The sequence below is a fragment of the Nocardia sp. NPDC005745 genome (assembly GCF_040630775.1).
Taxonomy (GTDB): Bacteria; Actinomycetota; Actinomycetes; order Mycobacteriales; family Mycobacteriaceae; genus Nocardia.
The window spans coordinates 1-57671 of the sequence record NZ_JBEXYF010000016.1 but is presented as its reverse complement, the minus strand read 5'-3'; the positions used below and the strand labels follow the sequence as shown (position 1 = coordinate 57671).

The window sequence follows — 57671 nt, the reverse complement described above, 5'->3', positions numbered from 1 at the left end:
CGCTGCGGTGCTCGACCTCCTCGGCGCCGTGCCAGCGGATCAGATCCAGCATCGCCGGGTGCATGCCCTTGGCTTCGAGGGTTTCGTTGGTGAGCAGCCACTCCCCGATGACCGCGGTGTAGTGCTCCATGCCCGCGAACAACGCCAGCCGCTCGCTCAGCCACTCCCGTTTGGCCCGGCCGGTCAATCCGTGGTCGCCGAGGATGCGGTCGACCAGCCAGCTCACGCGATCGACCATCGGGCCGACGTCCAGGCCGAGCCGCTCCAATTGCTCGCGCGCCTTCTCGTGCGAACTGGCATGCATGGATTCCTGGCCGATGAAGCCGCGGACTTCCTCGCGTAAGCGCTCGTCGTCGATCAGGGGTAACGCCTCGGCCAGCGCCTGCGCCATCGCGCGCTCACCCTCGGGGAGCACCAGGTGCATCACGTTGATGATGTGGGTGGCCATCGCCTCGCCGGGGATGTAATGCATCGGCACCGTGGCGAAGTCGAATTCCACCGCGCGCGCGTTGATGGCGTGTGTCTGGTCGGCGTATACGGCAGAACCCATCTCGCACCCCTCGTCATCGATCGGTGTCTTCGCAATGTATTGATGACATCAGGTGCTGTCAACATCACATGATGTCAATTCGGTGCTATGAGAGGATGACGCTATGGACCAAGCCGACGGGGCGATTCCGGGCATGCGCCGCTGGCGCGGGCAATCGCCCGCCGATCGCGTCGCCGCGCGCCGGGAACAGCTGGTCGAGGCGTGCACAGAGCTGATGGCGACCGTGGGCGCGGCCGAGACGTCGATGCGCGGCGTGTGCAGGCAGGCCGGACTCACCGAGCGCTACTTCTACGAGAGCTTCCCGAACCTGGACGCGTTGCTGACCACCGTGCTGGACACCGTCGTCCTCGGCGCGCGCGACCGGCTGCTCGACGAGCTGCCCAACGCGCCGATCGAACGCGACGCGATGTTCCGCCACATGGTCGGCGTCTTCACCGACTATCTGCTGGCCGACCGCCGCCGCGGCCGGATCATGTTCATCGAATCGCAGGCCACCCCCGTGCTCATGCCGCGCGCCAACGAACTCATCGGCTTGTTCACCGCGCCGATCGCGTTGACCATCAGCGCGGGCGACTACAGCCAGCCGGTGCCCGACGAGCACGACTACGCGCTCAACGCCAGCGCCATCTTCGGCGCACTCGCCTACCTCTACCGGCCCTGGCTGGACGGCGAAATCCCTGTCTCCCGTGAACGTTTCGACGCGCACGCCGCCGACGTCATCGAGCGGATCGCCACCGCGCGCTCCGCGTTGAGCACCGAAGCCTGATCCCGGCTCGCGCCGGTCACGAGCCGCCCGATTCCCTTCTGCCACAACCCGTTCGGCGCGAAGTCAAATCGAGCGACAAGCGATCCGCACCGAAGGCGCGGCGACAGTGAAGTCACTCACATCCGGCGAGAGAGACCTCGTGCCGACGACTCACGAACCGCCACCATCCGGCAATAGCCGATCGATAGCCATTCCGAAAGCTGCGCCGTCGCGAGCGGCGCGCGAGGCGCACAGCGTCGAACGCGAAATGCGGTGACAAACCGAATCAGCAGGTCGGATGGCAATACTGGCAAGCCATAGCCAGTCGGTCACCGGTTGGTGATACCTCACGAAACATGTACTTCTGGTCGTGATTTCCGTCTCAGACGGCGGCGCGAAATGATGGTGGCCATTCGTTGTTACCGTCGGGTAGTGTTCATCGCACCGACGATCAGAGTCGATCCGGAACCGTATATCTCAACGATTTCAGGAGCGCTCGTGTCTCCCCATTCTCGCTTCGAATCCATCGGCGCCTATCTGCCTTCCCGAGTTGTCACAACCGCGGAATTGCTTTCCGGGCTGAAAGAACCGCCTTCGTTCGATCTGGAGAAAATCACCGGCGTACGCGAACGCCGGGTTCGCGATACCAGGCCGGAAAGTCACGAGGACTCGTTCACGCTGGCCGTCAAGGCGGTAGAGGACTGTTTGTCCAGGTCAAAGTACGCTCCGGAGGAGATCGACGTAGTCATCTCCGCCTCGATCACCCGGAGCAAGCACGCGACCCGGGTGTATATGGAGCCGTCGTTCGCGGGTTCGATAAGTCGCCTTATCGGAGCCAAGAACGCCATTACGTTCGACATCACGAATGCCTGTGCCGGAATGCTCACCGGCACCTACATCCTGGACCGTATGATTCGGTCCGGCGCCGTTCGAAACGGCCTTGTGGTCAGCGGTGAGGCCATTACTCCGATCGCCGAGACCGCGGTCGCGGAGATTTCCCAGAAATACGATCCACAATTCGCTTCGCTGTCCGTCGGCGATTCCGGCTGCGCGATCGTGCTGGACCAGGCGGTCGACGAAAACGACATGATCCACTACATCGAGATGATGACCGCGGCGGAATACGCGCAGCTGTGTCTGGGCATGCCGAGCGGAAAGACGCAGGGCATCGCGATGTACACCGACAACCGCCGGATGCACAACGAGGACCGCTTCCTGCTCGGTACCAATACCCAGCGGAAATTCCTCGAGGCGCAGGGCAAGACCTTCGCCGACGAGAAGTTCGACTACGTGATCCACCACCAGTTCGGCGCCACGGCCATCCCGTGGATGAACGCGATCGCCGAGCGCGAGTTCGGCAGCCCGATGCCGCCGGATCTTCGGGTTATCGAGAAGTACGGAAATACTTCCACCACTTCACATTTCATCGTGCTGCACGATCAGCTCGGCGAGCAGAACATCCCCGCGGGATCGAAGTTGCTGCTGGTGCCCGCGGCCTCCGGCATCGTCACCGGGTTCCTGTCCACCACCATCTCGTCGCTGAAGGTCTGAGGTAGGTCATGAGCGTACGCATCAAGTCCACCGGCGTCAGCCGCGGCGGCGACACCAACAGCATCGTCGAGCACAGCGCCCGCGCGGCGAAGCGGAGCCTCGAGCGTGCCGGGGTCCTTCCCGAACAGGTCGGGCTGTTGATCAACGCGGGCATCTTCCGGGATTCGAACACCGTTGAACCGGCGGTGTCGGCGCTGATCCAGAAGGCGGCGGGCATCGGGCTCGAATACGCCAAGGACGACCCGCGCACCTTCTCGTTCGACCTGATGAACGGGGCGGTCAGCGTGCTCAACGCGGTCCAGGTGGCCACCTCCGTCCTGGAGACCGGCAGTGCCGAGCACGTGCTGATCGTCTCGGGCGACACCCACCCGTCGCTGCTTCGCTCGGTCGGCGACGAACGGTTCCCGTACGCCACCTGCGGCGCGGCGCTACTGCTCGAGCGCACCGACGAGCCGACCGGCTTCGGCCCGGTGCACACTGTCGCCGGGGAAGGCACGCCCGCCGTCGAGGCCTACGTCGACGTCTCGACCATGGGCAACACGGGTCGCGGCGCCATGACCGTGGAACGGGAGCCCGGCTTCGAGGACCGGCTGCTCGAGGTGGCCGTCGACGCCGCGCGGCAAGCGCTCGCCGAATCCGGGCACGCCTCGCTCGAGCGCATCGCCTTGATCGCCTCGACGCCGAGCCCGGAGTTCCCCAAGAGGCTGGCCGCCGCCCTCGGCATCGATCAGCGCGCGGTGCGCACTCCGGACCTGCGCGACGGCGACCCGCACACCGCGGCACTCACCGCGGCCTTCGATCTGGCGGTCGCGGATGACGCCTTCGCCGAGCACCACCAGGTGCTGTTCGTCGCGGCGGGGGCCGGTCCTTCGGCGGCGGCGGTGCTCTACCGATTGCCCGTCTTCGCCGGGGCGCCTGCGTGACAACGGGAACCTACTGGCAGGCCATCGATCGGTTCCGTGCGGTTGTCCGCACCGACCCCACCCGGGTGGCCGTGCGCTACGCGGACGGGGTCGGCCCCGATGGCCTGCCGGCCTACCGGCACCTGACCTATCGCGAACTGGACGCGTGGTCGGACACGATCGCCCAGCGGCTCGCGGCGTCGGGTGTCGGCACCGGGACACGCACCATCGTGCTGGTGCTGCCGAGCCCGGAGCTGTACGCGATCATGTTCGGACTGCTCAAGATCGGCGCGGTGGCGGTGGTGATCGACCCGGGGATGGGCGTGCGAAAGATGTTGCGCTGCCTGCGCGCCGTGGACGCCGAGGCGTTCATCGGCATCCCGCAGGCGCACGCGCTGCGCGTGCTGTTCCGGCGCGGCTTCCGCGGCGTCCACACCGCCGTCACCGTCGGCAGGCGGTGGTTCTGGCGCGGCGAGTCGCTGCGGGACTGGGGCCGCACGCCCACCGGCTCGGTCACCGCGGGCCGACCGGCCACCGAGGACGACCTGCTGTTCATCGCGTTCACCACCGGCAGCACCGGACCAGCCAAGGCCGTGCAGCTCACGCACGGCAATCTGGCCGCGATGGTGGAGCAGGTGCACGTGGCGCGCGGTGAGGTGGCGCCGGAGGCCTCGCTGATCACTCTCCCGCTGGTCGGTGTGCTGGATCTGCTCCTGGGTTCGCGCTGCGTATTGCCGCCGCTGATTCCGAGCAAGGTCGGCGCGACCGATCCCGCCCATGTCGTCGACGCGATCCAGAGGTTCGGCGTGCGGACCATGTTCGCCTCCCCGGCGGTGCTGATCCCGCTGCTGGAATACCTGCGCACCCGGCCGGCCGAGCTGAACACGCTCGACAGCATCTATTCCGGCGGCGCGCCGGTGCCGGACTGGTGCATCGCCGGACTGCGCGCGGCGCTCGGCGAGGACGCGAAGGTCGTCGCCGGATACGGGTCCACCGAGGCACTGCCGATGTCCACCATCGAGTCCAGGGAACTGCTGGACGGGTTGGTCGAACGGGCGCACCGCGGGGCGGGAACCTGCCTCGGCAGGCTCTCCCACCAGGTGCAGGCGCGCATCGTCGCCATCACCGACGACGCCATCCCGACGTGGAGCCGGGCCGAAGAGCTCGCGGGCGGGCTCGAGGACACCTGCGGGATCGGTGAACTCGTGGTCGCCGGGCCGAACGTCAGCGCCCGGTACTACTGGCCGGAACAGGCGAACGCGCTGGGCAAGATCGTCGACGGCGACCGGATCTGGCACCGCACCGGCGATCTCGCGTGGATCGACGATCAAGGGCGGATCTGGTTCTGCGGACGCAAGAGTCAGCGGGTGGTCACGGCGCACGGTCCGATGTTCACCGTCCAGGTCGAACAAGTCTTCAACACCGTCGCGGGCGTGGCCCGCACGGCGCTGGTCGGAGTCGGGGCGCGCGGAGTACAGCGACCGGTGCTCTGCGTGGAACCGACGCCGGGCGCGGACGCGCAGGTCGTCGAGGCCGCGTTGCGGGCCCACGGGGCGCGGTTCGACCTCACCAGGACCATCGACGACTTCCTGATTCACCCGTCGTTCCCGGTGGACATCCGGCACAACGCGAAGATCGGGCGCGAACAACTCACGATCTGGGCCGCCGAGCGGCTCGGAACGGACAACCGACGATGAAAACGATGGCACTGCGGGCGGTTCCCGTCCTGGGGTGGCTTTATCTGGCCTGCGGCGCCCTCGCCGCCGCGACCGGCCGCGTCCCGGACAGCCGGGTCCTGCGCGCCGCCTGGTGGATCGACGCGTTCCTGAGCGTCGTCGTGCACGCGGCGCAGATCCCGGTGGCACTGCGCGCCGCCGAGGGTTCCGGACGCGGCCGGTTCGAGACGGCGGTCCTGACGCAGATCTTCGGCTTGACCTGGTGGCGAACCCAGCCCGGCAAGGAGGAACGGTAATGAGCAAAGTTCTGGTGACCGGTGCGTCCGGATTCCTGGGCGGCGCGTTGGTACGCAGGCTGGTGCGCGACGGCGAGCATCACGTGTCGATCCTGGTGCGGCGCACCAGCGATCTGACCGACCTCGGCGCCGACGTCGACAAGATCCAACTGATCTACGGCGACCTGACCGATCCCGCCTCGCTCGAACGAGCGACCCGTGGGGTCGACATCGTGTTCCACAGCGCGGCCCGGGTGGACGAGCGCGGTACCCGGCAGCAGTTCTGGAACGAGAACGTCCGGGCCACCGAGCGATTGCTCGAAGCGGCCCGGCGCGGCGGGACGGCGCGGTTCGTGTTCATCTCGAGTCCGAGCGCGCTGATGGACTACCACGGCGGCGACCAGATCGACGTCGACGAATCGGTGCCCTATCCCCGGCGCTACCTGAACCTGTACTCGGAGACCAAAGCCGCGGCCGAGCGGGCGGTGCTGGCCGCCGACACCGAAGGGTTCACCACCTGCGCGCTGCGCCCCCGCGCGATCTGGGGAGCCGGCGACCGGTCCGGGCCCATCGTGCGGCTGCTCGGCCGGGCCGGTGCGGGAACGCTGCCGGACCTGTCCTTCGGCCGCACCGTCTACGCCTCGCTGTGTCACGTCGACAACATCGTCGACGCCTGTGTGAAGGCGGCCGCGTCGGACGCGGTCGGCGGCAAGGCGTATTTCGTCGCCGACGCCGAGCGGACCGACGTGTGGGGATTCCTCGGCGAGGTCGCCGTTCGGCTGGGGTACCAGCCGCCGACCAGGAAACCCCATCCGAGGGTGATCGAAGTGGCGGTGCGCGTCATCGAGACGATCTGGCGCATTCCGGCCGTAGCGACGCGCTGGTCGCCGCCGCTCTCGCGCTACGCCGTCGCCCTGATGACCCGCAGCGCCACCTACGACACCACCGCCGCCGCACGCGATTTCGGCTACCGGCCGGTGGTGGACCGCGACAGCGGACTTGCCGCGTTCCTCGCCTGGCTGCCCGCCCAGGGCGGAGCGGTCGAACTCACCCGCAATCTGCGCTGAGCACCACCTCGGTACCGGAGATCAGCATGAGCAACGCCCCCGTCTTCCGCCGGAAGATCACACCCACCGAACGCCTCTACTTCGCCACGCGGCGGGTGACCCCGCCGTTCGTCATGCATATCGCCGTGCACGGTGACGGCAGCCTCGACCCGGCCGCCCTGCAACGGGCCGTCGACGTGGCCTCGGCCGCCGCCCCCGGCGCCCGCCTGGTCCGCGACGGCGGCGACTGGGTGGACAGCGGTCTGGCCGCCACCGTGCGCGTCGTGCCGGGATGGTCGCTGAACTACGACGCGCTCGAACACGACGCGGTACTCGGCAGCCCGATCGGTCCCACGCCGGAGCGGACCACCGAGGTGCTGTTGCTGACCGGTGACCGGACCACCGTCGTGTTCCGCGCCTTTCACGGCGTGATGGACGGCATGGGCCTGCGGATGTGGGTGGACGACGTCTTCCGCGCACTGCGCGGCCTGCCGCCCGTCGGCGCTGCCGACCCGGTCGCCGACGCCGAACTGGTGGCGCGCGTGGGCGCGCCGGGCAAACCGACCCGGGTGCTGCCCACGTTCCGGGCGCCGACCGGCCACGGCCGCCAGGATCCGGCGGCCCCGCGCTGGCTGCTGCGCCACCGCACGATCGAGGCGACCGGCAGGGGCATCGTCGCACGGGTGGCGGCGGTCCTGGCCGCGGAGTCGGGGGCCCGGTCGCGCTTCATGATTCCGGTCGACCTGCGCAGGCACGATCCCGAGCTGCGCTCGACCGGGAACCTGGCATTGCCCCTGTTCCTCGACGTGGCGCCCGGCGAGGACTGGGCGACGATCAGCGGCCGGATGCGCACCGGGTTGCGGGAGAGAAGCGAACTGAACCAGTTGGACAACGGCAAGCTGTCGAAGTTCCCGGCCCCCGTCATCCGCGGCGTGCTGCGCGGCAGCAACTGGCTCGGGGCACGGCTGAACCGGAACATGGTGTCGGCCACCGTCTCCCACATGGGCAGCGTCGATCTCGACGAGATGGCCGTGCCCGGCTGGACGCCGACGACCATGCGGATGCTGCCCCAGCACAGCGGCGCGATGCCGCTGCTGTTCGCCATGGTCGAGTCGCGCGGAAAGCTGGAGCTGACCGTGTCCTGCCGCAACGGCGCGGGCATCGAGCCCCGGCTGGAGGCGCTGCTGGACAAGATCGCCGCGCGGTTGGAAGCCGAGTCGGCCCCGCGCGAGGCGGCCGTGAGATGACCGCCCTCGCCCGACTCGTGCTCGCCCGGCCGCGGTGGGTGCTCGCGGTCGTGACCGGGGTGATGCTGCTGGCCGGTCTGCTCGGCGTCGGAGCGTCCGAGAAGGTGACGGCGGCCGGGTTCATCGATCCCGGCAGCGAGTCCGCGCACGTGGACCAGCTCGTGGGCGAGCACTTCGGACCGCAGAATCCGGACGTGGTGGTGCGGTATACCGCGCCGCAGGGCCAGACGCTCGATGGCATAGGCCCCCAGGTGCGGGAATCGCTGGCGCGGATCGACCCGGCGCTGCTGCAACGGCCGATCGAAACCTATTGGAACGCCGGAATCGCACGCAAGCAGTTCCTGCGCTCCGCGGACGACCGGCACGCACTGGCCGTCGTATATCTCGCCGGTGACGCCAACCAGCGCGTCAGCGCGTACCCGGACATCGAACCGCAGCTGCGCGTCCCGGGTGTCGCGACCGATCTGTCCGGCTACAGCGCGGTCTCCACGGAGATCAACGCGCAGTCCCAGCACGATCTGCTGCGGGCGGAATCGATCTCGCTGCCCCTGACGCTGCTCATTTTGGTGCTCGTGTTCGGCGGGCTCGTCGCCGCGTCCTTCCCGGTCGTGGTCGGTGGCCTGACCGTGCTCGGCGCGATGGGCGCCATCCGCGTGCTCGCCGAACTCACCGAGGTGAGCACGTTCGCGATGAACATCGCCTCGCTGCTGGGGCTCGGGATGGCCATCGACTACGGGCTGTTCCTGGTCACCCGGTTCCGCGAGGAGGTCGCGGACGGGCACGACGTGCCCGCCGCGATCACCCGCACCTACGCGACCGCCGGGCGCACGATCGCGTTCTCGGCGCTGCTGCTGGTCTGCGCGTTCGCGGGGACGTTCGTCTTCCCGCAGGCGGTGCTGCGGTCGCTGGGCGTCGGCGCGATCACGGCGGTGGCGCTGGCCGCCGGGCTCTCGCTCACCGTGCTGCCCGCACTGCTGGCCCTGTTCGGCGCGCGGATCGGCGCCGGGCGAGCGATCGATCGCAGCGACCGGTTCTGGGGCGGCCTGGTCGATCGCGTGCTGCGGCGGCCCGCCCTGGTCACCATGGCCGTCGGCGCCGTCCTACTGGTCTTCGCGGCGCCGCTGGCCGGGCTGCGACTGGGCGACATCGACCATCGCGCGCTGCCCGCGGACAACCCCATGCGCGTCACCGTCGAGGAACTCACCGCGCAGTTTCCCGCGGCGGGCAGCGGGGCCACCGCCGTGCTGCACGGCACGGCCGGGCCGCCGCAGTCGGCCGCCGTGGACACGGTCGCGGCGGCACTGAGCGAGATCGACGGTGTGCGGCAGGTGGTCCAGGTGGGTCGCGCCGAGGACTTCGTCGTCTTCCACGCGTTCCTGCGCGACACCGACCGCACCGAAGCGGCGGGTGCCTCGGTCCGCGCCCTGCGCGCGGTGACTCCCCCGGACGGCACCGTGCTGTGGGTCGGCGGCGACACCGCGGCCACCGTGGACAGCGTGCGCTCCATCGTCGCCGCGATGCCGTGGATGATCCTCGTCATGGTCGGTGCGACGATGGTGCTGCTGTCGGTCGCGTTCCGCTCGATCGTGCTGCCGCTCAAGGCGGTCGCCCTGGCGTTCCTGAGCCTCGCCGCCACCTTCGGCGTGCTCACCTGGATCTTCTGCGGCGGGCATCTGTCCGGCGTGCTCGGCGTGAGCACCGGCCCGATCACCGCCGGCATGCTGGTGCTGATCATCGCGGTCGTCTTCGGGCTCTCCACCGACTACGAGGTGTTCCTGCTGTCGCGCATGGTCGAAGCGCACGACGCGGGCGCCGACACCGCCGCGTCGGTGCGGACGGGCACGGTCAAGACCGCTCGCGTGATCACCGCCGCCGCGACCCTGCTGGTGATCGTCACCGGAGCGTTCACCCTGTCCCCCTTGACCCCCATGCGCTTCCTCGGTCTCGGCATGATCATCGCCCTGGTCGTGGACGCCACCCTCGTCCGCATGCTCCTGGTACCCGCCTTGGTCCAGCTGATGGGGCCCGCCAACTGGTGGTCGCCCGGCCGCCCCCGCCACGTCGTGACGGCCACCGTCGCCCGCATTCCGGAACGCACGTCGGTCACGAGATGATCCAGCTGCACCCGTTGCTAGGCAACAAGTTCCAGTAGGCCGCGGGGATCCCATGGCATCGGGCCGGTCGGGAAGCCGAGGCGGACCAGGCGGTGGGGCGGGGCCACGTCGAAATGCGCCACCGCGGGTGGCAGGAATCCGGCGAGCACCTTCTCCAGCATCATGTTCAGTCCGGACAACCGCGGCCGCAGCCGGACCTGCCAGCAGCTGATGCGCCCGGCCGGTACCTCGACGACGGTACGCTGCTCCACTTTGGCGCCGAGTGGGATGTGCACCGAGAACGCCAGCCAAAGATCCACGCATTCCTCGGCGCCCTCGGCGAAGTCCAGGCCGCGCAGCAGGGTCAGGCCACCGGCTAGCGGCATCACATCGGCCGGAAAAGGCGCGATCCCGCCGCCGAACTGAAGATGGACAGTGTCGAGGAAGTTGGCCTCCTCGCGGCTGACCACCGTTGTGCCCGAGCGTGTTTCGGCACGATAGCGCTCGGCTCGGAGCCGGTCTCCCGAGCGCAGGAACCGCTGCTCGATGGTCATCGCGAATTTCCCGTTTCCCAGGCCGGCCTCGACGATCGAGCGGTAGCCGTCGTCGTCGTGGGCGACCACGCTGACCAGGTCGAGCTTCGGCGCCCGGTCGGCGATGGTGGCGATGTAGACGGACTTCTCTCCGTCGGGAATTCCGGGGTCACGAAATGCGCTGTGCACCTGTTCTCCTCACAGTGTGTCCTCGGCCGCCGCAGCGAACACGCGCCGCAGGGTGGCGACATAGCGTTCGACGGAGCCGTGCGCCACCGGGGTATCCGGGTAGATGACGCTCAGCGTGGTTTCCGACGCGAACCGGTTGATCCAGATCAGCACTTGTTCGGAGGCGGCACGATTGGCGTACAGCCCACACGAGCCCAGGTCGAACAACTCGTTACCGAGCAGCTCCCGGGTGTCCACATACGAGATCATCGGCGTGGACCAGCCCGGTTCCAGGTCCAGGTCGGAGTCGGCGGGCAGCAGTTCCACCACGCGCTGGAACGAGGTGGGGGCCAGGCGCAGGCCGTTCTCGTAGGCGTGCTGCGCGATGGTCGCGGCGCGCGCGAAGGTAGTGGTGGCGCCGATCGGAAAGGCCACCGGCAGCAGCGTCACATACCAGCCGACCGACGCGCGTTCCTCGGCGCTGCTGCGGGTACTGACCGGCGTCATGCCGAAGTAATAGTCGCTGTCGATGAGCTCGCGCTCGGCCAGCGCCGCCGCGGCGAAGATGCCACCGACGAATTCCGCGCCGTTGGCGCGGCAGACCCGCTCGAACCGCAGCGCGGTGTGCTCGTCGAACAGGGTGATCGTGCGGTGCGCGCTGCGGTTGTACACATCGGTGCGCTTGCCCAGATCCAAGGGGAAGGACGGCAGTTCGCCGTCGTTACCGCGGATGAGCTCCAGCCACTTGCGCACGCCGGGCGAGGCGAGCGTCATCCGGCTCGTGTACTCCCGCTCGGCGGTGCAGTAGTCGAGGTAGCTGGCCGCGGGGGCCGGCATGCCCACGTCTTCCCACACTTCGCGCACATACAGCAGCGCCAGGTCGAATCCGGACAGGTACTGGCCGAATCCGTCGGTGTGCAGATGATCGACCGCCAGGTAGACCGTGGTCGATTCCTCACGTTCGATCGCGCCGAAGGTGAAGCAGTCCCAGTCGAAGGGCCCCGGCGTCGTCTTCTGGACGTGGTCGCGGATGGCGCGGGCCTCGTCGACGCGGCCGTAGTCGATCGGTACGAACTCGACGTCCTCCGCGGGCACGAGGTGACGCTCGATCGTGCCCGCGGAGTCGATCCGGAACCAGGTCCGAAAGGTGTCGTGGCGCAACAGGAACGCGTTGACCGCTCGCGTCATCGCGGCCTGGTCGAGGCCGCCGGCCGGGATCTCCGCCGTCACCAGGCACAGGCCGGAGTACCGGAACTCCGCCTTGGCGTGCCGATCGGCGAGCCGAAGATACTGCTCCTGCTGGTGCGAGGGCGGGGCCGGGTGCACCGGCGCCCGCCGGGCGCGCGCCACCGACTCCGGTGACGCCGCCCAGCTGACCAGCCTGCCGGGCCCCGGCTCCCATTCATCGATCAGACCGAAACCGACCACGATGCCACCTCGTTTCGACGACGGTCGGTCACGGCCTGGCCTCGGCCCCCGCCAACGCGGGCACCGGTTCGGCCGCGGCGCCATTGGACGGCGCCGGTCCCGCCATCGACGGAACGAGATCGGCAACCGGCTGCGCCTGACCGGAATCCGCGGCCAGGATCAGCTCCGCCACCTTCGGGCCCGCCTGCTCCAGGCTGAACGATCGGCCCATCTGCAGCGACATCAGGTCGATGCCGAGGGTCTTGGTGACCCGCGCGCCGAGTTCCACCGCCATCAGCGAATCCAGCCCTAGTTCGGGCACCGGAACGGTCATGTCGATGGACTCGACCGGCACACCCATGACGACGGCGAGTTCCTCGGCCATCTTGCGGGCGACGAAGGCCCCGCGTTTGTTCTCCTCGATCGCGGCCACCTCGGCCCGCAACCGGGCCAGTTCGGAGGTGTCCTTGGCGGAGGACTGGGCGAGCGCGATCGTGCGGCCGGTCCGGGTCAGCTGCGGGAAGGTACCGGTCAGCTTGGCCCAGTCGGTCGGGATGATCGCCGCGCGAGCGTCGCCGAGGCGCAGCGTCTGCTCCAGATAGGCGGTCGCGTCGGCCATGTCGATCGGGTCGAAGCCCACCAGATCGAGGTACTTGAGTGCCGTCTCGTCGGCGGCCATGCCGCCCGTCGCACCCGACAGGTGACCCCAGCCGACGCACAGCGCCCGCTCGCCCGCCCTGGACCATTCCTCGGCCAGCGACTCCACCGCCACATTGGCCGCGCAGTAGTTGTACTGGCCGTAGATGCCGTACATCGAACCGCCCGAGGAGCACAGCACGAACATGTCCAACCGGATCCCGGCATCGGCCACGGCTCGATGCAGCACCCGGGCGCCGTGCACCTTCGGGCGGTACACCTTGGCCAGCTCCTCGAATCGCATCGCCGCCAAGCGGTTGTCGGCCACGGCTCCCGCGGCGTGGAAGACTCCGCGCAGCGGATGCTCGGCGCTGTTGGCCCGTGCGACGATCGTGGCGACAGCCTCCGGGTCGGTCACGTCGGCACGCTCCTCGACCACGTCGACGCCGACGGTGCGCCACGCCTCGAGCTGCCTGCGTGCTTCCTCGGTGCTCGCGCCCCCGCGGCCGAGCAGGACCAGCCGCCGCGCCCCGCGCAGCACCAGCCAGCGCCCGATGGCCATCCCGAATCCACCGAACCCGCCGGTGACGAGATAGGTCGCGGTGCTATCGATCTCGATTTCGGGCAGGTAGGGCCGCACCGCCGGGGTGGGCGAATCCATGCGCAACGCGATCCGGGCCAGGCCGGTCGATCGAATGGTCTCCTCGAAGGCCTTGCCCACCTCGTCGGTTTCCAGCAGCTTGTACGGCAGCGGCTGGTAGGTGCCCGCGAGCACCTTCTCGTAGACCCGCTGTAGCAGCCGGGTCAGCCGCTGCGCGTCGACGGCGACCAGGCGGTCCAGATCCATCGAGAAGTACGCCACGTTCTTGTCGAAGTTGGCCATCTCGAGCAGTCCGCCGGTGTAGATGTCGGCCTTGCCGACCTCGACGATGCGCCCGAATTCCGCGACGGCGTTGAAGTTCTGGCGCAAAATCTCCCCCGGCGCGCTGCTGAGCACGACCTCGACGCCCTTGCCGCCGGTCAGCTCCAGTACGTCGTCCACGAAGTTCAGCGAGCGCGAGTCGATCGCGTGATCGGCGCCGAGGGCGAGCACGTGGGCGCGGCGCTCGTCGGTGCTCGCGGTGCCGATGATGCGTGCCCCGCGGTCCTTGGCCACCTGGATCGCGGCCGTGCCGACACCGCCCGCGGCGCCGTGGATCAGCACCGTCTCGCCCGGCTCCAGCCGGGCCAGATCCAGCAGCGCGTACTCGGCCGTGCCGAAGGCGATGGTGCTGGTGCAGTATCCGGGATCGGCGTCGGGCGGCAGCGGAATGGTCAGCTGCCGGTCGACGACGACGTAGCGCTGCATCATGCCCTTGGCCGCGATCGCGACCAGATCGCCCACGGCGAGATCGGTGATCCCGTCGCCGACGCGCACCACCTCGCCGACGCCTTCCATGCCGGGCACGGTGCCGAAATAGGTGGGCGCGAGTTCGCGCTCGCCGAGCAGGCCGATGACCTTCAGCGGATCTTTGTAGTTCAGACCGATGATCTTCATCCGGACCTCGACCTGGCCCGGCCCCGGTTCGCGCCGCGGGCACTGCCGCCAGGCCAACGCCGACAGCATCCGGGTCCGCGGCAGCTCCAGTGTGAAGTTGGCCTCCGGATCGGTCAGCGGTTCGGCGGTGTCGAGGGTGTCGAGGCGCTCCTGCAGCGGCTTGGTCACCAACGGAGCCCAGCGCTCGCCCGCGCGCAGGACGACCTCGTCGAGGTTGTCGTTCCAGAACGCGCCCGGTACGGCCAGTTCCCCGAGCAGATCGGTGATCTCGGTGTCCGGTTCCACGTCGATCAGCCGCCAGCGCAGCGCCGACTGCTCGTTGAGCAGCACCCGGCGAGCGCCGGCCAGCGCGGCATGATTCGAATGCGGCGGGATCGGGCTGCCCGGCAGCGCGAACGCCCGTTCGGTCACCAGGGTGGCGTGACACCATCCCTCACCGAAGACGCTCTTGGGCCCCTCGTCGGCGATCTCCGGGTGGACGAACTCGTCGAGGGCCACCGCGATCCGCTCCAGGGTCCACAGATCGGCGACATCGTCCTCGACGGTCCCCGCGACCACGCAGACGTGCAGCCGGTCGGTGCCCTCCGCCTTGGCGGCCGCCAGCGTCGCGGCCAGGTCGGCGGCGAGTTCGCGGCCCGCGACGCCTGCCACGTAGAGCCGGGAGCCGGGGAGGGCGGCGGCCAGTCGCCCCGCACGACGGCAGTTGCCGCCCAGCGCGATGATCACGGTGGTCACCGAGTCCTTCGGCAGGGCATCGGGATCGAGCGGATCGCGTCGTTCCAGCGTCTCGGCGTAGTAGAAGTCGACCATCCGATGCAGCGGATCCTGGCCCGGCGCGAGCGCACCGATCTGCAAGCCGCTCAATCGCATCACGAGGTTGTGTTCGTCGTCGAGCAGATCCACGTCGGCGCGCAGCCTGGCCCGCGGATCGCGGCGCGCGACCACGGTGATCCGCTCGGGTAGCGGTGCGACCAGCCGCACCGCCGCGACACCCACCGGAACCAGCGTGCCTTCATCGATCCTGGCGTCCGCGAACAGCAAAGCCGCGGACTGCATCGCGGCGTCGACCACCGCGGGGTGGGCGAGGTGTCCGGAGTCCGCGGCGATGGTGCCGTCGACAGTGGCGACCACCGCGTCCGCGCCGACGCGCGCGGAGGTGACGCGTCGGAAGGCCGGACCGTACTGCAGCCCCGCCGCGGCCAGGCCGGTGTAGAACATCCGCGGGTCGACGTCGAGACCGACGTCCAGGGTGGGAACCGTGACCTTCGTGGGCTTGTGGCTGCCGGTCAGTGTGCGGCCGAAGGCGTGCACCGTCCAGGCCGTCCCCGTCGCCGAACGCGATCGGATCAGGAAGCGGCCGCTGGCCTCCTCCACGGTCAGCGCCACCAGCGGCACGTCCGGCGCGCCCATGATGAGCGGGGCCACGAACCGGACCTGCTCCAGCGCCACGCGTTCGACACCGAGCCGGGAGGCCGTGGCGCTCAAGGCGGCGTCCAGGTACGCCGCGCCCGGCATGATCTTGACGCCGTTGACGACGTGGTCGGCCAGCCATGGCAGCAGCTCGGTGCCGACCTGCAGCAGCCAGTCCGGCCTGCCCTCGACGTCGGGATCGCCGAGCATGGCGTAGGTGCCGGGGCTGCCGAGGCGCGCCTGCTCGAACAGCGGCAGCGCCGAATGCAACCGGGTCCGCTGCCAGGGATAACGCGGCAGTGGCACGTGCGGTGTGGCGGTGTTCCGCGCGGGGAACAGCTCGTCGAGGTCGAGCACGCCCGCGGCGTAGAGACCGATGAGGGTGCGGCGGAGGCTCTCCGAATCCGCCTGCTTGCGATCCAGTGTCGGCACCGTCGTGCCGTTGACGTCCGCGCCCAGCAGAGTCTCGCGGATGTTGCCCGACAGTACCGGGTGCGGGCCGACCTCCAGGAAGACCCGGCTGTCCGCCCCGATCAGCTCGGTGATCGCGTCGGCGAACCGGACGGGCTCGCGCACGTTCGCGCACCAGTACTCGGCGTTCCAGTCGGGGCCGGTCACCCGTTCGCCGGTGACCGAGGAGTACAGCGGCACGGTCGGCGCCTTCGGATCCAGCCCGGCCAGCGCCGCGCGCAGCTCGTCGAGGATGGGGTCCATCAACCGGCTGTGGTACGGCACCTCGACGCGCAAACGTCGAGCGAAAATACCGTCCTCGGTGAGTTTTTCGGCGATCTCGTCCAAGCGGTCGATGTCGCCGGACAAGGTCAGTGAGCTCGCGCTGTTGATCGCGGCGATATCCACCCGCGGGTCGTCGGCGACGAGTTCGCGGGCCTGCTCGGGCGACATTCCGACCGCGAGCATCCCACCCGAGCCCGCGGTGGTCGCCTGCAACCGGGCGCGGTGATAAGCCACCAGGACCGCGTCGCGCAGCGACAGCATGCCGCTCACGTAGGCCGCCGACACTTCACCGACGCTGTGCCCCACCACGGCCGCGGGACGGATGCCGTACTCCGCCAGCACCCGCACCAGCGCCACCTGGACGAGGAAGTTGGCTGGTTGCGCTACTTCGGTCCTGGCGACCCGGGACTCCTCCTCGGGGCGCAGCAGTTCCTCGATGATCGACCAGCCGGCGATCTCGCGGAACTCCGTGTCGATCGCCGCGGCGGTCTCGGCGAAAACGCTCTCACCGCTCAGTAATTCGCGGGCCATCCCCCACCACTGCGGACCCATGCCGGAGAACACGAACACCGGTTCCGCGGTCCGCGCCGCGATCGTCCGCGCGGCGTCGCGCCCCTCTCCGGCGGCGAACAGGTGAAGATCCCGGACCAGGTCGGCGGTCTCACCGACGAGCATGCCCGTGCGGTACTGATGGTGCGCCATGCGGGTCCAGGCGGCCTCGGCCAGCCGGCCGGGATCGGCGCCCGCGGTGATCAGATCGGCGAACCGGCCTGCCAGCGCACGTGCCGCGCCGGTGCTGCGGGCCGAGATCGGCAGCACACCGAGATGCCGTGCGGGCGCGTCGGTTGCGCTGGGTTCCCGGCGGAACTCCTGCAGGATGGTGTGGGCGTTGGTGCCGCCGTAGCCGAAGCCGTTGACCGCGATCGTCATCGGCTCGGCGTCGTCGGGCAGCGCCTCCGCTTCCAGCTGGACGTGCAGTCCGAGCTCGTCGAACGGGATGTCGGGATTGGGTTTGTCGAGCCAGCCCTGCGGCGGGATGGTGCGATGGTGGATGGCCAGCGCCGCTTTGATCACGCTCGCGACACCGGCCGCGGCCTCGGTGTGACCGAGTGTCGACTTCACCGAGCCGACGCCCAGCGAGCGCGTGCGCCCGGCAGGCGCGCCGAACACCCGCCCGAGCGCGCGCAACTCGACCGGATCGCCCACCAATGTGCCGGTGCCGTGCGCCTCGACGTAGGTGATCTCGTTCGGCGCCAGTCCAGCGCGCACGCACACCGAACGGGCCAGGTTCTCCTGGGATTCGGCGTTGGGCACGGTGATCGCCGTGGTGCGGCCGTCCTGATTGGAGCCGGTCGCCTTGACCACCGCGTAGATCCGGTCACCGTCGCGGACCGCGTCGTCGAGTTTCTTCAGCGCCACCATGCCCGCGCCCTCGCCGCGTCCGTAGCCGTCGGCCGAGGCGTCGAAGGATTTGCAGCGGCCGTCCGCGGCCAGGAAGCCGCCCTTGCACATCAGGACGAAGGTCTCCGGCTGCAGCATGACGTTCACGCCACCCGCGAGCGCCACCTCGCAGTCGCCGTTCTCCAGCGCCTGACAGGCGAGATGAAAGGCGACCAGTGACGACGAGCACGCGGTGTCGACTGTGAGCGCGGGACCGACCAGATCGAGAGCGTAGGCGATCCGGTTGGACAGCATCGTGTAGGACGCACTGGCCGGGGTGTGCATGTCGGTGTGGAACAGGGCAGGGCCGACCACGCCGATCACCGACTGGTCCACCACGAACCCGCCGACGTAGACGCCGATCGAGCGGCCCGCCGCGTGCCGCGCGATCCCGGCGTCGTCGAGCGCCTCCCAGGTCACCTCGAGCATCAGCCGCTGCTGCGGATCCAGCACGGTCGCCTCGCGTGCGGAGATGCCGAAGAAGTCCGGGTCGAACTCCCACGGGTCGATCGTCATGAATGCCGCGCGCTTGGTGTAACTGCGTCCCGGCGTACGTGACTCCGGGTCGTAGTAGCGGCGGTAATCCCAGCGATCGGCCGGCATCTCGACCACACCGTCGCGTTTGTCCAGGACGAATTCCCAAAAGGTGTCGGGCGAGTCGATTCCGCCTGCAAACCTGCAGCCGATGCCGACGATTGCGATATCCGACATGCATATCCTCCGGGTCGGATCAAGTTGACCGCCATTTTCTTCGGCGATTCACGAATTAGCGTGTGCGCAGCTGGCGACGGCCTCAGCGTAACGGCCGCCACATCCACCGTCGCGGACTCAGGGACAGTTCACAATTCACCCGCCGACCCATTTGTGGCATCTCGAAACTATGGCTCCTGCGCTGGCGAAAAACATTGATATTGCTAGGTTTTCACCGTTCGAACCCGCGTCGAAATGCGATGTCATCGAATAGGAGGCGGCATTGTTCGCCGAGTTCACGCGCTGGACCGATACGCTCGTCCGGCGGCGATTCACGGTCATCGGGGTCATGGTCGCCGGACTACTCGCCCTCGGTGTGTACGGCCTCGGCCTCGGCGATCACCTCAGCGTCAGCGGATGGGACGATCCGACCTCGGAATCGGCGCGCGCGGCTCGGCTCAAAGACGAGGCATTCGGCCACGACCACATCGCCGACGTGCTCCTGCTGTTCCACGCCCCGGCAGGCAAGACGATCGACGACCCCGCCTTCGCCGCCACGGTCGTCGACCACTTGAACAGCCTGCCGCAACGCTTTCCGGACCAGATCACCAAGATCAACGCCAGCTACTGGCCCACCGACACCGGACTCGACCTACCGGATGTCTTCGGCTCCCCCGACCGCGACTATGCCTTCGCCTCCGTCGCCATTCGCGGCAGCAACGACACGGTGGTGATGCGCAACTATCGAACGGTCGCCGAAGAGTTCCCGATACCGGGCATCGATATGGAGGTCGCCGGCGGGCAGCCGGTCGCCGCCGCCCTCAACGACACCATGGCCCACGATCAGCGGCGGATGGAGCTGTTCGCCGTTCCCGCCGTGGCGGTGCTGTTGTTCTTCCTGTTCGGCGGCGTCGTGGCGGCCGCGCTCCCGCTCGTCGTCGGTGGGCTGACGGTGCTGGGGGCGTGGGGGATCATTCGGGCCCTGACCACCGTGACCGAGGTGAACTCCTTCGTCTCGCCGGTGGTCTCGATGATCGGTCTCGGCCTGGCCATCGACTACGGCCTGTTCATCGTGAGCCGGTTCCGCGAGGAGTTGGCCGACGGTTACGAGGTGCCCGAGGCGGTACGGCGCACGGTCGCGACCGCCGGACGAACCGTCGTGTTCTCCGCGGTCATCGTGGTCGTCGCGGCGGGTGCCATTCTGCTGTTCCCGCAGGGCTTCCTGCGCTCGTTCGCCTTCGGCGCGATGGTGACGGTCACCCTGGCGGCGCTGATCTCGATCACTGTGCTGCCCGCCATGCTGGCCGTGCTCGGCACGCGGGTGAATCGGCTGGGCTTCAACCGCTTCCACGCGCGCCGGGCGAGCGACCGCGAGCGGGACAATCCGTGGGGCCGTGTCGCCGGGTGGGTCATGCGCAGGCCGCTGGCGGTGGCGGTTTCGCTGGTGGCCGTCCTGGTGGTGCTCATCGCCCCGGTGTGCGACGTGGCCTTCGGCGGCATCTCCGAGCGCTTCCTGCCGCCGCAGCATCCGGCTCGCACGGCGCAGCAGCACTTCGATCAGGTCTTCCCGCTGCGTCAGATGAACCCGGTCGACCTGGTGCTGATCACCCACGACACCACCGACGTCGACGGGGTGGTGGCCCAGGCGGGCCGGGCCCCTGGCCTCATCGCGCCGTTCCCGCGCGCGGTGCAGGGACCGGGGCATCCGAATGTCTTCACCACCTCGACGGTGCTGCGTGACGCGCACGACGCGAACGCGACCATCGACTATCTGCGCTCCATGCCGACGCCGAAGGGCACGACAGTGCTGATCGGCGGGCAGCCCGCGAAGCAGCGCGACAGCGTCGACGCGCTGCTGCGCCGGATGCCGCTGATGATCGCGCTCGTCTTCCTGGTCACCACCGTGCTGATGGTGCTGGCCTTCGGCTCGGTGGTGCTGCCGCTGAAAGCCGCGGTGCTGAATCTGCTCGGGCTCGGCTCCACGCTCGGCATCCTCACCTGGATCTTCGTCGAGGGTCACGGCGCGGGTCTGCTCGACTTCACCCCGCAGCCGATCATGGCGCTGGTGCTGGTGCTGATCGTCGCGGTGATCTACGGCTTGTCGACCGACTATGAGGTCTTCCTGCTCGCCCGCATCGTGGAGGCGCGGGCGGCGGGCGCGACCACCACGGAGGCGGTACGCGCCGGCATCGCCCGCACCGGCTGGATCATCACCGCCGCCGCCCTGATCCTGCTGGTTGTGACCGGAGCCTTCGCGCTGTCGGATCTGGTCATGATGCAGTACATCGCCTTCGGCATGGTCGCGGCGCTGTTCATCGACGCGACGATCCTGCGCATGCTGCTGGTGCCCGCGATCATGCGCCTGCTCGGCGACGCCTGCTGGTGGGCTCCGTCCTGGCTGCGACGCGGCGTGCTGCGCGGGGATGCGCTCAGTTCGCGGTCGACCAGCTCCACGGACTCGCGGCCGCCCGCGCGCGGTCCGGCAGCGCGAGCGTGAGCGCGGCGAGGCCGAGGGCCGCGGCGGCTATGGCCGAGAGCATGATCATGCTGCCCGACAGCGTGTGCGCGCGGAAGAACAGCGCGCTGAGCACCGCCAGTCCGACCGAATTACCGATCTGTTCGATGGTGGGAAGCAAACCCGACGCCTCACCCATGGCCCGATCGTCCAGATCCGCCAGCATCAGTGGCTGTAGCGGCACCCCGAACACCCCGACCCCGAAGCCTGCGAGGAATACCGGTCCGACCACCAGCGGCAAGTTCACCACCCCTGATTCCACGTAGAGGTATCCCACCCCCACCAGTACGCACCCGCCGAAGACAGCGATTCCGGCGGCCGGCGCCCGGATCCCCCAGCGGTTCACCGATATCGGCGACAGCACCGCGCCCGCGCCCGCGCCGAGGGCGAACGGTGTCATCGCCAGACCGGTTCGCAGCGCGGAGAACCGCAACACGTCCTGCAGCAGGATCGAGACGGTGAACACGAACGCGGTGAACAGGCCGAAGAAGATCATCACCAGCGCCGATCCGACCGCGAAGCCCCGGTCGGAGAACAGGTCGAGCCGCACCAGCGCGCGGCCGCCGCGGCGGCGCGTCGCGCGCTCGTGGGCCGCGAACACCGCGCCGAGCACCACCGAGCCCGCGATGTACATCCCGTGCGACGGACGCCAGCCCGCCTGTTGACTGTCCGACAGCGCGAACAGCAGCAGGAACAGTGCCGCGGTGGCCACCACGGTCCCGCGCAGATCCAGCGGGGCCCGATCCGTCGCCGGACCCAACCGCAGGTACCCCGCGGCCAGCGCCATCGCCAGCACGCCCAGCGGCAGATTCATCAGGAAGATCGCGTGCCAGCCGAGCCCGAACGGATCCAGGGTGATCAGCGCGCCGCCCAGGATCGGGCCGAGCATGCCTGCGAAACCGGCTGTCGCGCCGTACACCGCGAAGGCGTACTGATGGTGCTCGCGCCGGAAGCTCGCGGTGATGATGGCGATGGTCTGCGCCGCCATTCCCGCCCCCGCCACACCCTGGACGATCCGGGCGATCACCAGTTCCGTCGCGCTGGAGGACATCCCGCACCACACCGAGGCCGCCGTGAAGGCCGCCGCCGACCACAGGAACATCCGGCGGCGCCCGGCGATCGCGCCGACGCGCGCGGCGGTGAGCAGCACGCAGGCGAACGCCAGCGAGTAACCGGCCACCACCCACAACTGTTCGGACCGCGTCGCCCGCAGCTCCGCGGTGACGACCGGAAGGGCGGTGTTGACGATCGTCACATCGATCATCTGCATGAAGACCGAGATCAGGCACGCCCCGAACGAGCCGAGCGCCACCGCTGCCTCTTTGCGGGTCATCGAATCGCCGCTTCGATCATCGGCCACGAATTGTGCAGGTCCTGTTGCCAGTAGCCCCAGGAGTGCGTGCCGTTCGGCCGGAAATCGAAGGTCGCCGCGACACCCAGCCGGCGCAGCCGGTCCTGCAACTGATGCGTGCACAGATTCGCCACCGCCTCCAGCGGTGCCCCGAACAACAGCTGATACAGCAGGTGCGAGATGTCGCCGTGCACGCCGTCGAGAGTGTCCATCGACCCGGGCTGCCCGGTTCCCGCGGAGACGTAGATGGCGAGGCCGCGCAGCCGGTCCGCGTGCAGGTACGGATCATTCGCGCGCCACGCGGGATCGCTCGGCGGCCCCCACATGTTGACGACGTTGCCGCGCTGCTGGGTGACCACCGCTTGGACCATCGCCTGGCCCGCGGGATCGCTGGTGCGCACGCAGCCGCTGTAGGAACCGATCGCGCGGTACAGACCCGGTGCGGCCATGGCCAATTGGAACACCGAGGTCCCACCCATCGAGATGCCGGCGATGGCGTTCGCTCCGGAGCCGTTGAACGTGGCGTCGACGAGCGGCGGCAGCTCCTTGGTCAGGAAGGTGGACCAGCGCTGCCTGCCCAGGACCGGGTCGTCGCTGCGCCAGTCGGTGAAGTAGCTGCCCGCACCGCCGAAGGGGATGACGACGTTCACCTGCTTGTCGCGAAAGAAATCGACGAGATCCGTGCCCTCGAGCCAATTCTTGTCCGCGCCGCCGTCGGCGCCGTTGAGGAGATAGAACGTCGGCGCGGGCTCATCCGGATCGGCCGCGCGCAGCAGACGAATCCGCGTGGTGCTGTTCATCGCGGCCGAATACACCTCGAGGTCCGATTGCCGGTCGGATTCGAAACGGGTTTCCACTATTCGCGAGGCGTCTGCCGCCACGACGCTCTGCGGCGGGTCGGCGCGGACCGGCCGCGCACCCGTGATCAACGCACCGGCCAAAGTGAGGACCGCGGCGAGTGCCGCGCCTGTTCGCTGCAAATATTCGGGCATGTCGGACTCCTGGCCCCGAGTGGGAGGGCTCGAATTCGCAGTCAATAACATCGCCCGGCCGGGCCGCCAGATGTTCGAACGATCCTGTGTCTCTTACCAATTCCGCTCGGCGGCCATTTCCGAATATTCCCAAATTCGGGCGTGCGGCCATCGCCGTCCTGCGCTACCACCCTCATCGAGACGGGTGCAGGGCTTTCCACACGGCGTATCGCTCGGGGAGGCAAACGGCGCAGGGGCGATAACCCGCGGCCAGCGCGTCGAGTTCGGTGGCGAAGAAGACGCGGTGCCGCCGGTAGCCCCCACGACCGAGGGCCCGCAGGGCGGACGGGCAGTCGAGGCGACCGTAGATCCGGCTGCGGCGATGACCGCCGTACCGTCCCGGCACTGCGCTGGGATAAGCCCGGCCGTCACCGCCGAGCAACTTGTACACCGGCGGCTACTCCGCGTCGTGCAGCACGAGGCCCAATGTGTGCCGCAGGCCGCCGCGCACACGGCTGACGCCGTGGCGCATCGGGGCGCGGGACCACCCTCGGCTCGATCGCGTCGGCCGATCACGAGTGGTGAAGATCAGCGCGTGCCCCTGTTCCAGTAGGGAGACAGTCGCTTTCGACTGTGCGCGCGGCCGCTGTTCCACGAGCACGAATTCCCCACCGCTGTAGTCGATCCCGGGCCGGTCCAAGCCGATGACGACCTGCAGCGGGAAGACCAGCTCGCCGTAGAGATCCCGGTGCAAGGCGTTCCAGTCACCGCGGCGGTAGCGCAACAGGATCGGGGTCGGCTTCGTCTGGCCCGCGGCGTGGCAGGTGTCGAGCCAGTCCGCGAAGTCGTCCGGCCACGGAGCCGGGTCGCCGAAGCGCTCGGCCCAGGACCGCGCCGACGGCAGCAGTCTTCGGTAGAAGGCCGCTCGCAGGGCCATGATCGGCTCGGGCACCGGATTCGCGAAGTACCTGTAGGTGCCTTCGCCGAATCGGTAGCGTGCCATGTCGACGGTGGAACGGAAGCGGGCGAGGTCGTCCCACATGGCGGTGAACTCGGCGCACTCGGCCGGGGTGAGGATCGGTCCGGTCGCCGCGCAGCCGTGGGCGTCGATGTCCTCGAGCAGTGCCCGCCACGGCTGGGCCTCGACGCGCTCGGCCGGGGAAGCTTCGGATTCCGCGAGCGCGCTCATGCCGCCTCCATGCTCAGCAGCGCGTGCTTGGCGGTGATGCCGCCGACGTACTGTCCGATGGACCCGTCGCCGCGCACCACCCGGTGGCACGGGATCACCACCGGCAGCGGATTGCGGGCGCAGGCGGAGCCGACCGCGCGCACCGCACGCGGGTTGCCCACCGCGGCGGCCACCGCGCCGTAGCTCGCGCGCTGTCCGTAGCCGATGGCGGGTAGGTGCTCGATCACCTGACGGCGGAATCCCGCGGCCAGCCGCAGATCCAGCGGCAGGTCGAAATGCGTTCGGCTGCCCGCGAAGTACTCCTCGATCTGCCGCGCCGCCGCGTCCAGCCGGGCGGGCGCCGCGAGAATCCGGGGGCTGATCCGGGCGGCCAGCGTGGCGAGCACCGCGTCGTGGTCTTCGGTGGGGTAGGCGACGCGGACGAGTCCGGCGGGCGTCGCGGCCAGCAGCAACGTCCCGACGGGGGTGTCCAGCAGGCGGTAGGCGACATCGAGCAGGCCCTCCGCTTCGGCGTCGGCGGTCAGTCGCGCGTGCAGGGTGGCGAGCAGGTCGGCGTCGGGGGTCAGGGCGCGCGACAACCCGTCGCCGCGGTCGAGGGTGGCCATCATGCTTCATCCTTCGGGTAGAGCTTGCGCAGGGTCTTCAGGCCGTCCGCGGCGGCGCGGCGGGCGGCGTCGGGCGAGTTGCCGAGCAGTTCGGCGATCTCCGCGTGCGGAAGCCCGGCCAGGTAGTGGTAGGCGACCGCCTGGCGCTGCTTGGTGGGCAGCGCGCGCAGGGCGGCCCAGAGGTCGGGGTCGTAGTCGGCGGGTCCCGGGGCGGTGGCGGGACGTTCCGGCAACGACTCGGCCGGGACGGGCGCACGTGTGAGCGCTCGCCCGACGTCGATCGCGCGGCGATGCGCGATGGTCACCAGCCATGCCTCGATGTTCGTCTCCGAGGGGAGACCGGGAAACGCGCGCAGCGCCGAGAGAAACGTTTCCGACCAGGCGTCGGCCGCGTCGGACGGGCCGAGCACCGCCCGGCAGACGCGCAACACCATGGGGCCGTATTCGGCCACTATTTCCTCGAACGGGGGCAGGCTCACACCGGGTAGACGCCGCGGGCGCCGGGAATGTGAGATTCCGTCATCGGGGCCCGGATTCTCCCTCCCGGCGCGACAGCCCGCTGGCGCGCAGCACCCGCCGCGCGATACCCGCGCGGATGGACTCGTCGGTGCCGATGATCCGGACGTGCCGTCGCGCCCTGGTGATCGCGGTGTACAGCAATTCCCGGGTCAGCAGGGTCGATTCGGGCTCCGGCAGGACGACGGACACGGTGTCGTACTGGCTGCCCTGACTGCGGTGGATCGTCATGGCGAACACGGTGACCACCGCGGGGAACTGCGTGGGATGCACCAGATACGGTTCGCTGCCGCGTTGCAGCGCCGCACGCAGCGAACCGTCGGGCATGCGCACCACGACGCCGGTGTCGCCGTTGTAGATCCGCGCCTCGTGGTCGTTCGCGGTGACCAGCAGCGGTTGTCCGGGGTACCACGGCGCCTGGTGGGCATCGGGGCCCACTCCCCCGGCGGCGGCCCACTCCGCGGCCATCCGGTCCCAGCGCTCGACGCCGAACGGCCCCTGCCGGTGCGCGCACAGCACGCGATGCGATTCGAGCGCGCTCAACGCGCCCGCCGCGTCGCCGTCGAGCGCGGCGGCGGTGACCGCGCCCGCGGCGCGCACCACGTCGGCGCGCACCGCGGTGAGTTCGTCGGACGCGCCGAGCGACAATTCGTCGCCGCCCGCCCGCAACAGCTCGAGCGCGGTGTCCGCGTCCCCCGCGCGCACCGCCACCGCCAGGTCCGCTATCCGGCCGCCGAATCTGCGGCCCCTGGTCAGCCGGACGATGCCGCCGCGCAGGCGGGTGCGCTCCAGCGTGGTCAACGACTCGGGGTGATCGGCGGCCGTCTCCGGCCCGAGGATCTCGTCGAGGACGGGGTTCGGAGTGGCGGCGACCGGTCCGGCGACCAGGTCGGCCAGTACCGCGCCCGCGTCGACCGAGGCGAGCTGGTCCGGATCGCCCACCAGGATCAGGCGGGTGTCCGGGCGCAGCGCGGCGAGCAACCTGCTCATCATGGTCAAGGAGACCATCGAGGTCTCGTCGACCACGATCACGTCGTAGGGCAGCCGGTTGAACTCGTGGTGCTTGAACCGGGTGCTGCGTCCCCGCTGCCAGCCGAGCAGCCGGTGCAGGGTGGCGGCGGTGAGTTCGGGCAGTCCGAGCGAGACGGCTTGCTCGCGCACGGCTTCCTGGAGCCGCGCGGCCGCTTTGCCGGTCGGGGCGGCCAGCGCGATACGCAGGGCGGGCAGCTTCGGCTCGGCGGCACGGTGCGCGGACAGCAAGGCGATGATCCGCGCGATGGTGTGGGTCTTGCCGGTGCCCGGCCCGCCTGCCACCACGGTGGTCCAGTGCGTCGCGGCGAGCGCGGCGGCCAGCCGCTGGCGGTCCGGCGCGGTGCCTGCCTGCGCGTCGAACAACCGGTCCAGCTCGCGTCGCACGATGTGCGGATCGACCACCGGATGGTGCGCGGAGCGCTCGGTGAGCACCCGCCGGATCGTCTGCTCCTGCCGGTAGTACCGGTCGAGGTAGAGCAGCGGGCCGGAATCGCCCGCCCCCTGGGATTCGACCAGCCGCAGCGGACGCAACGGGCCCGCGGGCCCGCCGAGCACCAGCGGGCTCGCCCGCAGCGCGTCGACCACCGCCGGGATGTCCGGCCACGGCAGCGTCGCCGGATCGACGCCCGCGTCCCAGGTCTCGTCGGCGTCGACGCCGATCTCCCGCATCCGGTGCAATTCCAGGCACACCGAGCCGGAACGCACCGCGCGCACGGCCAGCGCGGCGGCGAACAGCACCGGCTCCGACGATTCCCGGCCCAGCCGGCCCAACCGCAGCGCCACGTGCACGTCGGCCGCCGACAGCACGCCCGCCTCGTTGAACGTGCGCAGCAGCCCGGTTCCCCGCTGCGCCACCTGGATCGAGGTCACTGCGCCGCCTCCCCGGCCAGCAGCGCCGACAGCGCGACGACGAGAGCGGCGGGCGGGTGCCAGTCGAAGACACCGCACCCGGCGGGGGTCTCGGGTCCGATCATGCCGCGCACGAACAGGTACCGAACCCCGCCGAGGTGCCGGGCGGGATCGTAGCCGGGCAACCGCCAGCGCAGATACCGGTGCAACGCCACCGAATACAGCAGCGCTTGCAGCGGATAGTGGGAACGCAGCATCTCGGCGGCCATCCGGTCGCGGGTGTAGTGCGCGACGGTGAGATCACCGGTGCCCAGCCGGTTGGTCTTGTAGTCGACGACGACGAATCGCGGCTCCGCGCCGCTCGCGACGCGGAGCACGGCGTCGATGCTGCCGGTCAGGTAGCCGCGCAGCGGGATGTCCTCCAGCGCCGCCGCCAGGTCGGCGTACGGGAGCATGTCGTCGTCCGCCGGGAGATGCTCACGCAGCAAGCCCGCGATATGCCGCAGCGTCGCCGAGCCCGCGCCGACGCGATCCCCACCCGCCAGTGGCAATTCGAACTCGAGTTCGCTGAGGCGGTCGCGGGGGGCGATGTCGGCCAGGCAGCCGCCCTCGAGTGGGGTGCGCAGCACCGCCAGCAGTGCGGTGGCCAGCACCTCCGGATCCATCTCGGCCATCAGCTCGCCCACCGCCTCGCGGCACCGGTCGCGCACCTCGTCCGCCAGATCCGGGCGGCCGGTATCGATCCGCTCCAGGACGCCGTGCACCAACGTGCCGAACTCCGCGCCGTAAGGCAGCGCGTTCATCAGCGACGCCGCGCCCGCCGGTTCCGGCTCCGCGCCGAGCAGGGAGGTGCCCGCGGGCTCGTCGCCCGGCCCGCGCGGATCCTCCGGTTCACTGTCGGGTTCCACCGCCGCCGGCCCGTGCGCGGACGCGGTCAACGCCGAGTACGAGGTGCGCCGCCACTGCTGGTCCAGCACCCGGTCGAAGCGCGCGGCGGCCAACGCGCCCTGCCCGGGTGCGGTGCGCGCCCGCCGGATCTCGACGTCGCCGGTCCCGGCGACCGCCGTCACCGAGATCGCCGCTCCCGCGGTCTGCGCCCATGCCGAAAGAGACTGCGCGGCAACAGCATCCGCGGGCACCGCGGCTCGGTTGGCGATGACGGCGTCCCGATCGGAGCGCCCGAAGACCATCCGGTGCAGCGGCGACGCCGCGGTGGAGATCGCGGGCGCCCACCACGCGACGATCTGGCACATGGCCCGCGTCAGCGCGACGTACAGCAGCCGCAGTTCCTCGCCGGCCTCCTCGGCCTCGCTGCGCGCCTTGCGTTCGGCGTATCCCGGCGCATCCGGACCGCCGACGTCCAGCACGCGGGTGCCGTCGTCGGCGTGGAACAGCAACGTCGCCGGATAGGGATTCTTGGCGCTGTCCCAGGCGAACGGCAGGTAGACGACGGGGAATTCGAGCCCCTTGCTCGCGTGCACGGTGGCGATCTGGACGGCGGCGGCGTCCCGGTCGAGCCTGCGGCTGCGGTCGGCGACGGCGCCGGAGGCGGGATCGCGCACCCGGTCGGCCAGCCACCGCGTCAACGCGGTCAGCCCGAGACCATCGGTGAGTGCGACCTGATCGAGCAGTTGCGCGATATGCCGCAGGTCGGTGAGCTGTCGCTCCCCGTTCTCGACGGCCAGCAGCCGCTGCGCAAGGCCCGCTTCGGTGGAGATCTTCTCGAACACGGCCGCGAATCCCGCGCGGGTGAACAATCGCGCCGCCTCGCGCAACTGGGCGCTGACCCGGCCGACCAGATCCGCTCCGCCGCTATCGATCTCGGCCGCTGTCACGCCGAACAGCGGCGTGCACGCGGCCAGCCGCACCCGGTCGCCGCGATGCGGCTGCTCCAGCGCCCGCAGCACCCACAGCCAATCGGTGGCGCTGCTGGTGGCGAACACGCTGACGCCGCCGGCCAGTACGGAGGCGACGCCCGTGCGGTCCAGCGCGGCGCGCACCACGTCGATCTGCGAGCGGGTGCGCACCAGCACCGCGATGTCGCCGGGTCCGATCGGCCTGCGCGCCGTCTCCCCGGGAGCGGCCGACTCCAGGAATACGCCGGATTCGAGCAGGCGGACGATATCCGCGGCGAGATCGGCGGCGACCTCGGCGCGCATCCGCCCGACGGCCGGGAAGCCGGATTTGTTCAGCGGTCCCGCGCCGGTGCGCGGCAGGCACCGCACACGCATCGGCGTGGTGAGTTCGCCGGCTCCCGACAGCCGCGACCACCCCCTGGTCGGGGCGACCGGATACACGCGGATCTCCTCGTGCCCCAGCGCCGCACCGCCGTGCAGATGGTCCAGGGCGGCGAGCAGTCCCGCGTCGCTGCGCCAGTTCGTGGTGAGCTCACGACGGGTATCGGCGTGCGCGACCGCGTCCAGGTAGCTGAGCACCTCCGCGCCGCGGAAGGCGTAGATCGCCTGTTTGGGATCGCCGACCAGCACCAGGGTGGCGTGCCCGTGGAACGACCTGCGCAGAATGTCCCATTGCAGGGGGTCGGTGTCCTGGAACTCGTCGACCAAGGCGACCCGGTAGCGCGCGCGGATACGGCGGCACGCGCGCGGGCCGTGCTCCGGATCGGCGAGCACCTCGTGCAGCAGCACCAGCAGGTCGTCGAAGTCGCGCAGCCCGGCCAGTCGCTTGCGGCGCTCGGTCTCGGCGCGCACGGCCCGCGCGAACGCCACGCGCTCACCGGCAGCGTCGTCGGGCACCAGCGCGGCGTGCCGGTCGCGCACCGCGGCCAGCGCCAGCGTGCGGCCTTCCTTGACCGAGAACGGCGGTTCGGCGCGGGCATAGCGGTGCAGATACAGATCGTCGACGACGGTGCCGACGAGGTCGTCGACGGTCTCCACCAGCCTGGTGCCCGGGTCGTGCTCGCCCGCGAGCCCGAGTTCGTCGAGCATGCGCTGGCAGAAGCTGTGTGTGGTGGCGATGGTGCCTGCGTCGAAATCCGACAGGGCGGTCAGTAACCGCCGCTGCCGCAGCCGGACTTCGTCTTCCCCGGCCTGCGCGAGATGGCGGACCAGCTCGTCCGCGTGCGCGCGGGCCGCTGCCGGGTCGGCCAATCCGGCGGCCACGGCGACGAATCGGTCGCGCGTGCGTTCCCGCAGCTCCTGGGTCGCCGCACGGCTGAATGTCACCAGCAGCAACTGGGATATGCCGACCCCGGCCTCGGCGACGTAGCGCACCGCCAGACCGACGATGGCGTGCGTCTTGCCGGTGCCCGCGCTGGCCTCCAGCACGGTCGTCCCGGTCGGCAGCGGCCCGTACGGCTCGAACGCGTCGGCGTCGAAAGCGGCCGCGTCGAAGGAGGTTTCCTGCACGGTCATGCGTGCCTCCCTCCTGCGCGGCCGGTGCTCACGCGGTCCGCGGCCTTCGCGCTCGCCTCGGTGGCCTGCCACGCCGCACGGTCCCGAAGCGATTGTCCGAGCTGACATTCTGCCGCGCGCCCGTGCGTCCACCGGCGACCGACACGCGCCGGGGCGGTGTATTCCGACGTCCGGCACCGGATGGCGCCGAACCGTCGAGGGCGTCCGGCCGCCGCGTGTTCGGTCACGGCTGGCCCTGGTTTTCCGCGGCCAGCAGCGGTGCCCACATCCGCCGGGCCAGCGCACCGAAGCGGGTGCTCTCCCCCGGCTCGCCCGCCGCGGCGGGCGCGGCCATGAGGTCCTCGAGCCGGGGCGCCGGACCCCAGACGTAGCGCAGGTGACGGTCGGTGTGATCGCCGAACGGCCCTGGGCCGTTGGGGCCGCCGTTGAATTCGCGCTCCGCGGCGGCGATCGCGTCGTCGATGCTCGCGCCACGGAGACGGCGCTCGGCGTAGACCGCGGACGCGGCGGGCGCGACCGGCAGCGGTTCGGTCAGGCCCGCGTCGCGCAGCGCGACGAGCTGACGCAAGATCTCCCCGGCCGCGGGCACGTCGGGCGCGGTGAGCTCGCAACGCCAAGCAGGACGGCCGAACTGGCCGCGGCCGGTGCTCACGGCCCGCCAGGACCGATCCTCCGTGACGGTCAGCGCGAGCAGCGAAACCCACGCCGCGATCCGGTGTTTGGGAGCCAAGCGGGAGAAGGTGGTGCGGACCAGGGTGTCGCCGCGCACTTCGGGCACGGTGCCGGTGAGCCGTCGTCCGTTGCCCAGGTCGACCGCGATGTCCACCGCGCGCGCTTGGCCCGCGTAGTCCGCCTGCGCGGCGCGCACCAGCCGGTCCACGGTGTGCTCGACCTCGTCGAGCACGGCGGCGCCGAATCCGAAGGGCGGCAGTGTGCCGCGCCGCCACTCCGCCGCCCGCAACCCGGCCGGGTCCGCGCCGGTCAGGCGGGCCGTGAGCAGGCGTTCGCCCAGCTCCCACTTGGCCAGGCCGTCGAGTTCGATGGGCAGCCGGTCGGCGATGTCCTCGTCGTGCTCGGGCACCCGCAGACCGAGACGCTGCCACAGGAAGGCACGCACCGGGTGCTCGGCGAACGAGATCAAGTCGGCCAGCGCGACATCCGCCGTGTCCGCGGCGGGCAGCGGCGCGGGCAGGAATACGGGCCGCGGTTGTGCGGGTCCGTCGGCCGCGCACGCGCCGGCCAAGGCCGCGGTGTCGAAGCTGAACGGCTGATCGGCCCGGAAATTCCGGCGATCGAAGGACTGCAGCGGATGCCGCGTCACCACCGTACGCATCGCAGCGGCGCCGGCATGAGCGCGCAGCGCGTCCAGCAACTCGGCGACCGGAATGGCGGGCGGGCGGTGTGCCCCACTGACCGGATCGGCGCCGGTGTGGAACACCAGCAGTGCGTCCCGGGCCGCGAGGATCGCGTCCAGCAGCATCTGCCGGTCCTCGCTGCGCGGATCGCGTTCGCCGAGCAGCGGTTCGCGGGCCAGCACGTCGTCACCGTCCGCCGCGCTCGCGCGGGGGAACATCTCGTCGTCGAGGCCGAGCAGCACCACCACCCGGTGCGGCACCGACCGCATCGGCACCATCGTGCAGACGGTCAGCTCACCGGTGCGGAAATTGGCCCTGGTGGGACGCGCGGCCAGCCGCGAACGCAGCAGCACACCGACATCGGCCAGCCGCAACGACACCTCGCCCGCGTGGTCGGTGGCGGCGGCGAGTTCCTGCCTGGCCTCGGTGCGCACCCATGCCTGCGCGTCCGGTACGTCGGTCAGCAGATCCAGTGCACGCCCCAGCGCCGCCGCCCATTCGTGCGCGGGCCGGGGGCCGCGCAGGTCACGCAGACACACCGCGAGCCGGTCGATGAACTCCGCGAAGCGCCCGGCGAGGTCGACGTCGTTGCTGTCCACGTCGTCCAAGGGCAGTGCGAGATCCAGCCAATCGTCCGAGGTCTCGCCCGCGGTGACGCCGAGCAGGATCCGGTCCACCGCGCTGTTGAGCGTGTTCTGCGCGAAATCGGCGAGACCGAACGCTTGGCGCTGCCGCTGCCCGATGCCCCACCGCGCCCCGGATTCGGCCGCCCACTCGCGCAGTCGTTCGATGTCGTCGTCGTCGAATCCGCAACGGCGCCGGACGGTCTCGGCGGCCGCGAGGTCGAGCACCTGGGTCACCGTCACCCGGCCGTCGGCCAGCTCGAGCAGCGCTGCGATCACCGCGAGCAGCGGATTGGTCACACCGCGTCCCCGGTCGGCCAGGCGCACCCGCAGCCGGTGCGCCGGATGTTCGGAGTCGGCCTGCGCCTCCGGCGTCCCCGAGGTGCGCTGCCCGAAGGCCGCGCGCACCAGCGGCGCGTACGCTTCCACCTCCGGGCACATGATCAGCACGTCCCGTGGCTCCAGTGTCGCGTCGGCCGCGAACAGCCCGAGCAGGCATTCCCGCAGCACCTCGACCTGCCGTGCGGGGCCGTGACACGCGTGCACCTGCACGGTGCCGTCGGCGGCGGCTTTCCCCGGCACCGGCGGCCACCGGTCGTCCCGGATGCCCCGTTGCAGCGCACGCAGCAGTGTCGCGGGCGAATCGTCCTCCGCGACACCGGCTTCGGATCGGGCAGAGATGCTCGGATGATAGGTGTCGGAGCCGGTGGCGGCGGGTACGGCCAGCCGCTGCTGCAGCTCCCGCACGTCGCGGGCCAGTCCGGCCAGCAGCGGGTGGGCGATCGCCGTGACGCTGCGGTCCTCGGCCCGGGTGCGGGCGGTCGGCAGCTCGCTCAGCGCCGACCAGAGGACCGGGCTGGGATGCACGAGCCACAGGTGGACGTCGCGGCCCGCGGCCAGCGCCGACAGGACGGCGAGCTGGTCGCTGGGCAACCGGGTCACGCCGAACAACGACAGCCGCGGCGGCAGCGCGACCAGTTCCGGCCGCGCGCGCAACCGCGCGCAGGCGGTTTCGAGCCGCTCGGCCGGACTCGGCGCCCCGATTGCGGCACGCAGCCCGCGCCACAGCATCGGCTGCCAGAGCAGGTCGTCGGGCATCGGGGCGCCCGTCCCGTCGGTGTCCAGGCCCGCCGCCCACTCGGTGATCAGCGCGGGCCGCTGGGCGGCATAGCTGTCGAACAGCGCGGCGATCCGGGCCGCGGTCGCATAGCGCCGACCGGCCCGGTGCTCACCGCCCGCGGTGCCGCGTGCGCCGAGGTGCCTCGCCAGAACCGCGCACCACGGCTCGGACAGCGACGCATCGATCACCCGCAGCAGTGACCACACCGCGCGCTCCTGTGCCCACGGATCCTCCTTGGGCGCGACCTCGCTCGCCGCGGCCAGCACTTCGGCGACCAGCGCCGCGGGTGAGGGAAACACGACGTTCGCGCACACGCCGTCGCCCGAGCCGTCCGCGCCCAGCACCCCCGAGAGCGTCTGCGTCAGCCAGCGCTCCACGCCTTTCGCGGGTACCGCGACCACCTCGGCCGCGAAGGGATCCGCCTGCGGCGAGGCCAGCACCTCCGCGAGCACCCGGGCGAGCACGTCGGCGCGCTCGGCACGGTGGATGTGCAGCGGCATCTGCGCCCTCTCGATCGATGGGGTCCGGCTGCGCTGGCCTCGGACTTCGTGCACGTTTATACGCCCAGCGACCGACGCGCAACTGCACCGCCCCATCGGGACGCCAGTGAAATAGACCACACGAGAACGGATTACTCCGCCGTGTCACAGGGGGACCGCCGCGGCGATGTGCGACAGTGCTGCACCGGGGAGGTAAGAGTTTGCACCGGGGCGGAACGAGAGAGCTGCACCGAAAGGCTGGTTCGCGTTCATGGATGCGATGGTGATTCCCCTGGTCCCGAGAGGCGGATTCACGGTCCGCCGGATCGGAGACCGCTGGGAGCTCGTCAACTCCCGCCACTACGGGCGCACCGTCGTCCTACACTCCTGGCCCCGGGATCGGCACACCGAGGCGTTCGAACACTGCTACCGGCTCAACGGACGCACCGTCGAAGAACTGCGCGCCGCCTTCCGCTGACGTGCCCTGGCCAGCGGTGATGGGCGAATTACGCTGCGGCGCAAGCACCCGGACCGGGCGATAGCACACCCTGGACCCCAGCTCAAGACGTGCGTCCGGCCCCGCGATGTGCGATCGTGGTCCCTCGTGCGTTACCCGTCCCCCGCCACCCGAACCGTTCCCCGCGTGGCCGCCTCCGCCTGTCTCCTCGCCGCCGCGGCGATCATCGCCCCGAGCCTGCCCGCCGCGCTCCCGATCGCGGGCGCGACGCCGCTCGCGCACACGCAGGGCTGCCTGCCCGGCTTCGACTGCGATCTGAGCAGTCGAATCGCCAAAGCCGACGCCTACCTCAACAGCCGGCCCGGTGTCACCGGCTACGTCCTGCGCGACCGTGTCTCCGGCGGCGTCTACGCCAACGCCAACGCCGAGAACGCGGTCTGGACCGCGTCCACCATCAAGCTCGCGATCGCCGCCGACCTGCTCAACCGGGCGCGCGTCGGCGCCATCAACCTGACCCCCGAGGATCGCGGGCTGATGGAGGGAATGCTCGCCACCTCCAACGACGGCGCCGCCGACATGCTCTGGACCAAGTACGCGGGGATCGACCGGATGGCGTTCAACAACGCCTTCCGCGCCAACGGGATGAGCTCGCTGGTGCCGCAGCCCACCAACACCGCGCTGTTCCCGGACTGGTCGTTCCAGAAGTGCACCGCCGCCGACCTCGACCGGCTGATGGACCACATCCTCAACCACATGCACCCCGACGACCGCAACTACCTGGTCGACCGGATGCGCGCGGTGGACTCCAACCAGCACTGGGGCGTATGGGGCGCGGGCGCGAGCATGCGTCCCGGCCTCAAGAACGGCTGGTCGGCCGAACAAGGCGGCTGGGTGGTCAACTCGGTCGGCTTCGCGGGACCGGGCGAGCGCTACACGCTGGCCATCATGAGCTCGCTGGGCGACGCGGGCGGCTACACCGAGGGCGCCGAGACCGATACCAAGCTCGCGGAGATCCTGCTCGCCGGCCGCTGACCCGGCCGGGCCGGTCGCTCAGGCGGCCGCGCGCCTGCGCAACGTCATCGGCGCACCGTCCCTGGGGAAGGGAATCGTGGTGAATCCCCAGGGCATGCGGTATTCGTCGGGGATCCGCCACTCGTATTCACGCACCAGGGCGGCGGTCACCGTCTTCACCTCGAAGGTGCCGAAGTGCATCCCGATGCACTTGTGCGCGCCCGCTCCGAACGGCATCCAGGCCAGGCGGTGCGACTTGTCCTCGCGCCGCTGTTCGCCGAACCGCTCCGGATCGAAGCGCTCGGGCCGGGTCCACAGTTCGGGCAGCAGGTGATTCACCTGGTAGGCGAGGTCGACGGGTGCGCCCGCCGGGATGTAGTGACCCGCGATCTCGGTGTCGCGCACGGCGCGGCGCGACAATCCGGGAACCGGCGGCATCAGCCGCAGGCTCTCCCGGACCACCAGATCCAGGTCGCGCAGCGCCTCCAGGTCCGCGATGGCGGGCGCCGCGTCCCCGAGGCGCGCGTCCATATCCAGCACTTCGGCGCGCACCCGCTGCTGCCAGTCGGGGTGCTTGCCCAGGTAGTAGGCCACGGCGGTGGCGGTCGTCGTGGTGGTGTCGTGCGCCGCCATGATCAAGAAGATCATGTGGTTGACCACGTCCGCGTCACCGAAGACGCCGCCGTCTTCGCTGCGGGCGTGGCACAGGCCCGAGAAGAAGTCCGCCGATTCCGCGCGGCGCTTCTGCGGCAGCATCGCGGTGAAGTAGTCCTCGAGCACTCTCCTGCCGCGCAATCCGGCCCGCCAGTGGCCGCCGGGTACCGAGTGCCGGATGATGGAGAGTCCCGCGTGGGTGCAATCGACGAACGCGTCGATCAACTGCCTGCGCTGCGGCCCGACGTCGGCGGCCATGAAGCTCTCGCCCGCGATGTCGAGGGTGAGCTCCTTGATGGTCGGATACAGCCGCACCGTGCGTTCGGCGTCGCGCCCGCGCGGCACCCAGCGTGCGATGCTCGCCCGCACCACCGGGGTCAGCGCGGCCAGGTGCGCCTCGAGCCGGTCCCTGGTGAACGCCTGCTGCATGATCCGACGGTGGAATTTGTGCTCGTCGAATTCCAGCAGCAGCAGGCCCCGGCGGAAGAACGGTCCGATGAAGTAGTCCCAGCCCTGGCCGAAGTCGCGGCGGCGGTGGCCGAGCACTTCGTCCAGCGCGTCGGGTCCCGCGACCAGCACCCGGTCCACGCCGAGCGAGCTGTTCAGGGACACGGGTCCGTACCGGCGGTAGCGCTCCATCATCTCGGCCGGACCCCAGCGCATGTAGTGCAATGCCCGGCCCAGGTAGGGCAGGCCGGCATCGCCGCGCACCGGCCGGGCATCGCTGCCCCGCGGCGGGGTGGCCAGCACCTGGCGTCGTTCCGGCAGCAATCCGAGCGCCCGGTCGATCAGATGGCCGTGCGGGACCTCGATCAGCGCGATGTTCTCCGAATCGGCCTGCACGCTGCGCTTTCGGCCGACCGCACGGTCACCGGCGACCATGGCAATCCTCCCTGGACGACAGTTACCATCGTAGGCTCTCGACCTCGTCCGCTCGGCCGATTCGCCGAGCGTCGATCCTCCCCGCCCCGGCCCGGCCGCGGGGAACAACACGCCAGGAACGGGGATCTCGCCGTGACGCTGCCCGGCGCGGCGGCTACGGTTTAGCTGTCAGGAATCGCCGCCGGGGACGACCCCCAAGGTCCATCGAGGAGCAGGACGATGAGCACTCAGACTGTCGAGAACGGCCGGCACCGGGTGGTGGTGATCGGCTCGGGCTTCGGCGGCCTGTTCGGCACCAAGCACCTCAAGCGCGCCGACGTCGACATCACGCTGATCTCGAAGACCTCGACCCACCTGTTCCAGCCGCTGCTCTACCAGGTCGCCACCGGCATCCTTTCGGTCGGCGAGATCGCGCCCGCCACCAGGCTGGTGCTGCGCAAGCAGAAGAACGCGCAGGTGCTCCTCGGCGAGGTCACCGATATCGACCTGACCCACAACACGGTGACCTCGCGCCTGCTCGACCAGGACACCGTCACCCCGTTCGACAGCTTGATCGTCGCGACCGGCGCCCAGCAGTCCTACTTCGGCAACGACCGGTTCGCCACCTACGCACCGGGCATGAAGACCATCGACGACGCGCTGGAGCTACGCGGCCGGATCCTCGGCGCGTTCGAACAGGCCGAGCTCGCGACCACTCAGGAGGAGCGCGACCGGCTGCTGACCTTCGTCATCGTCGGCGCCGGACCGACCGGTGTCGAGCTGGCCGGGCAGATCGCCGAGCTGTCCGACCGCACTTTGGAGGGCACCTTCCACAACATCGATCCACGCGACGCGCGGGTCGTGCTCATCGAGGGCGCCGGCGCGGTGCTCGGGCCGATGGGGCCGAAGCTGGGCGGCAAGGCCGAACGACGACTGGAGAAGATGGGCGTCGAGATCCAGCTCAACGCCATGGTGATCGATGTCGACGCGTTCGGCGTCACGGTGAAGGACTCCGATGGCACGATCCGCCGCATCGAGTCGGCGTGCAAGGTCTGGTCGGCGGGTGTGCAGGCCAGCCCGCTGGGCAAGATGATCGCCGACCAGTCCGACGGCACGGAGGTCGACCGGGCGGGCCGCGTCGTGGTCGAACCGGACCTGACCGTCAAAGGCCACCCGAACGTCTTCGTGGTCGGCGATATGATGTCGGTGCCGAATGTCCCCGGCCAGGCGCAGGGCGCCATCCAGGGCGCGACCTACGCCGCCAAGCAGATCAAAGCGGGGCTGAAGGGCCAGACCCCGCAGGAGCGCAAGCCGTTCAAGTACTTCAACAAGGGCAGCATGGCCACCATCTCGCGGTTCAGCGCCGTCTGCCAGGTGGGCAAGCTCGAGTTCGGCGGGTTCCTCGCGTGGCTGGCCTGGCTGGCGCTGCACCTGTACTACCTGGTCGGCTACCGCAGCAGGATCATCACCGTCATCCAGTGGTTCGTCACCTTCCTCGGCCGCAGTCGCGGTCAGATGGCGGCCACCGAACAGTGGGTCTTCGCCCGGCTGGCCTTGGAGGCGATCAGCAACGGCGACGACGAGGACGCCGAACAATTGGCCGCCGCCCTCGGCACCTCCACCAACAGCCGCGTGGCCGTGGACAAGGCGCACACCGACGCCAAGGCCGGCTGACCGGTGTAGTAGCGCGCTCGACCAATCCAGGTCGCCGACAGATCCGAATGTGAGGCGTCGAAGTCTCCTTCGGATGAAAGGTGATCTATGGGCACAGGCAAGCACCGAGCACCCGCTCCGCATCGGCCGAAGCTCGGCTCCATCGTCGCCGCGGGGACGGTTCCTCTCGTTCTCGCGCTGGTGGGAACCGGTACGGCGAACGCAGAGCCCGATCACCCCGCTCCGGTGACCAGAACGGATTCCACCGAGCAGGCCCAGTGGCCCGCGGCCGAGGCGCCGAACGTGCGCCCGTACGAGGGTCTGCGAATCCCGGACGACGTACTGAGTTCGTTGCAGTGGGCACGTCCGTTGCCGGATCACCAGTACCTGGCTCCGGTGGAAGGGCTGCACGCTCCCGTTCCGGTCGCCCCCGTGCCGCCGATCGCACCGCCTTCGGGCAAATTGCGCTTCGGCGACGTGCAGGTCGACGCACCGGAGTGGCTCTACCGGGAGCAGGCGATCCAGATCAACGACAGCTCCGCGATGGCCGAGGCCGATATGGCGACGTTCCTGGATTCGATCGGGATGGAGCGCACGAGGTCCGACCGTGTCGCCGGGCAGACCATGGGCGCCGCCGCGATCGGCGCGGCGGCGGGCTTCGTGTTCGCCAGCCCGTTCGCGTTGTTCGGGGCGGCCATGGGCGGGGGTCTCGGCCTGGCCATCGGTCTGCCGTTCGCACCGATCGGCCTCGCCGCGGGCCCGGTCGGCGCCGCTTATGGCGCGGCCCTGATGGCCGCCCCGCTGTCCGCCATCGGCGCGGGCATCGGCGCGGGTCTCGGGGCGGTACACGCACTCAGCGCGCCTCCGCGGGCGCTCAGCGCGCCGGCGCCGGGGGCGGAGGCCACCGAACCGGCTCCGGAGGTCGCCGAGCCGGCTTCGGAGACCGCCGAGTCGGCTTCGGAGACCGCGGATACGGCCAACGGCTGATCGGATGACCGTTCCGAGGAGCGAGCCGAAAGGGTGGGAACCCGACGACGCTGTCGGGCTCCCATCCTTTCTTTCTCCATGTCTCGGGTGGACTACACCTGTCCGAGACGAAATCGACAGACTGCACGGTCTGTTCATCAGACGTTCAGCAGCGCCCCGGTACGGGTGAACAAGCTGCCACCCGCCGCCAGCGGCAGCCGGGTCTGCGTCAAACCGGTCGTCGCCGCCGCGCGTTCGTCCGGATAGACGAGTTCGCTTTCCAGAGCGCGAGGCGCCGACAGCGCGTCGTCGGCCGGTGTGCCCGCGCCCAGCGCCAACCGGTGGCGCAGTAGCGGTACGTCGTCCACGTCGGCGATCAGGTCTCCTTGCCACTCACCACCGTCCTCGCCCGCGCGGCCGACCTGGACGCGTTCGCGCATGCGCAGCCGGGCGCCGGAAGCCAACCGAATCGTGGTGACCGTGTGGTGCCGGGCGCCACCGGCGACGATCATCGGCTCGGGATCGAAATCCAGCGCTCCTCCGCTACCGACCTCCAGGTGCCAGCGTCCGGACGACAGAAGCGTCGCCGCGCCCGGTAGCGCGAGAGTCGCCGCGACGGAGCGCACCACCAGTTCGGCGCCGGGCGCGACCACGATCGCGATGTCGAGTTCATCCCCGCCCAGCGGTGTGGCGGCGGTGCCGATCAGATGGACCGTTCGCGGGCCCGTGCGGCGGGCCGACAACCCGCCGCTCGCGTAGATCTGCGGAAGGACCGCCGGGTAGGCGACTATTCGTAATTCGGTGCGCACCAGCGGCGCTCAGTGCGCGGCGGCGGATTCGTCCGCACGGTCCCGCTCGGCGACCGCGCGCAGCTGCTCGCGCACCCAGGCCAGCACCGGTGTCGCCGCGGGATCCTCGGTGAGCGATACGAGCACCGTCGGCCGGTCCGCGCGCACCCGCGCCGCGTCGCGCTCCATCACGCCGAGGTCCGCGCCGACCAGCGGCGCCAGATCGGTCTTGTTGACCACCAGCAGGTCCGAGAAGGTCACGCCCGGGCCGCCCTTGCGCGGGACCTTGTCGCCGCCCGCTACGTCCACCACGAAGATCTGCACGTCGATCAGGCCGGAGGAGAAGGTCGCGGTCAGGTTGTCGCCGCCGGATTCGACCAGGATCAGATCCAGCGGCGGGTTGGCGGCGACCAGGTCCTCTATGGCGTCGAGGTTGGCGGTGATGTCGTCGCGGATGGCGGTGTGCGGGCAACCGCCGGTCTGCACGGCGGTGATCCGCTCGTCCGGCAGGACCGCGTGCCTGCGCAGGAAATCGGCGTCCTCGGTGGTGTAGATGTCGTTGGTCAGCACCGCCAGCGACAGCTCGTCGCGCAACTGCCTGCACAGTGCGGCCACCAGCGCGGTCTTGCCCGAACCGACCGGGCCGCCGATGCCGATGCGCAGCGCCTCTCCGGGCGTGCGGGTCCGTCTCGGCCGATCGTGACCGTGGTCGTGCGGCTCACCGTCGATCAGATGCGGGGGCATGGCGCGGTCTCCTTCTTCCTGGGCTTCAGCTCGCGAACAGGGGCATGTCGCGTTGCCGATGGCGCTCGGCGAGCACGTCCTGCAGCGGATCGGACATCGCGGCGAGACCGGTCACGGCTTCGGCGGCGACGCGGTCGCACAGGCCGGCCAGCCGGATCGTGCACGCGGCGATCTCGGCGGGATCCAATGCCAGCAGGCGCTGAGCGGCGGTGGCGGCGCCGGTGAGGGTCGTGTAGACGACCACGCCCGCGATTTCCCGGGGCGGCACCGAGGCAGCCGCGCCCGCCATGCCGAAGACCGTGGACAAATGCGGCGTGGTGCCCAACGGCGACCAATCGTGCCGGGGCCAGAGCTGTTTCGCCAGGCGCAGCAGGCCACGGCCCTGCGCGCGCGATGCGGCCCGCGCAGCGGGGGCCGGTGTGCGCGCGTCGGCTTCCGCCTCGGCGCGCACCGGATCCAGTTCACCCGCGCACACCGCGGCGGCAAGCGAAGCGGCCACCAGTCCCGCCGTCCGGATCCGGCGGCGCAGATACAGCTCCACCGTCGCGGCGTCGCGGACCGAGCCGGACGCGACGGCTTCTTCCACGCCGCCGGAGTGCACGTGACCGCCGATCGGCAGCCGGGAGTCGGCGAGCGCGAGCACCATCGTCAGCCCGGACGCGGCCGGACCGGTCGAAGTGGATGCAAGCACCGGTCGATCCTATGTCCCGACGGGCCGACCGGCGTCCCGGTCGTCGCGGGTCAACGGCGGAAGGCGCGTTCCATGAGGCGCTGGGCGCGGCCCCGGGTCAGGTCGGTCCACGCCTGTACCGGGGCCGACCACCACGGGGCGATCTCCCGCGGCTTGGCGGTCACCGCGTGGCAGACCAGGTCGGCGGCCTCGTCCACGGTCAGCCCGGGGACACGGCTGAAGTCGGTGGGCGCGCTCATCCTGGTGTGCACGAGCGGCAGGTAGATCGAGGTGATGGTGACGCCGTCGCGGGCCACCTCGGCCGCGACACTGCGCAACCAGACGTCGAAGGCGGATTTCGACGCGCCGTAGGCCGCCCAGCGGGGCGCGGGCGGCATACGCACACCCCAGGTGGACACATTGACGATATGGCCCGCCCCGCCGGCGCGCATGGCGGGCAGCAGCGTGAGCAGCAGGCGCACCGGGCCGAGGTAGTTCACATCGATGGTGCGGGTGAAATCGTGGAAACGGTCGTAGGACTCCGCGATCGGGCGGCGGATCGACTTGCCCGCGTTGTTGATCACCACGTCGAGGCGGCCGTGCTCGTCGAGGAGCGTGCGGCCGAGCCGTTCGACGGCGTCCATGTCCGTCAGATCGGTGGGGTAGGTGTGCGCGACACCACCCGCGGCGGTGATCTCCGCGGCCAGCCGATCGAGTTCGTCACCGGAGCGGGCCACGAGCAGGACGATCGCGCCCGCCGCCGCCAGCTTGCGCGCACTGGCCTTGCCTATGCCGTGCGAGGAACCGGTGACCAGCACGATCTTGCCGCCCACCGCGGCGCGCAACGCCTGCTCGCGCGGACGCGATGTGGGATACAACAGCCGCGTCGCCACCCGTTCGGCGATCGGCCGGCCGTTTCTGGAGGCGTGAGCGTGGTTCACGAACTCGACTGTAGGCGTCGATCAGGACACCCACCCGGGGGTTCGTGCGATCAGTGCGCGCGGGTGATGTCCCGCACGAGTTGGGGCAAGTCCTGGCGGGTGAGGTAGGCGGCGATGCTCAACTCCCCGTCGCCGCGCCGGACCAGGAAGTCGCTGTAGAGGTCGAGGGCGGGTGCGTCACCGAGAGTCATCGTCCAGTGCGCCGAAGTGAGCCAGTAGTGCCCGCCGAGCTCGATGGTGGACTGGTCGGTGAGCAGCGCGTGCCCAGCTGCGAGCCCGTGGGCACGGGCGCGGGCGGCGGCGATGAATTCCTCGCGGGTGACGCAGCGGCTCGTCGTGGGCGTGACGACAAGGATCTGCGGATCGAAAAAGCTTGGCAGCGTGTCGAAGTCGGACGCCGAGACACTGTCGTCGTAGCGGCGGAGGAACGCCTGGACCGCATCGATGCCGGACCTGGAAACGCCGTCGGCGTGCGCGGAGTCATGCGAAAACATGACATTTGATTTTATCACGAACGGCGTTCGACTCCCGGGAGGCGCGCCGATACGCGACTCGAGCTTTTCTACTCATGCGTCCGGCAGCGGCGATGTGCTCGAATGTAGTTTCCAGGGAGACTCTTTCGCCGGGCTACGTCCCGGCACGCCAGCCGAGGGGGAACACCGTGTCGACGCCGGACACGCAGGTCTCGATCGCCCAATGGATCGCACGCGGACTCGCGATCGTGGTGCTGGTCCCGATCCGCCTGCTATGGGAGGGCATCCTCCTGCTCGGCCGCGTCACCGGAGCGGCGCTCGTGTTCGTCGCGCGGCATCTGCTGGTTCCGGTAGCCGAACTGATCTGGCACTGGATGCTGCGGCCCGCGTGGATCTTCGCGAAGGACTTCTTGTGGGGCTGGGTGATCCAGCATCTGCTGTGGGGCTCGGTGCTCACGCCGTTGGCCTCACTCCTGCTGGAGTACCTGCTGCGACCGCTGCGGCGAGCGGTGGAAATCTTCTTGTGGCGCAAGGTGATCCGCCCAGCCGGGGCTTGGCTGCTGCGTTGGGTCGTGTCCCCGATCGTCTACGCCGTCGCCTGGGTGTGCCGCTACACCGTCGAATGGCTGATCGTCTGGCCCCTGTCCCGGTTATGGCGTTGGGTGCTCCGCCCGCTGTGGAATGTGGTGCGCGCGACCGCGCGGTACGGGTGGCGGGTGGCCGCTCGCATCGTGGGCGCGCTCGTGGTGATGCCGTGCCGGGCGGTGTACCGCTTTGTGCTGCGCCCGGTGTTCGCCGCCTTCGCTGTTGTCTGGCACGCGCTGGTGGTGCGTCCGGCCCGATGGGTGCACGGCACGATAGTCCGGCCGATGAACCGCTGGGCGGCCGAGGTCGTGGCGACGGTGTTCGGCCGCTGATCGCGCGGCTCAGCGCGGTCCGGGTGAGGCGAACCGCGCGATCAGCGCCATCGCGGTGAGCGCCGTCGCGCCGACGGCCACCGCGACGTGCATGCCGTCGACGAAGGAGCCGCGCGCCGCCTCCACCAGCGCCGCGTCACCGGCGGCCCGCTGGATGGTCTCGCCGAGCGTCCCGGCGTAGTCGCCCCCGGACCGGAAGATCAGCGCCGCGAGCGACCCGAGCAGCGCCAAGCCCAGCGCGTTGCCCAGCTCGAAACTGGTCTCCGAGATGCCGACCGCCGACCCGGCCCGCTCCGGCGGCACCGAGGACACCGACACCTCGGACACCAAGGTGAACGCCAGACCGTAGCCGACTCCGGCGATCGGGGACCCGGCCAGATACCACCCCAGCCCGTCGTGCGCGCCGACACCGAGCAGCATCAGGTTGCCCGCCGCGGAGGCCAGCAAGGCGAACACGAAGGTGGCACGAGCGCCGAAGCGATGTCCGACCCGGGCGCCGCCCACCGAGCAGACGAAAACGGCGATCGCCATCGGAATGCCGAGCACGGCCGCGGCCAGCGGCGTTCGCCCGGTCACCGACTGCAGGTAGACGCTGGTCAGATAGCTCAGCCCGGCCAGCGACATCATCCCGGTCAGACTGGCGCCGATGGCCACCGAGAACTGGGGCCGGGCGAACAATCGCAGGTCGAGCAGAGGTTCGTCGAGCCGGCGCTGCCTGCGCACGAACACCGTCAGGATCACCACGCCGACCAGCGCGACGACGATCGCCTGCGCGTCGATGCCTTCGGTCGCGGCGTGTTTGATGCCGTACACCACCGGCAGAATGCCGCCGATCGACAGGGCGACGCTCGGTAGGTCCAGCGGGCCCCGCACGCCCGCCCGGTGTTCGGGCAGGACGAACGGACCGAAGGCGAGCAGCACCAGCAGCACCGGGATGTTGATGAGGAACACCGAACCCCACCAGAAGTGGTGCAGCAGGACGCCACCGATGATCGGCCCGACGGCAGAGCCTCCGGCGAAGAACGCCGTCCAGACGCCGATCGCGGCGGCTCGCTCCCGCGCATCCGGGAACAGGCTCGAGATCAGCGCCAGGCTGGACGGCAGCAGCGTCGCGCCGCCGATGCCCATCAGCGCTCGCGCGGCGATCAGCACGCCCGCGCTGGGCGCGAACGCGGCGATCACCGACGCGATGCCGAAGACCGCGGCGCCCACCAGCAAGATGTTGCGCCGACCGATCCGGTCACCGAGATTGCCCATGGTGATGAGCAGTCCCGCGATCAGGAACCCGTAGATGTCCAGGATCCACAGCTGCTGGTCCGCCGACGGGTCCAGGTCGAGCGTCAGGGTCGGCATCGCGAGGAACAGCACCGAGATGTCCATCGACACCAGCAGCACCGGCAGCAGCAGGACCGCGAGGCCCAGCCAGGCGCGGCGCGAGCCGGTTGTGGACGGCGCGGCCCGCACCGGCTGCACGTCTGTCATCGCCGAACATCCTCTCGCTGGCGCGTACGTCGTACGCATGAGTCCGGGTACAGTGTACGCATGCTGCGCCGCGCCGCCATAGTCGATACCGCGATCGAGCTCGCCGACGCCGAAGGCTTGGACGCGCTGTCCATGCGGCGCATCGCCGACCGGCTCGGGGTCGGCGCCATGTCGCTGTATCGCCACGTCGCGAACAAAGACGAACTGCTCGCGCTGATGACCGACGAAGTGGCCCGGCGCAATCCGTACCCCTCCCCCGAAGGGCAGCGGTGGACCTGGCGCGACCGGGTTCGCATCGCCGCCGAGATCGACTGGGCCCTGTACCGGCGGCATCCGTGGGTGCTGCTCACCTTCGCCACTCCGCGCTACAGCTTCGGGCCGCAGAGTCTGGCCTGCCTGGCCTGGTTGGTGGACGGCTTCCTGGAACTCGGCGTGTCCACCCGCGAGGCGACCGGCATGTCCTTCTCGGTATGGAACCACATCTCCGGCGCGACGCTGCCGGAGATCAGCGCGGATTTGATGGCGCGCAAAGGCATGGACCCCGGCGGGGACAACGGGCTGCGGACGCTGTTGAACGGCACGGCGCAGGATTCGATCCCTTCCGCGCTGACCGATCTGGCCGGCAGCGGTGTGCGCGATCTGACGCAGGAGGAACTGCTCTACGACGGACTCGACGCGCTCTGCGACGGATTCGAGGCCAGGGCCGCGCGCCGCGATCGGTTGACCTCGACCTGAGTTGATGTTGCAGGCTGGCCGGCGACCGCCTCACGACCAAGGAGCCACCGTGCACGCCATTCGCCTCCATGCCTTCGGCCCGGCCGAGAATCTGCGCTACGAACCCGTACCCGATCCCGTGCCGGGCCCCGGCCAGGTCCGCATCGCGGTGGCCGCCGCCGGTGTGCATCTGGTCGATACGACGCTGCGCAGGGGCGAGGCCGGGCCGTTTCCCGCGCCCGAGCTGCCGACCATCCCCGGGCGCGAAGTCGCGGGCACGGTGGACCGCGTGGGCGCGGGCGTGGCCGCGAGTCTGCTGGGCGCGCGGGTAGTGGCCCATCTCGGCGCGGTGCCCGGCGGATACGCCGAACTGGCCGTCACCGACGCCGCCCGGCTGCACGAGATCCCGGCGAACCTGGACGCGGCGGAGGCGGTGGCCATGATCGGCACCGGCCGGACCACCATGGGAATCCTGCAGTTCACCGAACTGAAGCCCGGCAGCGTCGTGCTGGTGACGGCCGCGGCGGGCGGCATCGGCACCCTGCTCGTGCAGTACGCGAAGAACGCAGGAGCCACGGTGATCGGCTTGGCCGGTGGCCCAGCGAAAGTGGATCAGGTGCGGCGCAACGGCGCCGACCTGGCGGTGGACTATCTGTCGCCGGACTGGCCCGAGCCGGTCCGCGCGCGCGTCGGCGACCACGGGACGAACGTGCTGTTCGATTCCGTGGGCGGCGAAGTCGCCCGCGCCGGCATCGATCTGCTCGCACCGGGCGGGCAGCATCTGGTCTACGGCTGGTCGGGCAAGTCGGCGGCCGAGGGACCGGTGCGGCTGTCCGCCGAGGAACTGGCCGAACGCGGCATCACCTCCGAGATGGTGATCGGCCCGCCGATGTCGGCGCGTGCGGGCGGCGATCTGCGCGTGCTCGAGGACCGCGCCATGGCCGAGGCGGCCGCAGGCCGGCTGCGCCCCGCGATCCATCGCTTCGCGCTCGCCGACGCGGCCGCCGCGCACCGCGCGCTGGAGACTCGCGCGACGACCGGCAAGGTGGTGCTGGAGCCCTAGCCGAGCGGGTTCACTCGGCGCTGTCGCCGTTCACCACGGCATAGGCGAAGCCGTCCCAGCCCTTGCCGCCGACGGTCTGGACCACGGTCGCGTCCAGGCTCGGTTCGGCGGAGAGCAACTCCACCAGCTCGCGACTGGCCTGTGCGTTCGGATCCTCGGAATGCTCCTCGGCGATCGCGCCGCCGCGCACGACATTGTCGACGATGATCACCGAACCGGGCCGGGTCAGCCGCAGCGCCCACAGCACGTAATTCGAGTTGTTCACCTTGTCCGCGTCGATGAACACCAGGTCGAACGGGTCCGGGTCCTCCTCCGCGAGCACGGGCAGGCTGTCCAGCGCGGCGCCGACCCGGATCTCCACCCGGTCGCCCACACCCGCCCGCTCCAGGTTCGCCCGCGCCACATCGGCGTGCTCGGCGGCGAACTCCAGGGTGACCACCCGGCCCTTGGGCCCGACCGCGCGAGCGAGCCAGATCGTGCTGTATCCGCCGAGCGTGCCGATCTCCAGCACCCGACGTGCCCCAACCGTCCTGGCCAGCAGATGCAAGAACTTCCCCTGCGGCGGTGACACATCGATCGGGGGCAGGCCGGCCGCCTTGTTCGCCGCCAGCGCCGCGTCGGAATCGGGATCCGCCACCAGCGTCTCCACGAGATAGCGGTCCACATCGGCCCATCCAGGTGTCGTCATACCTGGAAGTCTGCCACCCGATTCCGCCCGCGTGCCCACCTCGCCGGGTAGCGTTCGGCACAGAGACGTACATGTCCCGGGAGCGCGCCGACGAACGGACGGACAGGATCCGACATGACGAATCTTGCGCGGGCCTTCGCGGTCATCGCCTGCTCGATCGCCTTCGGCGCCACCGGCTCCGTCGAGGCCGCCCCCCTCGGCGGCGGAGCCGAGTACGTCGCGCTGGGCGATTCCGGGGCGGCCACCACGGGCGTGCGGAACTTCGACATCACCGCCCCGCCGCGCTGCCTCCGCTCGACCGCGAACACACCGAAGCTCATCGCCCGGGAACTCGATCTGCGCCTCGACGACCGCACCTGCAACTCCGCGCGCATCCCGGATCTCGCCGCCGCGCAGCAGCCGGGCATTCCACCGCAGTTCGAGGCCCTCGGTCCCGGAACCAGGTTGGTCACGGTGCACATCGGCGCCAACGACGCCTTGATGGCCGAGCACATCGTCGCCTGCCACGTCTACGGCCTCTCCGGCGCAGGTGGGTGCGCCGGCCCGGACTGGGATGCCGCCATCGACGCGATCGCGGCGCCCTACGCGGCCGCGTTGCAACAGGTTTCGGATCTGGCGCCGAAGGCGATGATCGTCGTCGACGGTTGGCCGACCTATGTGCGCGACGGCGGCTGTCCGGAGCTGGTCGGTCTTCGACCGTCCGACGCCGCGCCCATCCAAGCGGCCTTCGATCGTCTCGACACCGTGGTCGCCCGCGTCGCCACCGCGCACGGCGCGATCTACGTCGACACCCGCGCCGCCTCGGCGGGCCGTGACGCGTGCGCACCCGTCGGTATCCGCTGGATCGACCCGGTCATCGCCACGGAAACACTCATCCCCTACCACCTCACCCCGCAGGGCATGCGTGGCGTCGCCGACGTCATCCTCCCCGCGATACGTGCCACCGGCCTGCCCCGCTGAACGATTCGGCCGCACCGACACCACCGCCCCGGACTCGGCGGAGTCCGGGGCGGGTCGGGTGGTGTTATTTCGAGAAGTTCTCCGGCGGCTGCCAAGGACGGCCGTGCGGGTCGTCCGGGCGCTGGGCCGGCGGCTGCTGTGGCGGCTGCTGTTGTTGCGGCGGCTGCTGCTGGGGCGGGAAAGCCTCCTGCGGCGGGATGACCGGCACGTGCGGGGACGGTTCGAAACTCTGCGGAGGCGGTGTCGGTGTCGGTGTCAGCCCCTCGACCGGAGTCCGCGCCGTCGCCTCGGCGGCCCGGACGGCCCGCTCGATGGTCGGGTCGGGTGCGGTGTCGAACCAGTCCGCGACATCGGAGTCGTCCTCCGGCTTGGCTTCCGCGCCGTCCGAGGCGGGCGGTTCGTACCGGAACACGCCGTCCTCGCCTTGGGTGCCGAAGCTCTTGGCGAACCCTTCCAGCGCTTTGCCGAAATCGCTGGGCACCAGCCACACCTTGTTGGCGTCACCGCGCGCGACCATGGGCAGCGTCTGCAGGTACTGGTAGGCAAGCAGTTCCGGCGTCGGCTTGCCGGATTTGATGGCGGCGAAGACTTTTTCGATGGCCTTGGCCTGGCCTTGCGCCTGCAGGAAGGCGGCGGCGCGCTCACCCTGCGCCCGCAGGATGCGGCTCTGCCGTTCGCCTTCGGCGGCCAGGATCGACGACTGCTTGGCGCCCTCGGCGGACAGGATCTGCGCCTGCTTCGAGCCCTCGGCCGTCTTGATCTGCGATTCGCGCTGGCCCTCCGCGGTGAGGATCATGGCGCGCTTCTCCCGGTCGGCCTTCATCTGCTTCTCCATCGACTCCTGAATCGACGGAGGCGGATCGATGCTCTTCAGCTCGACCCGCGCGACGCGCAGCCCCCAGCGCCCGGTCGCCTCGTCCAGCACGCCGCGCAGCTGGCCGTTGATCGAATCGCGGGAGGTGAGGGTCTGCTCGAGCGTCATACCACCGACGACGTTGCGCAGCGTGGTGACGGTCAGCTGCTCGACGGCGGCGATGTAGTTGCTGATCTCGTAGACCGCCGCCTGCGGGCTGGTCACCTGGAAATAGACCACGGTGTCGATGTGCAGGGTCAGGTTGTCCTCGGTGATCACCGGCTGCGGCGGGAACGACACCACCCGCTCCCGCAGATCCACCTTGGCGCGCACCCGGTCGGCGAACGGCACCAGGAACGTGAGCTGGCCGGACACGGTACGCGAATACCGGCCCAGTCGCTCGATCACCGCGGCCTCGGCCTGCGGCACCAGCGCGATCGACTTGAAGACCACCACAACGACCAGCAACACGAGGACGGCGGCAACGATCAGTACAGGCATCAAGGCCCTTTCCAGACGACGGCGGTCGCGCCGTCGATCTTCATGACATACACGGTCGTACCCGGTTCGTAGACTTCGGTCGTGTCCATCGGCCGCGCGGTCCACACTTCACCGCCCAGTTTCACCTGGCCGGAGTGCGCGGCGACCTGTTCGAGCACCAAGGCGGTCTTCCCCGGCAGCGCGTCGACGTTCGTCGGCGTGGGCGGCGGAGTTCCGAAGCGACGCCGGATGATCGGCCGAACGCCGAGGAACAGCACCGCCGAGACCACCGCGAAGACGATGGCATCCACCACGAGCGAGGTGTCGGCCGCCGCGCTGACACCCGCCGTGCCCAGCGCGGCGACACCGAGCATCAGCAGGGTGAAATCGCCGGTGAGCATCTCCGCCGCCGCGAGCAGAACGCCCGCGACCAGCCAAAAAATTGCGGCCACACGACCACTGTAGTGCGCCGATCATGATATCGGGCGCGACCTTCGCGAGTACTCCCGATGAATTCCGGCCGCGAACGCGCGGTGACCCGGGTGCGTCGAAAGCCGCAGCGGCGGTGCTAGCTTCAAGCGGGTGAGCGGGCGTGACAGGTATGGCGACATCTACTCCGGACATCCTCGATCGAAGAAGAGGGTGGTGCCGACGGTCACCGCGGATCGCGACCTGGTCGTCGAGGACGCCGCCACCGGATTCTGCGGCGCGGTGGTCGGATTCGATCGCAGCTACGACGGCGAGTTCGTCAAGCTGGAGGACGCGCGCGGCGCGGTGCGCCTGTTCGCGCTGCGCGAGGCCGCGTTCCTCATCGACGGCGAGCCCGTGACGCTGGTGCGGCCGACGGCCGCCCCGCCGAAGACGCCGAGCCGTTCCGCCTCCGGCTCCACCAGGGTCGATGGTCTGCGCGCCCGGATCGCCCGCGGCAGCCGGATCTGGGTGGAGGGCGTCCACGACGCCGCGCTCGTCGAGCGGGTGTGGGGCCACGACCTGCGCGTCGAGGGCGTCGTAGTGGAGCAGCTGGAAGGCCTGGACAATCTGGCCGCGCGCCTGGCCGAATTCCGGCCGGGGCCGGGCAGGCGGGTCGGCGTGCTGGTCGACCACTTGGTGACCGGATCGAAGGAGACCCAGCTGACCACCGGACTCGGGCCGCACGTCCTGGTGACCGGTCACCCGTTCGTCGACGTCTGGCAGGCGGTGCGCCCTTCCACCCTCGGGATCGCGCAGTGGCCCCGGGTGCCGCGCGACGAGGATTGGAAGACCGGCGTCTGCGAACGACTGCGCTGGGGCACTCCGCAGGACGGCTGGCGGCGGGTGTACGACGCGGTGAGCTCGTTCCGTGATCTGGAGGCGCCGCTCATCGGCGCGGTCGAGCGCCTCATCGATTTCGTCACCGAACCGGATTAGCGCGTTCCGGGAGCAGGGCCCGAGCCAGATGCCGGGCGGTATCCGCGCGGACCCCCTCGTCGCGGGCAGCGCGGCGACCCCGGTTTCCGCGCTGCTCACGAATGCCCTCGCGCATGGATGCCCACCGGTAGCGCCCACCCTTTATGCTCGATAATTATGTGCTCTCCAAGTGCGACGCTGACGGTGTGGGCGAGCTCCTGGCTGGCCGGCCGCAGCGCGCCCGACGACGTTTTGGCCGCCTTGCACGCGTGGGCGCCGAAGCACACGATCGCGGCGGGCGACCCGCTCACCGGCGGCCGCACCGATCTACCCTGGTCCGCACACGGCAACCTGCCGGGAAGCGGAGTCATGGCGCTGCTCAAGGTGATTCGCGAGACGATGGCCCAGTCCGGGGCGCAACTGCGGCTGGTGCTGCCCGTCCCGGGGGACGTGCGCGGAGTTCCCAGCGGAACGGCGTTCGCCGCCGACGCCGTCGAGGCCGAGGAGGGCATCCTGATCGGCGCACCCGGCGCCGAAGGCACCGGCCTCATCCCGCAGTGGTCCGACGACGACACGCTGCAGTGGACCGTCTACAGCACCCCCATCCCCGCCGCCCCCGGCCCCGACATGTCACTCGGCGAGGCCGAATACGCGATGCGCGAAGCGGTCCGCGACGCCGCCGATGCGCTGATGAAACTGCACACCACGTCGCTCGGCACGGTCGACTCCGATCCGCGCGAACTCATCGAAGCCGAACTCGCCGACTACTCGCGCCACGACTACCCCGAGTCGATCCCGCTGCGTGCCAGGCGCATTCTCGACACCGCCGACCATGTGGCGGCCATCCTCACGGTCGCGCAGCGGGAGCCCGCTTCCGCGCCCACGTCCGCCAGCGCGATCGGCGCGCAGGAATCGCTGCTGCGACCGCTGTGGGACGCGATCCGCGCCGCGCGCCTGGTCGCGGTGCACGCCTCCGCGCGCGAGAGCCGCTGACATCATGGCGCGGGCGGTGTGACATGCGAGTTTCCCGCCGTGGCCGCACCGCCGCCCTCACCGTGCTGATCGGCCTCGCGCTACACGCCCCGGCCGCGGCGATCGTGGGCGGCACCGATGCGACGACGGCGGAGTACCCGTGGCTGGCCGCCATCGGCACGCCCTTGTTCCTCACCCGCGCTTCCGGCCAGTTCTGCGGCGGCGCACTCGTCGCTCCGGACGAGGTGATCACCACGGCGCACTGCGTGGCCCTGGCCCGTCCGCTCGCACAGACGCTCACCGTCACCTTCGGCCGCGACGACCTCCGCGAGCACAGCGGAAGCACGGTGCACGTGAAGGATATTCGTATTCATCCGGACTTCCGTGCCACCGTCATCGACGCGACGACCGCCTATCAGAACGATGTGGCGATCCTGACCCTGGACGAGCCGCAGTCCGGTCCGACGATCACCGTCGCCGCACCCGCTCCCGGCAGCACCGCAACCATCCTTGGCTGGGGCGCGACCTTCGAAACCGATGAGGCCAACACCCGGTTGCACGCCGCGAACGTTCCGCTGTCCATCGACGCGGAGTGCGCCACCGTCTATGGCCCGGCCTTCGATCCGCGCACCATGCTCTGCGCGGGCAGCCCGACCGCCGACACCGCACAGTACGACAGCGGTGGACCGATTCTCGTCGACGGCCGTCTAGCCGGTCTCACCTCCTGGGGCACCGGCGCGGCCCGCCCCGGCTTCCCCACCGTCTACACCCGCTTGGCCGCACCGAACTTCTGATCGTTCGAGTCGGGGATGCTCACCGCTGCGGCGGCTGGTACGGCTGCTGCGGCGGATAGGGCTGCTGCGGGTACTGCTGATACTGCTGTTGCGGTTGCGACGGGTAGGGCTGCTGGTACTGCTGCGGCGGCGCGTACTGCTGTTGCCCCGAGAAATCCTGCGGAGGATACGGCTGCGGGTACTGCTGCCCTTGCGGATACTGCTGTTGCTGGAACTGCTGCTGTTGCGGGTACTGCTGCTGGGACTGGTTCGCTTTGCCTCGCTTACTCAGCCAGACGATGAGTCCGATGACCACGGCGACGACCCCGATGCACAGCAGCAGACCACCGATGGAGAAACCACCACCGCCACTGCTACGGCCGCGGCGCCTGGCCTCCGTGGCGTCGAGCGCCACCGTCCACACGTTCGCATCGGACCAGGCGTGCGGATCGAGCAGCGCGGCATTGGTCAGCACGTCGGCATAGGTCATCGAGAGATACCCCCCAGGAAGTCGGATTCGGCGAACGGTCGCTGGCGATGCTATCGCGCCTGCGACGCCTCAATTCCCAGTCGTGGGACGGCGCACAACCGCGCAACAGCCGACGGCACACGGTTCGCCGTCGCGTGTGCAGCCGTAGCCCGGGACCGACCCGAGCCGCCGGGGTTCGACGCCGCGCAACTGCTCGGAGACCAGCTCGACGATCAGCTTCGCGAAGCGGGGATCGGTTCCCGGCGTCGCGGCTCTGGCGAAGCCCATGCCGAGCTCGGCGGCTTTCTGCGCGGCCTCGTTGTCCAGGTCCCAGATGACTTCGAGATGATCGGAGACGAAGCCCACCGGGCAGACGACCACGGCCTCGACCCCTTTGGCCGCGAGATCGTCCAGGTGGTCGACGATATCCGGATCCAGCCAGGGCACCTGCGGCGGACCGGAACGAGACTGCCAGACGACGTCGTAGTCGGTGAAACCCGTTGCCGCGGCGCACAACCGGGCCGCGTCGGCGACCTGACGACTGTAGAGCCGCCCACCGTCGGCCGGCGGCCCCGCGGCGGCATCGGCCGATACCGGGATCGAGTGCGCGGTGAACACCAGCCGCGCCGCGGTGCGCTGCCCGGACGCGAGCTGATCGCGCGCCGCGCGGATGGCGTCGGCGAACGCCTCGATCAACAGCGGGTGATCGAAGTACTGGCGCAGCTTCAGCAGTTCCGGCGCGCCCGCGCCGAATGCCGCACGCGCACGGACGATGTCCTCGTGGTACTGCAGGCAGCCGGAGTAGCCGCCCCAGGCAGAAGTCGGGAAGACCAGCGCGGAGCCGACGCCGTCGGCGGCCATCCGGGCCACGGTGTCCTCCACCATGGGGTGCCAGTTCCGGTTACCGAAGTACACCGGCAGCTCGAGGCCTGCTGCGGACAGTTCGGCCTCGACCGCCGCGATGATGTCGCGATTGAGCGCGTTGATCGGCGAGACACCGCCGAAGTGCAGGTAGTGCTCGGCGACCGCCTCGAGGCGCTCACGTGGCACTCCCCTGCCCCGGGTGACGTTCTCCAGGAACGGCATCACGTCTTCGGGACGCTCCGGACCGCCGAAGGACAGCAGCAGCAGCGCGTCGGCGGTCCGAACCACGGTGTCTCCCCTCGAATCCGGCTCAGTTGATGGACATGTCCTCGGGGAACCAGGTGTTGTGGCTGGCTCCGCCGTCGACGTAGATGATCGAGCCGGTGGTACCCGGCAGCCAGTCCGACAGCAGCGCCACGATCGACTTCGCCACCACCGTGGGGTCGTCGACGTCCCAGCCGATCGGCGACGCGCCGTCCCAGTAGGTGTTGAGCTGGTTGAGCTTGGCCGCGTCGTCGGTCGCGGTGCCCGCGATCGCCTTGGCGGCCAGCGTCTTGATCGGACCGGCGGCGATGAGGTTGGAGCGAATCTTCTTGGCGGCGCCCACCTCCCGCGCGACGTACCGGTTCACCGACTCCAGCGCCGCCTTCGCCACACCCATCCAGTTGTAGAAGGGCATCGCCGTGCGCGGGTCGAAGTCCATGCCGACGATCGAGCCGCCCTCGTTCATCACCGGCAGCACCGCGCGCGACAGCGAGGCGTAGCTCCACGCCGAGATCTCGAACGCCTTGGCGGCGTCCGGACCGGGACCCTCCAGGAACGGCCGCGCCTCCGGCCCCATCAGGGTGCGGGGTGCGAACGCGATCGAGTGCAGCACTCCGTCGATGCCCTGCGGAGCCAGTTCACGCAGCTTGTCGGCCAGGCCTGCGAGATCCTCTTCGCTGGTGACGTCGAGCCCGATGGCCGGCGGGACCTCCTGGGGCAGGCGCTTGGCGATCCGGTCGATCAGCCGCAGCCGCTCCGGGATGCCGGTGATGACCACTTTCGCGCCCTGCTCCTGCGCGACAGCCGCCGCGTGGAACGCGATCGACGAATCGGTGATGATGCCCGTGACCAGGATGGTCTTGCCTTCGAGCAGTCCGCCCATGAGTTCTCGGTTCTCCTGAAATTCGTATGTGGGATTGGCTGCGGGCGGCCGCGCTCGGCCGCGCTACGCGTTCGGTGTGGTCAGTGACCCATGCCCATGCCGCCGTCGACGGGAATCACCGCGCCGGAGACGTAGGCGGAATCCTCGGAAGCCAGGAAGCTGACGACGGCCGCGATGTCCTCGGGCTGGCCGAGCCGCTGCAGGGGGATGAACTTCTTGGCCATGTCGCGCATGTCTTCGGGAAGGTCGGCGGTCATGTCGGTCTCGATGAAGCCCGGGGCGACGACATTCGCGGTGATCGACCGCGAGCCGAGTTCGCGGGTGATCGAGCGGGCCAAGCCGATCACACCCGCCTTGGACGAGGCGTAGTTGATCTGTCCTGCTTGGCCGCTCATGCCGACCACCGAGCCGAGGAAGATCATCCGGCCCCAGCGCCCGCGCAACATCGCGCGGTTCGCCCGCTTGGCGCACCGGAACGCACCGGTCAGATTGGCGTCGAGCACGCGGGTGAACTGCTCCTCGTTCATCCGCATGAGCAGCGTGTCGTCGGTGATACCCGCGTTGGCCACGAGCACCTCGACCGGCCCTTGGTGCGCCTCCACCTCGGTGAAGGCGCGGTCCACCGATTCGCTGTCGGTCACATCGCATTTCACACCGAACAGGCCGTCGGGCACCCCCGACCCACGATGCGTGACGGCCACCTTGTGACCGTCGGCAAGCAGACGCTGCGCGACCGCGAGTCCGATGCCGCGGTTACCGCCGGTCACCAGGACCGAACGTGACGTTGTGTTCGACATGGGCTAAACCTACCTGGTCGAGGTGATCACGCATGAGCGGGCATCGATGCTCGAGGTGATGACACATGCTCCGGCATCGGTGCTCGTGCGATGTCACCCGTTCGAGACGCCGGCGGGCGGCACATCCGGGCCCGGCGCTGGTCGGGCCCCGATCCGATCCTCCGATGTCGTCGCGCTTCGCCGCGGGTTCACACACGAAAATCGGGCCGTGTGCGTGCGACCGCTCGTTCGGCCCGTCGCAGGGAACTGCGCTCCGCGCGGGGGAGCCGTT

Annotated in this window: 47 protein-coding genes (1 of these 47 running past the window's edge); 20 read left to right on the top strand and 27 right to left on the bottom strand. The window is 70.0% G+C overall.

Going from position 1 to position 57671, the window contains the following annotated elements; all coding sequences use genetic code 11:
* On the bottom strand, nt 1-550 hold the 5' portion of the coding sequence (locus ABZ420_RS18550; protein WP_357123940.1) for a metal-dependent hydrolase. 326 nt of this gene lie to the left of the window's left edge; only the first 550 of its 876 coding nucleotides appear in the window; it begins with the start codon at nt 548-550; the stop codon falls past the left edge of the window.
* Between the two features lie 103 nt (nt 551-653).
* Between ABZ420_RS18550 and ABZ420_RS18545 the strand changes: the two genes are divergently transcribed.
* The 8 genes from ABZ420_RS18545 (at nt 654) to ABZ420_RS18510 (ending at nt 10106) form a co-directional block, all read left to right on the top strand.
* Nucleotides 654-1316, top strand: coding sequence for a TetR/AcrR family transcriptional regulator (locus ABZ420_RS18545; protein ID WP_062976835.1), 663 nt, complete (start codon nt 654-656; stop codon nt 1314-1316).
* 477 nt (nt 1317-1793) lie between these two features.
* The gene (locus tag ABZ420_RS18540) at nt 1794-2846 is read left to right on the top strand and encodes a 3-oxoacyl-[acyl-carrier-protein] synthase III C-terminal domain-containing protein (RefSeq protein ID WP_357124256.1); all 1053 of its coding nucleotides are present in this window, start codon (nt 1794-1796) and stop codon (nt 2844-2846) included.
* Between the two features lie 8 nt (nt 2847-2854).
* Nucleotides 2855-3769 (top strand): hypothetical protein, encoded by a 915-nt coding sequence (locus ABZ420_RS18535; protein ID WP_357123937.1) that lies wholly within the window; start codon nt 2855-2857, stop codon nt 3767-3769.
* Nucleotides 3766-5445, top strand: coding sequence for a fatty acid CoA ligase family protein (locus tag ABZ420_RS18530; protein WP_357123934.1), 1680 nt, complete (start codon nt 3766-3768; stop codon nt 5443-5445). Before ABZ420_RS18535 ends, ABZ420_RS18530 begins: the two co-directional genes overlap by 4 nt.
* A gap of 5 nt (nt 5446-5450) precedes the next feature.
* Complete coding sequence (locus ABZ420_RS18525) at nt 5451-5720, top strand: hypothetical protein (RefSeq protein WP_357123931.1); 270 nt, start codon at nt 5451-5453, stop codon at nt 5718-5720.
* A complete protein-coding gene (locus ABZ420_RS18520) occupies nt 5720-6766 on the top strand; it encodes an NAD-dependent epimerase/dehydratase family protein (RefSeq protein WP_357123928.1) in 1047 nt (348 codons plus the stop codon). The genes ABZ420_RS18525 and ABZ420_RS18520 overlap by 1 nt, the downstream gene beginning before the upstream one ends.
* A 26-nt stretch (nt 6767-6792) precedes the next feature.
* Nucleotides 6793-7992 (top strand): peptide synthetase, encoded by a 1200-nt coding sequence (locus tag ABZ420_RS18515; protein ID WP_357123925.1) that lies wholly within the window; start codon nt 6793-6795, stop codon nt 7990-7992.
* Entirely contained in the window at nt 7989-10106 is a 2118-nt protein-coding gene (locus ABZ420_RS18510; RefSeq protein WP_357123922.1) for an MMPL family transporter, read from the top strand. Before ABZ420_RS18515 ends, ABZ420_RS18510 begins: the two co-directional genes overlap by 4 nt.
* 17 nt (nt 10107-10123) lie before the next feature.
* Here ABZ420_RS18510 and ABZ420_RS18505 read toward each other — a convergent pair whose 3' ends face one another.
* Genes ABZ420_RS18505 through ABZ420_RS18495 form a run of 3 tightly spaced genes read right to left on the bottom strand, consistent with a single transcriptional unit; the run spans nt 10124 to nt 18662 of the window.
* Nucleotides 10124-10807: a hypothetical protein gene (locus ABZ420_RS18505; protein WP_357123919.1), complete on the bottom strand. Its 684-nt coding sequence runs from the start codon at nt 10805-10807 to the stop codon at nt 10124-10126.
* A 9-nt stretch (nt 10808-10816) separates the two neighbouring features.
* Complete coding sequence (locus ABZ420_RS18500; protein WP_357123916.1) at nt 10817-12214, bottom strand: condensation domain-containing protein; 1398 nt, start codon at nt 12212-12214, stop codon at nt 10817-10819.
* A gap of 28 nt (nt 12215-12242) precedes the next feature.
* Entirely contained in the window at nt 12243-18662 is a 6420-nt protein-coding gene (locus ABZ420_RS18495; RefSeq protein WP_357123913.1) for an SDR family NAD(P)-dependent oxidoreductase, read from the bottom strand.
* A gap of 262 nt (nt 18663-18924) precedes the next feature.
* Between ABZ420_RS18495 and ABZ420_RS18490 the strand changes: the two genes are divergently transcribed.
* The gene (locus ABZ420_RS18490; RefSeq protein ID WP_357123910.1) at nt 18925-21138 is read left to right on the top strand and encodes an MMPL family transporter; all 2214 of its coding nucleotides are present in this window, start codon (nt 18925-18927) and stop codon (nt 21136-21138) included.
* Here the strand turns inward: ABZ420_RS18490 and ABZ420_RS18485 are convergent.
* From ABZ420_RS18485 to recC, 9 genes are all read right to left on the bottom strand, one after another.
* A complete protein-coding gene (locus tag ABZ420_RS18485; protein ID WP_357123908.1) occupies nt 21071-22516 on the bottom strand; it encodes an MFS transporter in 1446 nt (481 codons plus the stop codon). The genes ABZ420_RS18490 and ABZ420_RS18485 overlap by 68 nt on opposite strands.
* Entirely contained in the window at nt 22486-23499 is a 1014-nt protein-coding gene (locus ABZ420_RS18480) for an alpha/beta hydrolase family protein (RefSeq protein WP_357123905.1), read from the bottom strand. The genes ABZ420_RS18485 and ABZ420_RS18480 overlap by 31 nt, the downstream gene beginning before the upstream one ends.
* A 172-nt stretch (nt 23500-23671) precedes the next feature.
* Entirely contained in the window at nt 23672-23929 is a 258-nt protein-coding gene (locus ABZ420_RS18475) for an Ada metal-binding domain-containing protein (RefSeq protein ID WP_357123902.1), read from the bottom strand.
* A gap of 6 nt (nt 23930-23935) precedes the next feature.
* Nucleotides 23936-24667 carry a 2OG-Fe(II) oxygenase gene (locus tag ABZ420_RS18470; protein WP_357123899.1) on the bottom strand — a complete coding sequence of 244 codons (732 nt, stop codon included), beginning with the start codon at nt 24665-24667 and terminating at the stop codon, nt 23936-23938.
* On the bottom strand, nt 24664-25272 hold the full coding sequence (locus ABZ420_RS18465) for a methylated-DNA--[protein]-cysteine S-methyltransferase (protein ID WP_357124253.1): 609 nt from the start codon (nt 25270-25272) through the stop codon (nt 24664-24666). Before ABZ420_RS18465 ends, ABZ420_RS18470 begins: the two co-directional genes overlap by 4 nt.
* Nucleotides 25272-25745, bottom strand: coding sequence for a sigma-70 family RNA polymerase sigma factor (locus ABZ420_RS18460; RefSeq protein ID WP_062976866.1), 474 nt, complete (start codon nt 25743-25745; stop codon nt 25272-25274). The genes ABZ420_RS18465 and ABZ420_RS18460 overlap by 1 nt, the downstream gene beginning before the upstream one ends.
* Nucleotides 25746-25791: 46 nt before the next feature.
* Nucleotides 25792-27690 (bottom strand): exodeoxyribonuclease V subunit alpha, encoded by a 1899-nt coding sequence (gene recD / locus ABZ420_RS18455; protein WP_357123896.1) that lies wholly within the window; start codon nt 27688-27690, stop codon nt 25792-25794.
* Nucleotides 27687-31040 carry a UvrD-helicase domain-containing protein gene (locus ABZ420_RS18450; RefSeq protein WP_357123893.1) on the bottom strand — a complete coding sequence of 1118 codons (3354 nt, stop codon included), beginning with the start codon at nt 31038-31040 and terminating at the stop codon, nt 27687-27689. The genes recD and ABZ420_RS18450 overlap by 4 nt, the downstream gene beginning before the upstream one ends.
* 223 nt (nt 31041-31263) lie before the next feature.
* Nucleotides 31264-34638: an exodeoxyribonuclease V subunit gamma gene (recC, locus tag ABZ420_RS18445; protein WP_357123890.1), complete on the bottom strand. Its 3375-nt coding sequence runs from the start codon at nt 34636-34638 to the stop codon at nt 31264-31266.
* A gap of 259 nt (nt 34639-34897) precedes the next feature.
* Between recC and ABZ420_RS18440 the strand changes: the two genes are divergently transcribed.
* On the top strand, nt 34898-35095 hold the full coding sequence (locus ABZ420_RS18440; protein ID WP_245660045.1) for a hypothetical protein: 198 nt from the start codon (nt 34898-34900) through the stop codon (nt 35093-35095).
* A gap of 165 nt (nt 35096-35260) precedes the next feature.
* A complete protein-coding gene (locus ABZ420_RS18435; RefSeq protein WP_083863433.1) occupies nt 35261-36106 on the top strand; it encodes a tat pathway signal sequence in 846 nt (281 codons plus the stop codon).
* 18 nt (nt 36107-36124) lie between these two features.
* Here the strand turns inward: ABZ420_RS18435 and ABZ420_RS18430 are convergent, their stop codons facing one another.
* On the bottom strand, nt 36125-37621 hold the full coding sequence (locus ABZ420_RS18430) for a cytochrome P450 (RefSeq protein WP_357123887.1): 1497 nt from the start codon (nt 37619-37621) through the stop codon (nt 36125-36127).
* A gap of 219 nt (nt 37622-37840) precedes the next feature.
* On the opposite strand from ABZ420_RS18430, the gene ABZ420_RS18425 reads away from it, so the two are divergent.
* Nucleotides 37841-39274: an NAD(P)/FAD-dependent oxidoreductase gene (locus ABZ420_RS18425; RefSeq protein WP_357123884.1), complete on the top strand. Its 1434-nt coding sequence runs from the start codon at nt 37841-37843 to the stop codon at nt 39272-39274.
* An 87-nt stretch (nt 39275-39361) separates the two neighbouring features.
* Nucleotides 39362-40240, top strand: coding sequence for a hypothetical protein (locus ABZ420_RS18420; protein WP_357123882.1), 879 nt, complete (start codon nt 39362-39364; stop codon nt 40238-40240).
* Nucleotides 40241-40377: 137 nt separating this feature from the next.
* Here ABZ420_RS18420 and ABZ420_RS18415 read toward each other — a convergent pair whose 3' ends face one another.
* The 5 genes from ABZ420_RS18415 to ABZ420_RS18395 form a co-directional block, all read right to left on the bottom strand.
* Nucleotides 40378-41028: an urease accessory protein UreD gene (locus ABZ420_RS18415; protein ID WP_357123879.1), complete on the bottom strand. Its 651-nt coding sequence runs from the start codon at nt 41026-41028 to the stop codon at nt 40378-40380.
* Between the two features lie 9 nt (nt 41029-41037).
* On the bottom strand, nt 41038-41751 hold the full coding sequence (gene ureG, locus ABZ420_RS18410) for an urease accessory protein UreG (RefSeq protein ID WP_357123876.1): 714 nt from the start codon (nt 41749-41751) through the stop codon (nt 41038-41040).
* Between the two features lie 25 nt (nt 41752-41776).
* On the bottom strand, nt 41777-42397 hold the full coding sequence (locus tag ABZ420_RS18405; protein ID WP_357124250.1) for an urease accessory UreF family protein: 621 nt from the start codon (nt 42395-42397) through the stop codon (nt 41777-41779).
* Between the two features lie 95 nt (nt 42398-42492).
* Nucleotides 42493-43314 carry an SDR family NAD(P)-dependent oxidoreductase gene (locus tag ABZ420_RS18400; RefSeq protein WP_357124247.1) on the bottom strand — a complete coding sequence of 274 codons (822 nt, stop codon included), beginning with the start codon at nt 43312-43314 and terminating at the stop codon, nt 42493-42495.
* 98 nt (nt 43315-43412) lie between these two features.
* The gene (locus ABZ420_RS18395; protein ID WP_357123873.1) at nt 43413-43856 is read right to left on the bottom strand and encodes a DUF4440 domain-containing protein; all 444 of its coding nucleotides are present in this window, start codon (nt 43854-43856) and stop codon (nt 43413-43415) included.
* Between the two features lie 167 nt (nt 43857-44023).
* On the opposite strand from ABZ420_RS18395, the gene ABZ420_RS18390 reads away from it, so the two are divergent.
* Nucleotides 44024-44752: a hypothetical protein gene (locus ABZ420_RS18390; RefSeq protein ID WP_357123870.1), complete on the top strand. Its 729-nt coding sequence runs from the start codon at nt 44024-44026 to the stop codon at nt 44750-44752.
* A gap of 9 nt (nt 44753-44761) precedes the next feature.
* Here the strand turns inward: ABZ420_RS18390 and ABZ420_RS18385 are convergent, their stop codons facing one another.
* Complete coding sequence (locus ABZ420_RS18385; RefSeq protein WP_357123867.1) at nt 44762-46234, bottom strand: MFS transporter; 1473 nt, start codon at nt 46232-46234, stop codon at nt 44762-44764.
* Between the two features lie 60 nt (nt 46235-46294).
* On the opposite strand from ABZ420_RS18385, the gene ABZ420_RS18380 reads away from it, so the two are divergent.
* Both ABZ420_RS18380 and ABZ420_RS18375 read left to right on the top strand, forming a co-directional pair.
* Nucleotides 46295-46969, top strand: a complete 675-nt coding sequence (locus ABZ420_RS18380; protein WP_357123864.1) for a helix-turn-helix domain-containing protein — start codon at nt 46295-46297, stop codon at nt 46967-46969.
* A 49-nt stretch (nt 46970-47018) separates the two neighbouring features.
* Nucleotides 47019-48011 carry a zinc-binding dehydrogenase gene (locus ABZ420_RS18375; RefSeq protein WP_357123861.1) on the top strand — a complete coding sequence of 331 codons (993 nt, stop codon included), beginning with the start codon at nt 47019-47021 and terminating at the stop codon, nt 48009-48011.
* Between the two features lie 10 nt (nt 48012-48021).
* Here the strand turns inward: ABZ420_RS18375 and ABZ420_RS18370 are convergent, their stop codons facing one another.
* On the bottom strand, nt 48022-48699 hold the full coding sequence (locus ABZ420_RS18370) for an O-methyltransferase (RefSeq protein WP_040867389.1): 678 nt from the start codon (nt 48697-48699) through the stop codon (nt 48022-48024).
* A gap of 114 nt (nt 48700-48813) precedes the next feature.
* Between ABZ420_RS18370 and ABZ420_RS18365 the strand changes: the two genes are divergently transcribed.
* Entirely contained in the window at nt 48814-49659 is an 846-nt protein-coding gene (locus ABZ420_RS18365) for an SGNH/GDSL hydrolase family protein (protein WP_357123858.1), read from the top strand.
* A 64-nt stretch (nt 49660-49723) separates the two neighbouring features.
* Here ABZ420_RS18365 and ABZ420_RS18360 read toward each other — a convergent pair whose 3' ends face one another.
* Entirely contained in the window at nt 49724-51013 is a 1290-nt protein-coding gene (locus ABZ420_RS18360; RefSeq protein WP_357123855.1) for an SPFH domain-containing protein, read from the bottom strand.
* Nucleotides 51013-51444, bottom strand: coding sequence for an NfeD family protein (locus ABZ420_RS18355; protein WP_062974793.1), 432 nt, complete (start codon nt 51442-51444; stop codon nt 51013-51015). The genes ABZ420_RS18360 and ABZ420_RS18355 overlap by 1 nt, the downstream gene beginning before the upstream one ends.
* Nucleotides 51445-51574: 130 nt before the next feature.
* Between ABZ420_RS18355 and ABZ420_RS18350 the strand changes: the two genes are divergently transcribed.
* The 3 genes from ABZ420_RS18350 (at nt 51575) to ABZ420_RS18340 (ending at nt 54144) form a co-directional block, all read left to right on the top strand.
* The gene (locus ABZ420_RS18350) at nt 51575-52399 is read left to right on the top strand and encodes a DUF3097 domain-containing protein (protein ID WP_357123853.1); all 825 of its coding nucleotides are present in this window, start codon (nt 51575-51577) and stop codon (nt 52397-52399) included.
* 156 nt (nt 52400-52555) lie between these two features.
* Entirely contained in the window at nt 52556-53371 is an 816-nt protein-coding gene (locus ABZ420_RS18345) for a hypothetical protein (RefSeq protein WP_357123850.1), read from the top strand.
* A gap of 23 nt (nt 53372-53394) precedes the next feature.
* A complete protein-coding gene (locus ABZ420_RS18340; RefSeq protein WP_357123847.1) occupies nt 53395-54144 on the top strand; it encodes a serine protease in 750 nt (249 codons plus the stop codon).
* A gap of 19 nt (nt 54145-54163) precedes the next feature.
* Here ABZ420_RS18340 and ABZ420_RS18335 read toward each other — a convergent pair whose 3' ends face one another.
* The 4 genes from ABZ420_RS18335 to fabG1 form a co-directional block, all read right to left on the bottom strand.
* Nucleotides 54164-54613: a hypothetical protein gene (locus tag ABZ420_RS18335; RefSeq protein WP_357123844.1), complete on the bottom strand. Its 450-nt coding sequence runs from the start codon at nt 54611-54613 to the stop codon at nt 54164-54166.
* Nucleotides 54614-54682: 69 nt separating this feature from the next.
* Nucleotides 54683-55744, bottom strand: coding sequence for a ferrochelatase (locus tag ABZ420_RS18330; RefSeq protein WP_357123841.1), 1062 nt, complete (start codon nt 55742-55744; stop codon nt 54683-54685).
* A 22-nt stretch (nt 55745-55766) separates the two neighbouring features.
* On the bottom strand, nt 55767-56603 hold the full coding sequence (gene inhA, locus ABZ420_RS18325) for an NADH-dependent enoyl-ACP reductase InhA (RefSeq protein ID WP_040867400.1): 837 nt from the start codon (nt 56601-56603) through the stop codon (nt 55767-55769).
* A gap of 80 nt (nt 56604-56683) precedes the next feature.
* The gene (fabG1, locus tag ABZ420_RS18320; protein WP_062974804.1) at nt 56684-57400 is read right to left on the bottom strand and encodes a 3-oxoacyl-ACP reductase FabG1; all 717 of its coding nucleotides are present in this window, start codon (nt 57398-57400) and stop codon (nt 56684-56686) included.
* Between the last annotated feature and the right edge of the window lie 271 nt (nt 57401-57671).

Excerpts from the sequence above, each read along its gene's own strand:
- ureG (WP_357123876.1), bottom strand. The coding sequence starts at position 41,751 with ATGCCCCCGCATCTGATCGACGGTGAGCCGCACGACCACGGTCACGAT.
- inhA (WP_040867400.1), bottom strand. The coding sequence starts at position 56,603 with ATGGGCGGACTGCTCGAAGGCAAGACCATCCTGGTCACGGGCATCATC.
- ABZ420_RS18535 (WP_357123937.1), top strand. The coding sequence starts at position 2,855 with ATGAGCGTACGCATCAAGTCCACCGGCGTCAGCCGCGGCGGCGACACC.
- ABZ420_RS18470 (WP_357123899.1), bottom strand. The coding sequence starts at position 24,667 with ATGAGCGCGCTCGCGGAATCCGAAGCTTCCCCGGCCGAGCGCGTCGAG.
- ABZ420_RS18395 (WP_357123873.1), bottom strand. The coding sequence starts at position 43,856 with ATGTTTTCGCATGACTCCGCGCACGCCGACGGCGTTTCCAGGTCCGGC.
- ABZ420_RS18370 (WP_040867389.1), bottom strand. The coding sequence starts at position 48,699 with ATGACGACACCTGGATGGGCCGATGTGGACCGCTATCTCGTGGAGACG.
- ABZ420_RS18405 (WP_357124250.1), bottom strand. The coding sequence starts at position 42,397 with ATGGTGCTCGCGCTCGCCGACTCCCGGCTGCCGATCGGCGGTCACGTG.
- ABZ420_RS18430 (WP_357123887.1), bottom strand. The coding sequence starts at position 37,621 with ATGGTCGCCGGTGACCGTGCGGTCGGCCGAAAGCGCAGCGTGCAGGCC.
- ABZ420_RS18380 (WP_357123864.1), top strand. The coding sequence starts at position 46,295 with ATGCTGCGCCGCGCCGCCATAGTCGATACCGCGATCGAGCTCGCCGAC.
- ABZ420_RS18425 (WP_357123884.1), top strand. The coding sequence starts at position 37,841 with ATGAGCACTCAGACTGTCGAGAACGGCCGGCACCGGGTGGTGGTGATC.
- ABZ420_RS18450 (WP_357123893.1), bottom strand. The coding sequence starts at position 31,040 with ATGACCGTGCAGGAAACCTCCTTCGACGCGGCCGCTTTCGACGCCGAC.
- ABZ420_RS18345 (WP_357123850.1), top strand. The coding sequence starts at position 52,556 with ATGTGCTCTCCAAGTGCGACGCTGACGGTGTGGGCGAGCTCCTGGCTG.
- ABZ420_RS18515 (WP_357123925.1), top strand. The coding sequence starts at position 6,793 with ATGAGCAACGCCCCCGTCTTCCGCCGGAAGATCACACCCACCGAACGC.
- ABZ420_RS18520 (WP_357123928.1), top strand. The coding sequence starts at position 5,720 with ATGAGCAAAGTTCTGGTGACCGGTGCGTCCGGATTCCTGGGCGGCGCG.
- ABZ420_RS18335 (WP_357123844.1), bottom strand. The coding sequence starts at position 54,613 with ATGACCTATGCCGACGTGCTGACCAATGCCGCGCTGCTCGATCCGCAC.
- ABZ420_RS18340 (WP_357123847.1), top strand. The coding sequence starts at position 53,395 with ATGCGAGTTTCCCGCCGTGGCCGCACCGCCGCCCTCACCGTGCTGATC.
- ABZ420_RS18525 (WP_357123931.1), top strand. The coding sequence starts at position 5,451 with ATGGCACTGCGGGCGGTTCCCGTCCTGGGGTGGCTTTATCTGGCCTGC.
- fabG1 (WP_062974804.1), bottom strand. The coding sequence starts at position 57,400 with ATGTCGAACACAACGTCACGTTCGGTCCTGGTGACCGGCGGTAACCGC.
- ABZ420_RS18420 (WP_357123882.1), top strand. The coding sequence starts at position 39,362 with ATGGGCACAGGCAAGCACCGAGCACCCGCTCCGCATCGGCCGAAGCTC.
- ABZ420_RS18480 (WP_357123905.1), bottom strand. The coding sequence starts at position 23,499 with ATGCCCGAATATTTGCAGCGAACAGGCGCGGCACTCGCCGCGGTCCTC.
- ABZ420_RS18510 (WP_357123922.1), top strand. The coding sequence starts at position 7,989 with ATGACCGCCCTCGCCCGACTCGTGCTCGCCCGGCCGCGGTGGGTGCTC.
- recC (WP_357123890.1), bottom strand. The coding sequence starts at position 34,638 with ATGCCGCTGCACATCCACCGTGCCGAGCGCGCCGACGTGCTCGCCCGG.
- ABZ420_RS18385 (WP_357123867.1), bottom strand. The coding sequence starts at position 46,234 with ATGACAGACGTGCAGCCGGTGCGGGCCGCGCCGTCCACAACCGGCTCG.
- ABZ420_RS18545 (WP_062976835.1), top strand. The coding sequence starts at position 654 with ATGGACCAAGCCGACGGGGCGATTCCGGGCATGCGCCGCTGGCGCGGG.
- ABZ420_RS18360 (WP_357123855.1), bottom strand. The coding sequence starts at position 51,013 with ATGCCTGTACTGATCGTTGCCGCCGTCCTCGTGTTGCTGGTCGTTGTG.
- ABZ420_RS18465 (WP_357124253.1), bottom strand. The coding sequence starts at position 25,272 with ATGGCCACCCTCGACCGCGGCGACGGGTTGTCGCGCGCCCTGACCCCC.
- ABZ420_RS18440 (WP_245660045.1), top strand. The coding sequence starts at position 34,898 with ATGGTGATTCCCCTGGTCCCGAGAGGCGGATTCACGGTCCGCCGGATC.
- ABZ420_RS18365 (WP_357123858.1), top strand. The coding sequence starts at position 48,814 with ATGACGAATCTTGCGCGGGCCTTCGCGGTCATCGCCTGCTCGATCGCC.
- ABZ420_RS18495 (WP_357123913.1), bottom strand. The coding sequence starts at position 18,662 with ATGTCGGATATCGCAATCGTCGGCATCGGCTGCAGGTTTGCAGGCGGA.